This window comes from Methylocella tundrae (assembly GCF_901905185.1).
In the GTDB taxonomy this organism is placed as follows: domain Bacteria; phylum Pseudomonadota; class Alphaproteobacteria; order Rhizobiales; family Beijerinckiaceae; genus Methylocapsa; species Methylocapsa tundrae.
On record NZ_CABFMQ020000057.1, the window covers coordinates 56,246 to 104,704 of the forward strand.

At 63.1% G+C, this 48,459-nt stretch carries 49 protein-coding genes and 7 pseudogenes (1 of these 56 running past the window's edge); 37 read left to right on the plus strand and 19 right to left on the minus strand.

All coding sequences use genetic code 11. The features are described from left to right. Window positions 1-370, minus strand: partial view of a L,D-transpeptidase gene (locus MPC4_RS05650; RefSeq protein ID WP_174511662.1) — the 5' portion only. The gene continues 380 nt to the left of window position 1, outside the view; the window shows 370 of its 750 coding nt (coding positions 1-370); its start codon is at window positions 368-370; its stop codon lies beyond the left edge, outside the window. A 338-nt stretch (window positions 371-708) separates the two neighbouring features. Between MPC4_RS05650 and MPC4_RS05655 the strand changes: the two genes are divergently transcribed. Further along, window positions 709-1,179 (plus strand): PadR family transcriptional regulator, encoded by a 471-nt coding sequence (locus tag MPC4_RS05655; RefSeq protein WP_244628865.1) that lies wholly within the window; start codon window positions 709-711, stop codon window positions 1,177-1,179. Between the two features lie 9 nt (window positions 1,180-1,188). Here the strand turns inward: MPC4_RS05655 and MPC4_RS05660 are convergent, their stop codons facing one another. Both MPC4_RS05660 and typA read right to left on the minus strand, forming a co-directional pair. Next, window positions 1,189-2,169: a phosphoribosylaminoimidazolesuccinocarboxamide synthase gene (locus MPC4_RS05660; RefSeq protein ID WP_174511664.1), complete on the minus strand. Its 981-nt coding sequence runs from the start codon at window positions 2,167-2,169 to the stop codon at window positions 1,189-1,191. 17 nt (window positions 2,170-2,186) lie between these two features. After that, the gene (gene typA, locus MPC4_RS05665) at window positions 2,187-4,007 is read right to left on the minus strand and encodes a translational GTPase TypA (protein WP_134490902.1); all 1,821 of its coding nucleotides are present in this window, start codon (window positions 4,005-4,007) and stop codon (window positions 2,187-2,189) included. A 346-nt stretch (window positions 4,008-4,353) separates the two neighbouring features. On the opposite strand from typA, the gene MPC4_RS05670 reads away from it, so the two are divergent. Next, window positions 4,354-4,581 (plus strand): hypothetical protein, encoded by a 228-nt coding sequence (locus tag MPC4_RS05670; RefSeq protein WP_174511665.1) that lies wholly within the window; start codon window positions 4,354-4,356, stop codon window positions 4,579-4,581. A 19-nt stretch (window positions 4,582-4,600) separates the two neighbouring features. On the opposite strand, the gene MPC4_RS05675 is transcribed toward MPC4_RS05670, so the two are convergent. Continuing rightward, window positions 4,601-5,929, minus strand: a complete 1,329-nt coding sequence (locus tag MPC4_RS05675; protein WP_174511666.1) for a TAXI family TRAP transporter solute-binding subunit — start codon at window positions 5,927-5,929, stop codon at window positions 4,601-4,603. Between the two features lie 120 nt (window positions 5,930-6,049). Continuing rightward, on the minus strand, window positions 6,050-7,513 hold the full coding sequence (gene cysG, locus MPC4_RS05680; protein WP_244628866.1) for a siroheme synthase CysG: 1,464 nt from the start codon (window positions 7,511-7,513) through the stop codon (window positions 6,050-6,052). 165 nt (window positions 7,514-7,678) lie between these two features. Between cysG and MPC4_RS05685 the strand changes: the two genes are divergently transcribed. After that, on the plus strand, window positions 7,679-8,533 hold the full coding sequence (locus MPC4_RS05685) for a transporter substrate-binding domain-containing protein (protein WP_174511667.1): 855 nt from the start codon (window positions 7,679-7,681) through the stop codon (window positions 8,531-8,533). Between the two features lie 14 nt (window positions 8,534-8,547). Here the strand turns inward: MPC4_RS05685 and MPC4_RS05690 are convergent, their stop codons facing one another. Continuing rightward, entirely contained in the window at window positions 8,548-9,135 is a 588-nt protein-coding gene (locus MPC4_RS05690; RefSeq protein WP_174511668.1) for an SCO family protein, read from the minus strand. Between the two features lie 318 nt (window positions 9,136-9,453). On the opposite strand from MPC4_RS05690, the gene MPC4_RS05695 reads away from it, so the two are divergent. The 8 genes from MPC4_RS05695 (at window position 9,454) to thiD (ending at window position 16,274) form a co-directional block, all read left to right on the plus strand. Further along, complete coding sequence (locus tag MPC4_RS05695; protein WP_174511669.1) at window positions 9,454-10,194, plus strand: metal ABC transporter ATP-binding protein; 741 nt, start codon at window positions 9,454-9,456, stop codon at window positions 10,192-10,194. A 29-nt stretch (window positions 10,195-10,223) separates the two neighbouring features. Then, window positions 10,224-11,090 carry a metal ABC transporter permease gene (locus MPC4_RS05700; RefSeq protein ID WP_134490890.1) on the plus strand — a complete coding sequence of 289 codons (867 nt, stop codon included), beginning with the start codon at window positions 10,224-10,226 and terminating at the stop codon, window positions 11,088-11,090. A 29-nt stretch (window positions 11,091-11,119) separates the two neighbouring features. Then, window positions 11,120-12,031 (plus strand): metal ABC transporter substrate-binding protein, encoded by a 912-nt coding sequence (locus MPC4_RS05705; protein WP_174511670.1) that lies wholly within the window; start codon window positions 11,120-11,122, stop codon window positions 12,029-12,031. Window positions 12,032-12,201: 170 nt separating this feature from the next. Beyond that, on the plus strand, window positions 12,202-13,260 hold the full coding sequence (locus MPC4_RS05710) for a CobW family GTP-binding protein (protein ID WP_174511671.1): 1,059 nt from the start codon (window positions 12,202-12,204) through the stop codon (window positions 13,258-13,260). Window positions 13,261-13,271: 11 nt separating this feature from the next. Further along, a complete protein-coding gene (locus tag MPC4_RS05715) occupies window positions 13,272-13,712 on the plus strand; it encodes a hypothetical protein (RefSeq protein WP_174511672.1) in 441 nt (146 codons plus the stop codon). A 55-nt stretch (window positions 13,713-13,767) separates the two neighbouring features. After that, window positions 13,768-14,775, plus strand: a complete 1,008-nt coding sequence (locus MPC4_RS05720) for a WD40 repeat domain-containing protein (RefSeq protein ID WP_174511673.1) — start codon at window positions 13,768-13,770, stop codon at window positions 14,773-14,775. Between the two features lie 105 nt (window positions 14,776-14,880). Continuing rightward, complete coding sequence (locus MPC4_RS05725; protein WP_174511674.1) at window positions 14,881-15,405, plus strand: DUF2937 family protein; 525 nt, start codon at window positions 14,881-14,883, stop codon at window positions 15,403-15,405. A 53-nt stretch (window positions 15,406-15,458) separates the two neighbouring features. Continuing rightward, window positions 15,459-16,274 (plus strand): bifunctional hydroxymethylpyrimidine kinase/phosphomethylpyrimidine kinase, encoded by an 816-nt coding sequence (gene thiD / locus MPC4_RS05730; RefSeq protein ID WP_174511675.1) that lies wholly within the window; start codon window positions 15,459-15,461, stop codon window positions 16,272-16,274. A gap of 15 nt (window positions 16,275-16,289) precedes the next feature. Here the strand turns inward: thiD and MPC4_RS05735 are convergent, their stop codons facing one another. Next, entirely contained in the window at window positions 16,290-16,715 is a 426-nt protein-coding gene (locus MPC4_RS05735; RefSeq protein ID WP_174511676.1) for a DUF1810 domain-containing protein, read from the minus strand. A gap of 186 nt (window positions 16,716-16,901) precedes the next feature. Between MPC4_RS05735 and MPC4_RS05740 the strand changes: the two genes are divergently transcribed. Then, window positions 16,902-18,476, plus strand: coding sequence for a peptide chain release factor 3 (locus MPC4_RS05740; protein WP_174511677.1), 1,575 nt, complete (start codon window positions 16,902-16,904; stop codon window positions 18,474-18,476). 156 nt (window positions 18,477-18,632) lie between these two features. Here the strand turns inward: MPC4_RS05740 and MPC4_RS05745 are convergent, their stop codons facing one another. Both MPC4_RS05745 and MPC4_RS05750 read right to left on the minus strand, forming a co-directional pair. Further along, complete coding sequence (locus MPC4_RS05745; protein WP_174511678.1) at window positions 18,633-18,950, minus strand: hypothetical protein; 318 nt, start codon at window positions 18,948-18,950, stop codon at window positions 18,633-18,635. 323 nt (window positions 18,951-19,273) lie between these two features. Then, window positions 19,274-20,629: a ferredoxin reductase family protein gene (locus MPC4_RS05750; protein ID WP_174511679.1), complete on the minus strand. Its 1,356-nt coding sequence runs from the start codon at window positions 20,627-20,629 to the stop codon at window positions 19,274-19,276. Window positions 20,630-21,106: 477 nt separating this feature from the next. On the opposite strand from MPC4_RS05750, the pseudogene MPC4_RS21710 reads away from it, so the two are divergent. The 7 genes and pseudogenes from MPC4_RS21710 to MPC4_RS05780 form a co-directional block, all read left to right on the plus strand. Then, window positions 21,107-21,298: pseudogene (locus MPC4_RS21710) on the plus strand (hypothetical protein); the annotation flags it as partial. A 146-nt stretch (window positions 21,299-21,444) separates the two neighbouring features. After that, entirely contained in the window at window positions 21,445-22,140 is a 696-nt protein-coding gene (locus MPC4_RS05755) for a DUF4331 family protein (RefSeq protein ID WP_210253600.1), read from the plus strand. 523 nt (window positions 22,141-22,663) lie between these two features. Continuing rightward, window positions 22,664-22,816 carry a hypothetical protein gene (locus tag MPC4_RS05760; RefSeq protein ID WP_174511680.1) on the plus strand — a complete coding sequence of 51 codons (153 nt, stop codon included), beginning with the start codon at window positions 22,664-22,666 and terminating at the stop codon, window positions 22,814-22,816. 183 nt (window positions 22,817-22,999) lie between these two features. Next, a complete protein-coding gene (locus MPC4_RS05765; protein WP_174511681.1) occupies window positions 23,000-24,196 on the plus strand; it encodes a DUF932 domain-containing protein in 1,197 nt (398 codons plus the stop codon). A gap of 170 nt (window positions 24,197-24,366) precedes the next feature. Continuing rightward, window positions 24,367-26,457: pseudogene (locus MPC4_RS05770) on the plus strand (ParB/RepB/Spo0J family partition protein). 58 nt (window positions 26,458-26,515) lie between these two features. Further along, window positions 26,516-27,563, plus strand: a pseudogene (locus MPC4_RS05775) (DUF7146 domain-containing protein). A 326-nt stretch (window positions 27,564-27,889) separates the two neighbouring features. Then, entirely contained in the window at window positions 27,890-28,819 is a 930-nt protein-coding gene (locus MPC4_RS05780) for a DUF2493 domain-containing protein (RefSeq protein WP_174511682.1), read from the plus strand. Between the two features lie 67 nt (window positions 28,820-28,886). Here MPC4_RS05780 and MPC4_RS05785 read toward each other — a convergent pair whose 3' ends face one another. Beyond that, complete coding sequence (locus tag MPC4_RS05785; protein WP_244628867.1) at window positions 28,887-29,354, minus strand: ester cyclase; 468 nt, start codon at window positions 29,352-29,354, stop codon at window positions 28,887-28,889. Beyond that, window positions 29,332-29,928, minus strand: a complete 597-nt coding sequence (locus tag MPC4_RS05790; RefSeq protein WP_174511683.1) for a DUF2239 family protein — start codon at window positions 29,926-29,928, stop codon at window positions 29,332-29,334. Before MPC4_RS05790 ends, MPC4_RS05785 begins: the two co-directional genes overlap by 23 nt. 63 nt (window positions 29,929-29,991) lie before the next feature. On the opposite strand from MPC4_RS05790, the gene MPC4_RS05795 reads away from it, so the two are divergent. Continuing rightward, on the plus strand, window positions 29,992-30,327 hold the full coding sequence (locus MPC4_RS05795) for a GIY-YIG nuclease family protein (RefSeq protein WP_174511684.1): 336 nt from the start codon (window positions 29,992-29,994) through the stop codon (window positions 30,325-30,327). A 171-nt stretch (window positions 30,328-30,498) separates the two neighbouring features. Here the strand turns inward: MPC4_RS05795 and MPC4_RS21125 are convergent, their stop codons facing one another. Beyond that, window positions 30,499-30,654, minus strand: a complete 156-nt coding sequence (locus tag MPC4_RS21125) for a hypothetical protein (RefSeq protein WP_244628868.1) — start codon at window positions 30,652-30,654, stop codon at window positions 30,499-30,501. Between MPC4_RS21125 and MPC4_RS05800 the strand changes: the two genes are divergently transcribed. Together MPC4_RS05800 and MPC4_RS05805 are read left to right on the plus strand one after the other, a co-directional pair. Continuing rightward, complete coding sequence (locus MPC4_RS05800; protein ID WP_244628870.1) at window positions 30,583-30,969, plus strand: hypothetical protein; 387 nt, start codon at window positions 30,583-30,585, stop codon at window positions 30,967-30,969. The two genes, MPC4_RS21125 and MPC4_RS05800, sit on opposite strands and share 72 nt — an antisense overlap. 592 nt (window positions 30,970-31,561) lie before the next feature. Then, window positions 31,562-31,888 carry a DUF736 domain-containing protein gene (locus MPC4_RS05805; RefSeq protein WP_174511685.1) on the plus strand — a complete coding sequence of 109 codons (327 nt, stop codon included), beginning with the start codon at window positions 31,562-31,564 and terminating at the stop codon, window positions 31,886-31,888. Window positions 31,889-32,010: 122 nt separating this feature from the next. Here MPC4_RS05805 and MPC4_RS05810 read toward each other — a convergent pair whose 3' ends face one another. Then, on the minus strand, window positions 32,011-32,784 hold the full coding sequence (locus MPC4_RS05810; RefSeq protein ID WP_174511686.1) for an AraC family transcriptional regulator: 774 nt from the start codon (window positions 32,782-32,784) through the stop codon (window positions 32,011-32,013). A gap of 92 nt (window positions 32,785-32,876) precedes the next feature. On the opposite strand from MPC4_RS05810, the gene MPC4_RS05815 reads away from it, so the two are divergent. Continuing rightward, window positions 32,877-33,797, plus strand: coding sequence for a DMT family transporter (locus MPC4_RS05815; RefSeq protein WP_174511687.1), 921 nt, complete (start codon window positions 32,877-32,879; stop codon window positions 33,795-33,797). A 189-nt stretch (window positions 33,798-33,986) separates the two neighbouring features. Here MPC4_RS05815 and MPC4_RS05820 read toward each other — a convergent pair whose 3' ends face one another. Further along, complete coding sequence (locus MPC4_RS05820; protein WP_174511688.1) at window positions 33,987-34,232, minus strand: helix-turn-helix domain-containing protein; 246 nt, start codon at window positions 34,230-34,232, stop codon at window positions 33,987-33,989. Between the two features lie 228 nt (window positions 34,233-34,460). Between MPC4_RS05820 and MPC4_RS21130 the strand changes: the two are divergent. The 14 genes and pseudogenes from MPC4_RS21130 to MPC4_RS05885 all read left to right on the plus strand — a co-directional run bounded on the left by MPC4_RS21130 (window position 34,461) and on the right by MPC4_RS05885 (window position 44,791). Continuing rightward, a pseudogene (locus tag MPC4_RS21130) lies at window positions 34,461-34,725 on the plus strand (DNA -binding domain-containing protein). A 124-nt stretch (window positions 34,726-34,849) separates the two neighbouring features. Further along, the gene (locus MPC4_RS05825; RefSeq protein ID WP_174511689.1) at window positions 34,850-35,059 is read left to right on the plus strand and encodes a transcriptional regulator domain-containing protein; all 210 of its coding nucleotides are present in this window, start codon (window positions 34,850-34,852) and stop codon (window positions 35,057-35,059) included. A 31-nt stretch (window positions 35,060-35,090) separates the two neighbouring features. Continuing rightward, window positions 35,091-35,636: pseudogene (locus MPC4_RS21135) on the plus strand (DUF2285 domain-containing protein). A 211-nt stretch (window positions 35,637-35,847) separates the two neighbouring features. Then, complete coding sequence (locus tag MPC4_RS05835; RefSeq protein ID WP_174511690.1) at window positions 35,848-36,099, plus strand: helix-turn-helix transcriptional regulator; 252 nt, start codon at window positions 35,848-35,850, stop codon at window positions 36,097-36,099. A gap of 14 nt (window positions 36,100-36,113) precedes the next feature. Then, complete coding sequence (locus MPC4_RS05840; RefSeq protein ID WP_174511691.1) at window positions 36,114-37,229, plus strand: replication initiator protein A; 1,116 nt, start codon at window positions 36,114-36,116, stop codon at window positions 37,227-37,229. Then, entirely contained in the window at window positions 37,226-37,864 is a 639-nt protein-coding gene (gene parA, locus MPC4_RS05845) for a ParA family partition ATPase (protein WP_174511692.1), read from the plus strand. Before MPC4_RS05840 ends, parA begins: the two co-directional genes overlap by 4 nt. After that, window positions 37,861-38,115: a hypothetical protein gene (locus MPC4_RS05850; protein WP_174511693.1), complete on the plus strand. Its 255-nt coding sequence runs from the start codon at window positions 37,861-37,863 to the stop codon at window positions 38,113-38,115. Before parA ends, MPC4_RS05850 begins: the two co-directional genes overlap by 4 nt. Then, on the plus strand, window positions 38,112-38,630 hold the full coding sequence (locus MPC4_RS05855) for a DUF2840 domain-containing protein (RefSeq protein WP_174511694.1): 519 nt from the start codon (window positions 38,112-38,114) through the stop codon (window positions 38,628-38,630). Before MPC4_RS05850 ends, MPC4_RS05855 begins: the two co-directional genes overlap by 4 nt. Next, window positions 38,627-39,171 (plus strand): annotated as a pseudogene (locus MPC4_RS05860) (S26 family signal peptidase). Before MPC4_RS05855 ends, MPC4_RS05860 begins: the two are co-directional and overlap by 4 nt. A gap of 35 nt (window positions 39,172-39,206) precedes the next feature. Further along, window positions 39,207-39,497, plus strand: coding sequence for a DUF736 domain-containing protein (locus MPC4_RS05865; protein ID WP_174511695.1), 291 nt, complete (start codon window positions 39,207-39,209; stop codon window positions 39,495-39,497). Window positions 39,498-39,546: 49 nt separating this feature from the next. Next, entirely contained in the window at window positions 39,547-40,263 is a 717-nt protein-coding gene (locus MPC4_RS05870; protein ID WP_174511696.1) for a lytic transglycosylase domain-containing protein, read from the plus strand. A 354-nt stretch (window positions 40,264-40,617) separates the two neighbouring features. After that, window positions 40,618-42,355 (plus strand): annotated as a pseudogene (locus MPC4_RS05875) (relaxase/mobilization nuclease domain-containing protein). 41 nt (window positions 42,356-42,396) lie between these two features. After that, window positions 42,397-44,379, plus strand: coding sequence for a conjugal transfer protein TraG (locus MPC4_RS05880; RefSeq protein WP_174511697.1), 1,983 nt, complete (start codon window positions 42,397-42,399; stop codon window positions 44,377-44,379). A 7-nt stretch (window positions 44,380-44,386) separates the two neighbouring features. Beyond that, window positions 44,387-44,791, plus strand: a complete 405-nt coding sequence (locus MPC4_RS05885; protein ID WP_174511698.1) for a CopG family transcriptional regulator — start codon at window positions 44,387-44,389, stop codon at window positions 44,789-44,791. A 102-nt stretch (window positions 44,792-44,893) separates the two neighbouring features. On the opposite strand, the gene bla is transcribed toward MPC4_RS05885, so the two are convergent. From bla to MPC4_RS05910, 5 genes are all read right to left on the minus strand, one after another. Beyond that, window positions 44,894-45,763, minus strand: a complete 870-nt coding sequence (bla, locus tag MPC4_RS05890; protein WP_174511699.1) for a class A beta-lactamase — start codon at window positions 45,761-45,763, stop codon at window positions 44,894-44,896. A 105-nt stretch (window positions 45,764-45,868) separates the two neighbouring features. Further along, a complete protein-coding gene (locus MPC4_RS05895) occupies window positions 45,869-46,765 on the minus strand; it encodes an alpha/beta fold hydrolase (protein WP_174511700.1) in 897 nt (298 codons plus the stop codon). 19 nt (window positions 46,766-46,784) lie between these two features. Beyond that, window positions 46,785-47,225, minus strand: a complete 441-nt coding sequence (locus MPC4_RS05900; RefSeq protein ID WP_174511701.1) for a DUF1330 domain-containing protein — start codon at window positions 47,223-47,225, stop codon at window positions 46,785-46,787. Further along, window positions 47,222-47,893 (minus strand): DUF2239 family protein, encoded by a 672-nt coding sequence (locus MPC4_RS05905; protein ID WP_174511702.1) that lies wholly within the window; start codon window positions 47,891-47,893, stop codon window positions 47,222-47,224. The genes MPC4_RS05900 and MPC4_RS05905 overlap by 4 nt, the downstream gene beginning before the upstream one ends. A 329-nt stretch (window positions 47,894-48,222) precedes the next feature. After that, the coding region (locus tag MPC4_RS05910) for a transposase (protein ID WP_174511703.1) at window positions 48,223-48,459 on the minus strand (237 nt) is incomplete at its 5' end.

Here is a 48,459-nt window from a genome sequence, read left to right on the forward strand (position 1 = left end):
CGACGCCGACGCCATAGCGCATCGCCTGGCCGCCGCCCTCGACATGGTAGAGATAGTGATTGGCCGGATCGACGACGATCGTTCCCGGCGCTTCCGTGCCAGAATAAGCGACCCTGGTGCGACGGAACGCCGGACTGAGATCGGCCTCCCTGACCGCGGGAACAACGAATTTTCCGTCGTTGATTTCCGCGTACATGGACCGGAAATCGCCGCCGGCGACCGGCGTCGCGGCGGATGGCCCGGACGATGGGGCCGCCGCGGGTACGGCGGATGCGATCTGACTTTGCTGACCGCCGACGCAGCCGGCGAGGCCGAACGCCGCCGCGGACGAGACGCCAGTAATGAGGGTACGGCGATTCAACTGATGCATGGGGCGAATCACGGGTAAGAATTTAAGGTAAGGGATATCTTAATGCAGAAAAGCGGACTGCGATATTGCAGACAAGTCACGCTTCTATTTTCTTTCATAAAAATTTTCCCGTTAAGCTTGCTTATTTTCGATCGCGACGAAATCCGCGGCGCGCCTCTTGCCAAAACCGTATTTAGATATATCTTAATTTTAGACATATCGAAATACGGTTTGATAATCATTCCGCAGCAGGAGACAATCCAATGAGGCTTCACTCACATTTCCACGCTTTTGCCCATGGCGAAGGTCCCCGCGGCCCGGAGTCCGGGTCTTTCGGGATGTTTCGCAGACATGGAAGAATGGGCGGGCGCCAGCGCATGTTCGAACAGGGCGATCTGCGCTTCGTCGTGCTCAAGCTGGTTTCAGAAAAACCGTCACACGGCTACGAAATCATCAAGGCGATCGAGGATCGTCTCGGGGGCGCCTACGCGCCGAGCCCCGGCGTCATCTATCCGACCCTGACGCTGCTCGAGGAAATGGGCGCGATCCGCGTTCAGGAAACCGACGGCCCACGCAAGCTTTACGCGATCACAGCCGAAGGCGAAGAGCTGTTGCGGCAGAATCAGACCGCGATCGAAGCCATTTTTGGGCGGATGGCTGACATCAACGCGCGGCATGGCGGCGGGCCGGCCCCGCAGATCCTCCGCGCCACGGAAAATCTCAGGACGGCCTTGCGGCTGCGGCTGGCGCGTGGTCCGTTGAGCGCAGAGCAGATCGCTGAAGTTGCGAGCATTCTGGACGCCGCCGCCAAAGCCGTGGAGACGAGCTGAAGATCTCGCTCACCTGGTCCAGTAGACCGCCAGATTGGCGCGAATTCGCTCGAGCGGCGGCTCGAAACTCTCGGGGAGTACAAAATTCCTGCCGGTGATGGTTTCGAAGGTCCGTATATAGGTGGCCGCCGCCTCGAGGATCACCTCACCGGGGATTTCAGGGATCGGATCGTGATAAGGATCGCAGCGCGCGCTGACCCAGTTGCGGATGAAATCCTTATCGAGGCTGTCCGGTTTTTCCCCGTGCTCAAGACGCTCGGGATAAGTTTCGGCCAGCCAAAAACGGCTACTGTCCGGCGTGTGGATTTCGTCCGCAACGACGATATGGCCCTCGCTGTTAAAGCCAAACTCATATTTCGTATCGGCGAGGATAAGGCCGCGCCCCGCCGCGATCTCCCTGCCGCGGGCGAAAAGAGCCAAAGCTTTTTCAGCAACATCGTCCCATTGTCGCGGAGTCAGAAGCTGCCGCTCAATGATCTCCCTCGGGGTGAGCGGCGCGTCATGCGCATCGTGCCCCGCCTTGCTCGTCGGCGTAATGATCGTTTCCGGCAGCCTTTGATTGTCGCGCAGACCGTCGGGGAAATCGATCCCATAGATGTTTCGGGCGCCAGCCTTGTACATGGGTAGAATAGAGGTTCCGGTCGAACCCGCGAGATAATCGCGCACGATGATCTCGACCGGCATCATTTCAAGACGCTGCACCACGACCACATTGGGATCGGGATTGGCGCGCACGTGATTTTCGCAGATGTCGGTCGTCGCCTCGAACCAGAAACGCGCAATATCGGTCAGCACCTGTCCCTTGAAGGGGATCGCAGCCAGTCCCTGATCGAACGCACTGACGCGATCGGTGGCGATGAGGATGCGCTGCCCGTCCGTCAGGTCGTAGTTCTCCCGCACCTTGCCGCGATAGTAATTCGGAAGCTCCGAGATGAAAGCTTCGGTCAGCACATAGTCGCGGTAAGGGGCAAGGCTCGCAGCGTCGATCATAAGGCGCCCGCTCTGGCTCAGGCGGTTTCCTTGGCCCGCGTCGCGCGCTTGCGATCATTCGGGTCGAGGAAAAGCTTGCGCAAACGGATCGACTTCGGCGTCACTTCGACCAGCTCATCATCTTCGATGTAGGCCAGGGCGCGCTCCAGCGTCATTCGGATCGGCGGCGTGAGACGCACCGCTTCATCCTTGCCGGCGGCGCGGATATTGGTCAGCTGCTTGCCCTTCAGGACGTTGATCTCAAGGTCGTTCTCACGCGTATGTTCGCCAACGATCATGCCGCGGTAGACCTTCCAGCCCGGCTCGATCATCATCGGACCGCGATCTTCCAGCTTCCACATGGCGTAGGCGACCGATTCGCCATTGTCGTTGGAGATGAGGACGCCATTGCGCCGGCCGGCGATCTCACCCTTCCAGGGCGCGTATTCATGGAACAGGCGGTTCATGATCGCGGTGCCGCGCGTATCCGTCAGCAATTCGCCCTGATAGCCGATCAGCCCGCGCGTCGGCGCGTGGAACACGAGCCGCAGGCGATTGCCGCCCGACGGGCGCATTTCGATCATTTCGGCCTTGCGCTCGGCCATCTTCTGAACGACGACGCCGGAATGCTCCTCATCGACGTCGATCACGACCTCTTCGATCGGCTCAAGCAAGGTTTTGCCGTCCTCGGCTTTCTGGAAAACGACCTTCGGACGCGAGACGCTGAGCTCGAACCCTTCGCGGCGCATGGTCTCGATGAGGATCGCAAGCTGCAACTCGCCGCGGCCGGAAACGATGTAGGAATCGGAGCCCGGCGAATCTTCAATGCGCAAAGCGACATTGCCTTCGGCCTCCTTGTAGAGGCGGGCGCGGATGACGCGGCTCGTCACCTTGTCGCCCTCGGTTCCGGCGAGCGGCGAATCATTGACGGAAAACGTCATGGACAGGGTCGGCGGATCAATCGGCTGCGCCTGCAAGGGCTCAACCACCTCGGGCGCGCAGAGCGTGTCGGCGACGTTGAATTTCTCAAGGCCCGCGATGGCGACGATGTCGCCGGCCTCAGCCTCGTCGATCGGCGTGCGTTCGATACCGCGGAAAGCGAGAATTTTGGACACGCGGCCCTGTTCGACGACATTGCCCTTGCGGTCGAGGACTTTGACGGCCTGATTCGGCTTGACGCTGCCGGCAAACACCCGTCCCGTCACGAGGCGCCCCAGGTACGGATTGGCCTCGAGCAGAGTGCCGAGCATACGGAAGCCGCCTTCTTCAATGCGCGGCGCCGGCACATGCTTCAGCACCAGATCGAACAGAGGGGCCATGCCCTCTTGCGGACCATCCGGACTATCGGCCATCCAGCCCTGTTTGGCCGAACCATAAAGAATGGGGAAATCAAGCTGCTCGTCAGTCGCGTCGAGAGCGGCGAAAAGGTCGAATACCTCATTCACCACCTCGGTGATCCGGGCGTCGGGCTTGTCGACCTTGTTGACGGCGACGATCGGCTTCAATCCGATCTTCAGAGCTTTGCCAACGACGAATTTGGTCTGCGGCATCGGCCCTTCCGAGGCGTCGACCAGCACGATGGCGCCGTCGACCATCGAGAGAATGCGCTCGACTTCGCCGCCGAAATCGGCGTGGCCGGGCGTATCGACGATATTGATCCGGGTCTCTTTCCAGGCGATCGAGGTCGCCTTCGCCATGATCGTGATGCCGCGCTCTTTTTCGAGATCGTTCGAATCCATGACGCGCTCCGCGACTCTCTGATTGTCCCGGAAAGCGCCCGACTGTTGCAGCAGACGATCGACAAGAGTTGTCTTGCCGTGGTCGACGTGGGCGATGATGGCGATATTGCGCAGCTTCATTTTTGTGCCGTATCTATATTCATGTGCGAGCGATGCGCTCTACCGCCAGATGGCGAACGGAGCACCGCCCATCAAAACAGGCCCTTCTGCTCAGTCGCGGTATCCTGAGCCGGGCCGACTAACGATTTGGGGTAGTTTTTCGCGTTGCAGCAATGCAATATACGAAAGAACCGTATTTGAAAACCAATATAATGACTTCTGCTCGCCAACGCCAGACCGGCAGCGAGGCGGGGCGCAAAAGGGCTCGAGATTACGGCGCAGCTTAAGGACTGGTCAATCTTATGCCCGTTCCGCCACTTCGCCCGTCGAGAAAGTCCGCTTCGCCCCGGCACAATGAAGGCGCTGAATGGACGGATTGACCCTTTTCGGCCTTTTCGCGGTTACCGCCATGCTCGTGACTTACGCGCTGGAACGCCGGAGCCGCTGGTATGTACTCGGCTTCGCCGGCGCCTGTTCCCTTGGTTCGGTCTACGGCTTCCTGCAGGGCGCGTGGCCGTTTGGGCTCGTCGAGGCGATCTGGAGCCTTGTCGCCTTGCGGCGCTTCATGATGAGCTCCCGAGCCGCGATCGGATGAGCACCTAAAACTTTTCCCTCTATTCACCGACGAGCCGGGGCGCGAAAGGCGCGCGGGGCACGGCAAGGTAAGCGCGGCGTTCGGAGATCGCCTGGCGCGCCTGATTCAGCGCAAGGCTCGTCGCGGCGAGGCGGCTCCCGCTCAATGCGTGATTCCAGTCATGCGCCAGGGCCTTGGCCAGAAGGTCATCGGCCTCCCTTTCGAGATCATCCAGCGCATCAGCCCGCGCGGCCGCCCGCGCCGCCGCGATAATTTCCAGCAGGCGCTGCAAAATAAGCTCGAGATCTGTATTTTGCTGGCGATTGAAACGCGCCGCGAAGGTCGCGATCGCGGTGCCGCACAAGCTCGCCAGCATAGCGCCTATATAAATAAAATCGCTATATTTATCGAAAAAGCTCTGCTCTTCGTCGCCAAGATAGGCCAGCGTCCCGGGATGGACCGGAAGAGCCGCTCCCTTATCGGTCGAGGGCGCCTCGATCCGGTTGGCGATGGGGTCCTGCGCGGCGAGCGAGGGCCTTGCATTCAGCATCAGCTCCGTCAGTTCGGACACGACGTCATTGCCGAGGGTGGGCTTTGCGATGAGCCGGGTGCTAACCCCCAGCGTCTCGAAACTGGCAGATGGCTTTGGCTGCGCGCCGCCAAACGCGCCGCGCAAAACCTCGACCGGTTCAAAATTCGGCGCGCGTTGGGCAATGGCCCTGGCGTCTTCGATCGGGAGGAAAACCGGCGGCCCGCGCCCGGCCTGGGCTACCGCGGCGACCGCCTCCGTCAGATTTGCCGAACCGGGAGTGTCGACGGCGAGCACCGCGTCGACCTGACGCTGCTCGATCGCCTCGGGCAATTCGGCGAGCGTCAACGGAATCCGCCTTACCGTCCCGAGCGATACGTCGTACTGCGCAAGGGCGGCGTCGAGCAGCGTGTGATTGCCCATCCGACCGGTCTGTTCGGCGTCGAGCACGCCGAGCTTGTGGCCCTTGAGATCCTCAATATCGTGAAGGTCAGATCCCGCCGGGGCGACGACAACCGCGGCGTTGCGGCGCATGATAAGGACAGTCTGACCGCTGACCGGCATGTCAATGTCGCTGCGCACGATCGCAAGGTCGACCTGGTCCTCCTCGAAAATCCGCGCGCTTTCAGCCAGCGACTCCACAGGGACAAGCTTGAGCCGAAGCGATTCGTGCTTTTGCGCGAATTCATGCGCCGCGGCGGCGAGCACCCGTTGGTCATGGCTCTCGCGCGTGACAGCCACATGCAGGACGGTCGGCCGTTCATAGTAGTAAAGCGCAAGAGCCGCGGCTCCGATCGCAGCGAAAGCTGCGCCGATCGCCACGATGATAAGTCGACGCATGGCATTCCCCTTGACGCCGAAACATTAGGGCATGGACGCTAAAACAATAAATTTGCGCCAGCAACGTTAAACAGCAATCATCGAAACAAGGCCGCATCAAGGATATTTCTCCGCGCCAGCCTAGTCTATCTGCGCCGCCTCTTTTGCCGGCGCTACTTCCCCCTCGGTCGCAGCGAAGACCGCGCCGATAAAAATAAGGCAGGGTCCGGAAAGCGTCTCCGCCGCGACTTTGCCCGGCAGCGAGGCGATCGTTGCGCCGATGCGGCGCTCATCCGCGCAGGTCGCGCGCTCGACAAGAAGGGCCGGCGTCGCGGGATCAAGGCCATGCGCTAAAAGCCGTTCGACCAGAACGCCCAGCGTTCTCGCGCCCATATAGACGACGCTCGAGGCGCGCGGATCGCTGAGCGCGCGCCAGTCGATGTCCTGGGGCAGCTTGCCGTCATGCGCATGGGCGGTGATGAACTGGACCCTGCGCGCCTTGTCGCGCTCCGTCAATGAAACCTGCAGCGCAGCCGCCGCGCCGAGCGCCGCCGTGACGCCGGGCACGACTTCGATCGCAATCCCGGCCGCGCGAAGCGCCGAAATTTCCTCTGTGGCGCGCCCAAAGATCATTGGATCGCCCCCCTTCAGCCGCACCACGCGCTTGCCCTCCTTGGCGAGCCCAATCATCATGGAGATGATATGATCCTGCTGGCACGAGGGCTTATAGCCGCGTTTGCCGACGGCAATTTTTTCCGCCTCTCGGCGCGCCATATCGACGATCGCGGGGGCGACGAGATCGTCATACAAGACGACGTCGGCGGATTGAAGCATTCGCAGCGCCTTGAGGGTCAAGAGCTCAGGATCGCCGGGACCAGCGCCAACCAGAGCGACCGATCCCTTTTCAACGCTTTGCGACTGCCGCCCGGCCTCGGCCAGCAACTCTGCGAACAGATTTTCACCCGGCGCCCCGTTTGCCGCGAAAGCTTTGGCGTTGAACAGCTCCCAAAAGCGCCGGCGCGCCTTCGGCGGCAAGGCCAGCGCCTTCAACGGTTTTCGCCAGCTTTTGGCGGCCGCGGCCCAGAGCTTGATGGCGCCCGGCAGAATGGCTTCAATCCGTCCGCGCAAGGCCTGCGTCAGGATCGGCGAAGCGCCGTCGGTTGAAATCGCGATGACGAGGGGCGAGCGATCGACGATCGCGCCAAATTGAAAATCCGAGAAGGCTGGCTTGTCGATGACGTTCGCTGGCGCGCCCGCGGCGTTCGCGGCGGCGCGGAACCGCTCCGCTTCGGCGGCGCTCCCGACATCGGCGATCGCAAGCGCCGCGCCGTTCAGGTCTTCATTTTGGACATCGCGCAGAAAAAGCCTGACCGACGGACGCCGTTCGGCGAGCTCGGCCAGCCCCGGGCACGGCGCGACGGCGTAGACTTCAACGTCAGCGCCAGCGGCCTGAAGCAGCTCCGCCTTCCACAGGACCGCATTCGAGCCGCCGGCAAGAATCGCGCGCTTGCCCTTGAGATTGAAGAAGACAGGGAGCGAGGCAAGGCCCGTCATGATCGGCCGCCCCGCCTCGCCAGAGGCCCGCGCCGGTAAAGCTCTGGTCATAAAAGCGCTTTCGTCCTATTCTCGCTGGATGGCCCGCCATGACATTCATGGCGCAAAAGGCGTTTCTCCATTGGCGCTTATATCATCACGCTTTGACGAGGTCTGGAAGATGCTGAGGCGTCGCGCCGTTTCGAAGGGACAGCCAGAAAACGTCTGGCGCCGGCCATGAGATTTCGAGTGCTCGATTGGCCTGCCGCCGCGGCCTGCCTCCTCGCTAGCCTCCTCGTCTCATCGAGCCCGGGGCTTGGCGATCCCGCCGTATTCACGCCCGGCTTCTGGGACCCCCATGCGCGGCCCATAAAGCCAGACCTTGCCAGTCTGCACAGCCTGCGCTTCCTGACAGAGGATGATTACCCGCCGTTCCATTTCGCCGCGGCGGACGGAGCCCTTGCTGGTTTTGACATCGATCTCACCCGCGCCATTTGCGAAGATCTGAAACTGAGCTGCACGATTCAAGCCCGCCGGTTCGACACTTTGGTCGATAGTTTGAAATCGGATCAGGGCGACGCCATCATCGCCTCGATCCGCATGGATGAGAAATCCCGTGGCGAGCTTGATTTCACCGCGCCTTATTCAAAGAATCCGGCGCGGTTCGTCACCCTGAAGTCAACCGCGTTAACCGACGCGACGCCGGAAACGCTGCGCGCCAAATACATCGGCGTTCTCGCGAAAACCGCCCATCAGGCCTTTCTGTCCGCCTTCTTCAAGAGCTCCGTGCAACGGCCCTTCGAGACGCAAAAGGCGCTGACCGAGGCCCTGAACAAAGGAGAAGTCGACGCGATCTTTGGCGACGGCATTGCTCTGAGCTTCTGGCTGCAGGGTCAGGACGCTCATAATTGCTGCGCTTTTCTCGGCGGCCCCTTCCTCGACAGCCGCTTTTTCGGCGACGGCGTCGGCATCGCCGTCAAGAAAGACAATCCGCTGCTGCGGCAGGCGCTGGATTACGCTCTCGCCGATTTATCGGCGAAAGGCGTCTACACGGACCTCTATCTCAAATATTTTCCGCTCGGCTTCTATTAATGAAGTGGCGAGGTCTAAAGATAGCGCGTCAATTCGTCGGCGGCCTGCTTCGCCGGCCGGTCAAGATTAAAGGCGCTGACGAAGCGGCCATTCTTGTCCATGAGATAGACCACTCCGGTGTGGTCCATCGTATAATCGCCGTTATCGGCGCCTTCCTTCTTGAAATAGACCTTATAAGCTTTGGCGATGGCTCGGGTCTGCGCTTCGTTCCCGCTCAATCCGATGATGCGCGGATCGAAGCTTTCGAGATAAGTCTTCATCGTGTCCGGCGTGTCGCGCTGCGGATCGATCGTGACGAACAGCGCCTCGATCTTCTTGTCCGGACCCATCTCTTTGAAAACGCTTGATATCTGCGTCAAGGTGGTCGGACAAAAGTCCGGGCAATGCGTGTAGCCGAAGAAAATGAGGGTCGGATGACCTTTGAGGTCCGCGTCGGTTAGGACGCGGCCATCCTGCGCCGTCATGGCGAAGGGGCCGCCGATCGCGGCGACGCCTTGCGCGCCATTGTCGGCGAGGTTGCGGAAAGCTAGACCGCCGAGCACCATCAGCCCGAGGGCCAACGCCACGGCGATGAACAGAAATTGGCGAGACGCTTTGGTCATGACTTTCGTTAGCAAATCGCACCGCCCATTCCAATCGGCGAAATGCGCTCCACGGAAAATTGAGCCTCGCATCGGGCAAAGAGGCGCGAACTGCGGCCTTGCCGGACGCCGCGCGTACGTTATAATGTTACTCCATCGTGGAGACATTATGAGCATCACCCATTCCCACCGCCCGGAGAGGATTTCAGCGGCGCCAGCCTTTTCGCTGCTGCGCCTCTCGGCTGCCGCCCGGCTGAGCGGAGCCTTGGTTCTCAGCGCGGCCTTATGGGGCTTGGTCTATTGGGCGTTGCATTAGGGTCGCCTTCATATGAGTCTTCAATGACCGCCGCCATCCGCTTCAGCGATTTGACCCTTGGCTATGACCGTCACCCGGCGGTTCATCATCTCGACGGAGACGTCGAGAGCGGGTCTTTGCTCGCCATATGCGGGCCTAACGGCGCCGGAAAATCGACATTGCTGAAGGCCATCGCCGGATCGCTCGCGCCGCTCAGCGGTTCGGTCGCGCTGCCGCATGTCAAGACGCGCGATATTGCCTATCTTCCTCAGGCCGCAGAAATCGATAAAAGCTTTCCGATCAACGTATTCGATGTCGTCGCCATGGGCTTATGGTCCCGCTGCGGCCTGTTCGGCGCCGTCGCGCGGCGTGAATTGGCGCGAGTCCACGACGCCATCTCGGCTGTCGGGCTGGATGGTTTCGAGGATCGCGCCATTGGCGCCCTGTCCGGCGGCCAGTTGCAGCGCATGTTGTTCGCAAGGCTGCTGCTGCAGGACGCGGCGGTCATCCTCCTCGACGAGCCCTTCACCGCCATCGATTCAAAGACGACAGCAGATCTTCTCGCCCTCGTCGCCCGCTGGAGCAGCGAAAAACGCACGGTGCTCGCCGTGCTGCATGATTTCGATATCGTGCGGGAGCACTTTCCCCAAACGCTTCTGCTGGCGCGCGAAAAAATCGCCTGGGGAAAGACGGCCGACGTGCTGACCCCGCAAAATCTCTTGAGGGCGCGCTCGATGATCGAGGCTTTCGATCGCGACGCGCAGGCCTGTTCCCGCGCGGCCTAAGTGTTGAACAGGCTTCAAAGAGGCTGCGTTTGTACAATTTTCTGATCTCGCCTTTCGTCGAATTCGAATTTATGCGGCGCGCGCTGGTCGGCGCCATCGCTCTGGCTCTGGCCGGATCGCCGCTCGGCGTTTTTCTCCTCCTGCGGCGAATGGCGCTGACCGGCGACGCAATGGCCCATGCGATCCTGCCCGGCGCCGCGATGGGCTATCTCGCGGCGGGCCTCTCGCTCGGGCCCATGACCGTCGGGGGCTTCATCGCCGGCCTTATCGTCGCCGTCGGGTCCGGCGTCGTCGCGCGCACGACGATCTTACGCGAAGACGCCTCGATGGCGGCTTTCTACCTGATTTCACTGGCGCTTGGCGTCACCGTCATTTCGTTGCGAGGCTCGAACATCGACCTGCTCCACGTGCTCTTTGGCAGCGTCCTCGCGCTTGACGACGCAACGCTCCTGCTTCTCGCCTCGATCGCGACGCTGACGCTGATCGGCCTCGCCTTTCTTTATCGGCCTCTCGTGATGGAAACCGTCGATCCCGGCTTTCTCGCCTCCGTCGGGAACGCCGGCGGACCAACGCAGATCCTTTTTCTTATGCTCGTCGTGCTGAATCTGGTGGGAGGGTTTCACGCGCTCGGCACTTTGCTCGCCGTCGGCATGATGATGCTTCCCGCCGCCGCCGCGCGGCTGATCGCCAAAGACATCGGTTCGATGATCGCGCTCGCGGCCGCGCAAGGCGTCCTCGCCAGCTATGCTGGCCTGATCATTTCATTTTACGCGGGATTGCCTTCAGGGCCGCTGATCATTCTCATCGCGGGGGCGCTCTATCTCCTCGCCCTGGCTTTCGGCCCTGCCGGCGGCGTGCTTCGCCGCCTGCGGTCGCGCCGCCACCTCGAAGCCTGACGTCGTCAGCCCCACAAAAGGATATTTTCATGCGTACAAGGCGCAACGTTATAACCTTAATGGCGGCCAGCGCCATAGCTGGCGTTTCGCCCGCGCTCCGGCAGGCGCAGGCCGCAACTGCGAATAAACTGCCCGTCGTGGCCACCTTTTCGATCCTCGCGGATTTCGCCCGCAATGTCGGCGACGACCGCGTCGAGGTCATCTCCCTCGTCGGCCCGAACGGCGACGCTCATGTCTATCAGCCATCGCCCGAGGACGCGAAGCACCTGAACGCGGCGAAACTGATCCTCGTCAATGGGCTGGGGCTGGAAGGCTGGCTCGATCGTCTGATCAGGGCGTCCGGCGCCAAGGCTCCGATCGTCGTCGCGACAAAAGGGATTGAGCCGCGCCAGATGGAGGAAGAGGGAAAAATCGGCGAGGATCCGCACGCCTGGCAATCGATCCCCAACGCGAAGATCTATGTCGAAAATATCCGTGACGGGCTGATCGCAGTCGATCCGGGCGGCGCCGACGCCTATCGCGCCAACGCTACGGCCTATCTCGCGAGGCTGGACGAACTCGACAAAGAGGTGCGCGCGGCGCTGGCCGCGATCCCGCCGAAGCGCCGGGAAATCATAACGACCCACGACGCTTTCGGCTATTTCGGCGCGGCTTATGATTTCAAATTCATCGCGCCCGAGGGCGTGTCAACGGAGACCGAGGCGAGCGCCAGGGACGTCGCAAGGATCATTCGCCAGATCAAAACGGAAAAGATCCCCGCCGTTTTCCTCGAAAACATCACTGATCCACGCATCGCCAGGCGGATCGCCGAAGAGAGCGGCGCGACAATCGGCGGCGCCCTGTTTTCCGACGCTCTCTCGCCGCCGGACGGCCCCGCCCCAACTTACGTCGAGATGATGCGCAACAACATCAAGCAATTGACCACCGCGCTCTCGAAATAATGCGCCGAGCCTCTTCAGGCCGGCGCCTGATCCGGCTTGACGTCTTTCTGCAAACAAGGACTTAGTCCGGACCGAAATCGTCGAGGGTTGGCGCCGCCGCTCGCGTTTCCCATTTTGGCGGGAGGCGTCGCCCTGAGGCAAAGATGGTCGCCAAGTCGCCGGAGGATCGAATGGCCGAAAAAATTCCCGTCACCGTGCTCACAGGATATCTCGGCGCCGGCAAGACGACGCTTTTGAACCGCATCCTGTCAGAGGACCACGGGCGGAAGTTCGCCGTCATCGTCAATGAATTCGGCGCGATCGGCATCGACAACGACCTCGTCGTCGGCGCCGACGAAGAAGTCTTCGAGATGAACAATGGCTGCATCTGCTGCACGGTCCGCGGCGATCTCATCCGCATCATCGAAGGCCTGTTGAAACGAAAGGGCAAATTCGACGCCATCATCGTCGAGACGACCGGGCTCGCGGACCCCGCGCCCGTCGCGCAAACCTTTTTCGTCGACGCCGACGTTCAAAACGCCGCGCGGCTCGACGCCGTCGTGACGGTCGCCGACGCCAAATGGCTCGCCGAGCGGCTGAAGGACGCGCCCGAGGCTAAAAGCCAGATCGCCTTCGCCGACGTCATCATTCTCAACAAGACCGATCTCGTGAGCGCCGAAGAGCTGCGCGACGTGGAGGCGCGCATCCGCGCCATCAACCCTTACGCCAAATTGCACGAGACTGTGAAATGCGCCGTACCCATCAATGAAGTGCTGGGCCGCAACGCCTTCGATCTCGATCGCATCCTCGAAATCGAACCGCAGTTCCTCGAAGTCGAGGACGCTCACGACCACGATCATCACGACCACGCCCATCATGATCATGACGATCATCATCATCACGGGCGCGAGCATCATGAGCACGCCTCGCACGGCCTCAAGCATTATCATGACGAGGACATGCAGTCGGTCGCCCTGACGATCGAGGGCGATGTCGACGCGGATAAATTCATGCCCTGGATCAACACCTACATTCAGACCGAGGGCGCCTCGATTTTGCGCTCCAAAGGCATTCTCGCCTTCAAGGATGAGCCGAGGCGTTTCGTTTTTCAGGGCGTCCACATGATCCTTGACGGCGATCTGCAACGGGATTGGAAGCCGGGCGAAAAGCGCGTCAGCCGCGTCGTCTTCATTGGCCGCAATCTGAAGGAAGATGAAATCCGCAGCGGCTTTCTGGCCTGCGCCGCCTGAGGGAGGGCCACATGGATGGAAAGAGGGACCATATTCCAGATGAAGAATTTCAGAAATGGCTGGCAAATGAGCGCGCAGAGCTAAACGATGTCTTCGACCCTCTTTTCAAAGGCCTGAACTATCTCTTTGTTGCTCATGGGGCTGGCTTGTTTGGTGCCATCACGCTAGTCAAAGATGGCAAAGGATCTCCTTACAATCATGGGATAACTATTTTCTTTTATTTTTTCCCAATCGGACTTATCACCGCGATAATATCGTATATTTATTTTACATCCGCTCGACTTGGTCTATTTATTCGCGCTTCAGAAAGGTATGAAAAAACCCATCCTAATCTGCTGATGAAAAGCAATCCATCAACAACGGCGTATATCGGTCTTGTGTTTTGCGCAATATCAGCAATATTATTAATATCAGCGCTGATTCTAATCTCAATTAAAGCCAGATCGTTGTAAAGTATCATTTATAGTACCTGCAGTTAGTGTGCACCAAACTCACCTTGAGCGAGACATGGTCGAGCCGATTAATTCCCTGACTTCCAATGTCGCCCCTATCGACGCCGGGGCGCCGGTGACCGCCGCGGCCTTCATCGGCGCGACGCCCGCTTTGGCGCTCGGCGATGGCCATGTGCTTCTGACCGGGACAGGCGGAGAAAAACGCATTGCCGTGCATCCCGACGCCGCCATTCTGGTCGGGGCGAAAGCCGGAAAGGAGCTGGTCACGGGTGGTGACGACGGCAGGGTCGTGCTGATCTCCGAAGACGGCGCGACGCGTCAGATCGCCTATGAGGAAGGCAGGTGGATCGACGCGCTTGCCGCGCGCGGCGACGGCGCGCTCGCCTGGTCAACAGGCAAACAGGTCTTCGCGCGCGATCCCAAAGGAGAAATCAAGACAACGACAGCGCCCTCGAGCGTGCGCGGCCTCGCTTTCCTGCCCAAAGGCTACAGGATTGCGATCTCGCATTATAATGGCGCACGCCTGTGGTTTCCGAACGCCGCCGCCCCGCCCGAGGAGCTGCACTGGAAAGGCTCGCATCTCGAAATCACGGTTTCCCCCGACGGCCGCTTCATTGTGACGGCGATGCAAGAAAATTCTCTGCATGCCTGGCGGCTCGCCGATAAAAAAGACCTGCGGCTCAGCGGCTATCCGACCAAGCCGCGCTCTATGTCCTGGTCGTCCGACGGCCATTGGCTGGCGACCTCTGGGGCCGACGCCAGCATCATTTGGCCGTTCAACTCCAAGGAGGGGCCGATCAATAAGGCGCCGCGCGAATGCGGCGTCCGGCAAGCCAAGGTCAGTTGCGTCGCGTTTCATCCAAAGAGCCCCGTTCTGGCGCAGGGCTATGAGGACGGCATGATCCTGCTCTGCCGCCTCGCCGACGGCGCCGAGCTTCTTGTGCGCGCCAGCGGAGCCGGCGAGAACGCCGCCGTCACCGCTCTCTGTTGGGACGACGCCGGCCACAGGCTGCTGTTCGGCGGCGCCGACGGCGCGTCCGGTCTCTTGACCATGCCAGCCTGACCCCGCAGGGCCCGCGCCGCGAAGATTGAGGCCGAGGCTTGCCGGAACTCTGCCGCGCCGCGCTCATTGACGTTGCAGGCTTGCGCGCCCCGAGGGATGATTCCAATGCTGAGGTCGAGACTAGCGCTGTTTTTTGGCGCCGTCGTCGGGCTGACCGCGTCGCAGATTCCTGAATATGCCCAGCAGTACCGGCAAAGACTTGGCGGCGCGATCGACGAATTGCAGAAAATCGTCTCCCAATTCGACGCGGATAGCGCCCAGCTTGGCCTGAGCGAGGAGCAGGGCATCGCGCGTCTTTCCGGCGACGGCGATGAATTTATTCGCGAACGCGGCCTTCAGATGGAGCAGATCGTTGCGCGTCTGCAAACGCTATCGCGCGCCAACGCAGACATGGCGCGATCCGGTTCGCTTGGAAGATTGGCCGCGCTGGCGGCCGATTTCGACCCCTTGATCGCGCGTCAGGCCTATGCGAGCTATGAGCCCGCCGTTCCTGTGACGAGCGAAGGATTTGTTCTAGCAGGACTGGGCTTCCTGACCGGCTTCGGCCTTTTTCGGGCCTTGACGGCGCCCCTGCGGCGCTTCAGCCGCAGGAGGCCGATGTCTACATCACACGTCAAAACAAAGACTTAAAGAGCAGGATGCGATTTTGCCTGAACGCGTTCTGCGCTAGCCGGAAAGAGAATATGATTCCAAACATTCTCTCCATCGCCGGCTCCGATCCTAGCGGAGGCGCCGGCATACAGGCCGATCTCAAGACCTTCGCCGCGCTCGGATGCTACGGCATGGCGGCGATCACGGCGCTCACCGCCCAGAACACCAGGGGCGTGCGCGGCCTTCACCTCCCACCGCCGGAGTTCGTCGGCGCACAGATCGACGCGATTTTCGAGGATATCGAAGTCGCGGCGGTCAAGATCGGTATGCTGGGATCTGCCGCGATCGTCGAGACAGTCGCCGCGCGCCTCGCCGCGCACGGGCCCCGCGCGGTCGTGCTCGATCCCGTGCTCGCTGCAACGAGCGGCGACCCGCTGGCTGCGTCAGGCGTCGAACAGGCGATGATCGAGCGACTGTTTCCGCTCGCAGCCCTCGTCACGCCAAACCTCGATGAAGCCGCCCGCCTCTCGGGCCTTCCGAGGGCAAGGGACGCCGCTGAGATGCGCGCGGCGGCCGAGCGGCTGCATCGCCTCGGCGCCAGGGCCGTGCTGATCACGGGCGGCGACAGCGGAGGGCATTCCTCCGACGATCTTTATTTCGACGGCGCATCGGAGCGGATCTTTTCGGCTCCCCGCGTCGCGACGCGGAACACGCATGGCACGGGCTGCACATTATCGTCGGCGATCGCGGCCTATCTTGGCCTTGGCTTTGCGCTGCCGGAGGCGATCGGCGCCGCGAAAGCCTATCTGACCCGCGCGCTCGAAGCCGCCGATGAGCTGAGCGTCGGCGGCAGACACGGCCCGCTCAACCATTTTTTCGAGCTCTGGCGGCCGACGTCCAAAGCTTGAAGATCGCCTTGAGCCTCAAAGCCGTTGCAGCGTCGCCTGGTCCAATTCCCCTGCAAAATATTTCTGCAGCGCGTCCCTGAATATCTGACTGTCGTCCGCCGTCCGGGCGAACAAAGTCATCGAGGAATGAAATTTCATGTCGTCAGGCGATCCGAAAATCTGATTGATTGAACGCCCAATCGCCCGATTGACCAGATGCGTGCAGCGCCGCAGCCTTGGCCCCAGAACCGGATGACGGACATAGGCCTCGGCCTCCGCGCGGCCTGAAATCGCATAGCGTTGCGCCATGGGACTATGCCCGAGACCCGCGATCTGCGGGAAGATGAACCACATCCAGTGGGTTTTCTTGCGGCCTTCCTCCAGTTCGGAGCAAACGTCCTCGAATACGGAATTTTGAGCCTCGACGAAGCGTTGCAGATCGTATTTATCGCTTGTTTCCATGGCGGTCGCGCCTCTTTCTGGAAACCGAAGGTTTCCGTTTGCAATCCGGGAGCGTCAGGAACCAGGCTGCGCCACGGAAAGCTAAGCCCCTTTTCGCGCGCCGCAAGCGATCCGCGCGACGCGGCATTGGCTGGCGCGTCATTCGATGATTGACATAAGCGTCGCCCCTTGCGACGTAGCAGCGCCATGAGCGCTTCTGATCCGGTCGCCCGGCGGCGAACCTTCGCCATCATCTCCCACCCCGACGCGGGCAAAACCACGCTGACCGAAAAGCTGCTGCTGTTCGGCGGCGCGATCCAGCTCGCCGGCGAAGTGCGCGCCAAAGCCAACCGGCGCCAGACCCGCTCCGACTGGATGGGCATCGAGCGCGAACGCGGGATCTCGGTCGTCACATCGGTGATGACCTTCGAATATGGCGACTGCGTCTATAATCTGCTCGACACGCCAGGCCATGAGGACTTTTCCGAGGACACCTATCGCACCCTCACCGCCGTCGATTCGGCGATCATGGTGATCGACGCCGCCAAGGGCATCGAGGCGCGCACGCGAAAGCTGTTCGAGGTCTGCCGCCTGCGCGACATTCCGATCCTGACTTTCATCAACAAGATGGATCGCGAAACGCGCGATCCCTTCGATCTTTTGGATGAGATCGAAAAAACGCTCGCCCTCGACGTCGCGCCGATCACTTGGCCGCTTGGCAGCGGGCGCAGTTTTGCCGGCACCTATGATCTCGAGCATAATGTCGTGCGCCGACTCGACCGCGACGCCGAAGCCGTGCCCGTCGCCGGACCCGATGATCCCTTCATCAAGGGACTTTTGGGCGAGGCCGAGTTCGAGGCGGCGAAAGAACAGATCGAACTCGCCCGCGCGGGCCTCAAAGCCTTCGATCAAAAGGCCTTTCTGGAGGGCCATCTGACGCCGGTTTTCTTCGGCAGCGCGCTGCGCAATTTCGGCGTGCGCGACTTGATCGACGCGCTGGCGAAATTCGCCCCGCCCCCGCATGGGCTGGAGGCGGCCTCGCGCAATGTCGATGCGCGAGAAGACAAGATGACGGGCTTCGTGTTCAAGATTCAGGCGAATATGGACCCGAACCACCGCGACCGCATCGCCTTTATGCGCGTCTGCTCGGGCAAATTGCGGCGCGGCATGAAGGCGAAGCTCGTGCGCACGGGGAAAAACATCGCGCTCAATGCGCCGCAATTCTTCTTCGCGCAGGATCGGCAATTGGCGGAAGAAGCTTACGCGGGCGATGTCGTCGGCATTCCGAACCACGGCACGCTGCGCATCGGCGACACGCTGACCGAGGGCGAGGATCTTGTCTTTCGCGGCGTGCCGAGCTTTGCCCCGGAAATCCTCCGCCGCGTCAAGATCAGCGACGCCATGAAGGCGAAAAAACTGCGCGAGGCGCTGGGCCAAATGGCCGAGGAAGGCGTCGTGCAGCTCTTCTTGCCGAACGACGGGTCGGGCGCCATCGTCGGCGTCGTCGGCGCCTTGCAGCTCGACGTGCTCGCCGAACGGCTCGAAGCCGAATATGGGTTAGGGGTCAGTTTCGAGCAGAGCCGTTTTGAATCCTGCCGCTGGATCACGGCCGCTCCGGCCGAACTCGACCAATTTATTCGCGCGCACCCCTCCTCCATGGCGGTCGATCTCGACGGCGCCCCGGTCTTCATGGGGGCGTCAGCCTGGGACCTGAAATATGAGCAGGACAAATGGCCGGATGTGACCTTTTCCGACATCAAGGATTATCAGAAGGCCGCGTGACGTCGCCGATCCCACAGCTTTTCCCTCGCGCGTTCATGGTTTGTTTGCGACAATACAGAACACCGGATCACTCCTGTCCCGGCGGAGGATCCGAAAAAGGAAAAGGATGATCCTCTCTACGAAGAACGATGAGCCAGCGCTTGCGAATGTGCTGGACTAAGTGAGCATATTGACGCCTCCGCGCTCAGCCGGGTTTTTTGCTCTCGACGCATTGGCGCCCTCGCTCGTGACGAGCCCATGCCGCAGAGCAAGGCTTACGCCGATGTCTGTCTCGACGCTGTCAGCGTCGCAAGTGGTCTCCGCATAGCTGTACACGATATGCTGCTTATCGACGTCGAATACATACGCCGCAGTCGCCGCATATCGAGACCGGAAGGTATTGCGGTCTTTTATATGCAATATCGCCGGATGAAGGTCCGTGTAAGTAGCGCTGCCGACTATCCTGTCATCTCTTAGAAATTCCACCCTGAACATTTTGCCCTCCGCCCGGCCGCTGTTCGCTTTGCTGAGTTTTTTGCGGCCGGCCAGAACAACGATTAACGATCGGTAATGTTCCCGCGGGTTTCGGCCTTCGCGTCTGATGCTGTGAGAGAATTTTAGGGCGCCCCTGGAGCGCTTTCCGATCGAATGGAGTACGCCCCGCCCCCGGTTCTTCGCCATTCTCTGGGATTGAGGGCGGATCCCGCGCGCCGCGGCATTGCAGGCCAGTTATGGCCCCATCATGAAAGCGCTGCGTGACAGCCGGACAATGGCATTCCCCTTGGCGACGTCATTGGGCCTCGGCTGGGAGCCGCCCCTCACCGCATCGCGAACAATTCTTGATGGAAACGCTGCGTCACCGGGAACCCATGCGCGGCAAAGTCCCGCCGCAGCGCCTCGCCGAAGCTTGATGGACCACAGAACCAGATGCTGGCCTTGGGCCAGTCGGGCACCAACGCGCGGATGCGCTCGCCGCTTAAGCGACCGTGACGGGCGTCAAGCAGAACATGCAGGCGAACGTGCGAGGCCCGCGCATCGGCGCTCAACTTGCTCATGGCTTCCTCGTCATAGTCGGCGGTCGTATGAAACAGCTCAATTTCCTGCGATCGAGACCCACTCAAGCTAGCGTCCGGCCCTAGCGCAATATGTTTCATGCGCGCGATAAAGGGGGTAATCCCGATGCCGCCGCCGATCCAAATCTGGCGCGAGCAGCCGTCGTCGAAGGTGAAACAGCCGTATGGCCCCTCAATTTTCATCACCTGCCCCACGCGCAGCATCGCGCGGAGGCGGCGGGTATGGTCGCCAAGTTCCTTGGTGATGAAGGTGATCCGCGGGTTGTCTTCATTCCAGCTCGAGGCGATGGTGTAGGGGTGCGCGCCTTCGGAGGCGTCCGAGGTGGCAAAGGCAAACTGGCCGGGCTTGTGACCAGGCCAGCCACGCGGCACATCGATCTGCGTCTCGAGAGCCCGCACGCCGGCATAATACTGAATTGAGGCGATCCTGCCTTCAACCTGCCGATGAGCGCCTACTCGCCGCAGCAGGACAATGACAGCCGCTAACGCGCCGTAGGCCAGCAGGAGCGCCATGATCAAGCCGACAGGCGAGGTCCAGTAGCTGAACTTCATCAGCGCCACGGCGTGAAACGCCAACGCCACATACGCCACCGCCAGCAACCGGTGCGTCTTGTAAAACAGCCGGTAGGGAAAGTATTGAACAAGCGCCAGCACGATCAGCAGCGCCGCAGCGTAGAATGCCCATTCGCCCAAGTCCCCCGCGGGACCGCGCAGAGTCGTGAAAAATTCCGGAGCATGGCTCCCCGGATTAACTCTCGGTCCATGCGCAGGCCGCACAAGCCAGCCAAATCCAACAGCCCATTTGGGACCCTTCACCCACAGCCAGTGGATCACGGCCATGACAAGGCCAGCGATGCCGAACCACTTATGCAGGCGATACATTTTATCGAGCCCACCCAGCCAAGACTCCGGCCAACGCGGTCGCAGCGCCAAAATCATGGCGACGCACATGCAGGCTATAGCGATGACGCCGCTATACTGCACCATGCTCGCACGAAGCGCGAAGAAATTGGCCGGCCAGAACACCAGGGGTTCCGCGACAAGCCATAAGACGGTCAGCAGGATCAGCGCGCCCCAAAAAGTTCGCTTTATGTTCAGCATAGCGGCCTTCGTCTAGATTCGAACGGATGGCTGGGGATTTCGCCATCTCATCAGAACATACGCATGCGTTCTGAGTTACGCATTGAGGGGCGTCAAGGACGAGCAGGGCGCTTGGCGCCGCTTTTGGAGACGCGGCCATTGATCCCTCGTTCTGTGGCCAGCATAGTCTGCGCTTTCGCCAGGTCGCCGAGGCGTCCCTGTTCACGCAATGTCGTACTCGCCTCGGTTAGCCAACCGACGCCGACGGGCAATGACAACGAGCGGGATCCGTGTTTCCATTAAACCATAAAGCCCGACTTGAAATCTAATCGGTGATTCCGCACTTTCGCATCAAACGTTTCTGAAGAGATCGCGCGAATTCAAAAATTCAGCACTGTGATTCGAAATCCTCTAGGCGAAGATGGGTAGAGGCTTGAGCTGAATCAATACCAGCCGAACCAGTCTACGGTGATGCTCGGCACGATGAAGGAGAAGATCATGTCCCACCACCTCGATTCGCCGCTTGCGCGCCAGGACATCCGGCTTGACATTACCGATCTCTACGTGTTCCGGGGCGAGATCGGCACCGTCTTCGTGATCAATGTCTGCCACTCGATCGCCGGCCCCGTACCGGTCCCAGGTTATCACCCCGAGGGCATGTACGAGTTCAAGATCGATAGCGACGGCGATGCGGTCGAGGATGTGACCTATCGCATTACATTTGACGCGCGCGACGAGCGCGGCAATCAAGCATATGTCCTTCGCTGCCTCAGGGGGCAGACGCCACCGATCCCGATGCGGCTGGCACGGTCGTCGTGCGCGGAACGACGAAGGAGATGGTCACGACCTCAGAGGGGTTACGCATCTGGGCCGGCCAGGCCGGCGATCCCTTCTGGATCGAACCCGAGGTACTTCACGCCGTTGGACATGCGCTCCAGGACGGGACCCCGGTCAATCTTGCCGGATGGGATCCGAACCAGGCCAGGAATCTTTTCGCCGGCCATACGGTCTACTCCATTGTGCTGGAGGTGCCAGACGCCGCCCTGCTCGCCGACGCGCCCGGCCGCCGCCGCATCGGCGTCTGGGCCGTGGCCACGCTCGCCACCGACGCGGGCGGATGGCGTCCGATCAATCGGGTGGGCCTTCCAATGATCCACCCGCTCTTCACCCAATACAACGAGGTGCTGGGCAACCGGCTCAATGCCGGTTGCCCAGCCGACGACTTCGCGACCTTTGGCGAAATTGTCACCAAAGCGATCGCCGCCATGGTGGCCGCCACCGGCACCGCCGAGAATCCGAACGCCTATGCCGAAATGGTCGTCCACCGTCTTTTCCCGAACATTCTTCCGTATGTCATCGGAACGTCAGCAGTATTCGGCTTCGCTGATTGGAATGGGCGGTCGCTCACGGACAACGCGCCGGATGTCATGTTTTCGATCGCGGCGAATACGCCTATCCGGCTCGGCATCGGCAAAGAATCGGTCACATCCAAACCATCGTCGACCTTCCCATACGTTCCAAAGGTCGGTTGAGTGGCTTCCCCCACGCGATCATTGGTCTCGGACCGTCTGTCATCGGATCAGTCATTTGACCGAAGCGAGCCCGCCGCCTTCTGAGCTACAAACAAATCAACGCGGGTCTGCGCCAATACCTCGAACGGGCAACACCCTAGACGGCTTTGACGCGGCGGCTTGCCACCGCCGCGTCGCTGACCGACGCATTGCTTGCCAACGCGTGTTCCTATCATAGATAGGTGTTCTTCATTGAACTGAAGCCCTCCGAGACAAGTATTTCAATGCACGATCCCGAGCTGGTTGTTTGGCCGGCGCGAGACGCACAGCGAGGGCGATGTCTCTGTCGAGGAACAGCGCCGGAGCTCTGGTGAGGAATTGCCGAACGGGAACAGCTCGCGGGTGTTTGAGCCATCGCTGGATTTGATTGCCGAAGTGGCAAGCCGGCAACGATTGCGCTTGCGACTCGGCCAGCTGGTCGAGACCGCCTTCCCGTGGAAGGAAACGGAAAAGGCAGGAATCTAAAAAAGGACGCGCGGTGCGCATGTGCGCGACCGCCTTGGAAATTTTCACGCGCGCGGCCGCCGGTGAGGAAAATGGCGAAGTGGGCTTGGTCGCCGAATATCTTGCCTTCTTCCTCGACGGGCCGTTCAACGCTCCGCGCAAGCACGTCGGCGCTGCGACGCCTTACGCATAGCCCCCGTCTATAGACGTGTCGATGTGGGGAAAGCCTTCCCCTGTGGCCGAGCCTTGCGTCTCGGCCGACCCCTTCTACGGGGAGACCCCGTAACGCCCCCAAGAGTGAGAGCGCGGACCGGCTTCGCCGTGACGGGTTGAGGGTTGGAGGAGAGGCCTCCGGCGCCCGTCATGGAGACTAGCCATGACCCATGTGGAAATTCTGGACACCGGTCGCGACCGCGCTGGCGGCTACAAGGTGGATGTGAGCCGCGGCGAGCGGATCGGCCGCGTATCGTCGGAATGGTTCTCGAGGCCGGCGGACGAGCGTTACTTGTCCCTGTCGGACCTCTACGCCGCCGTCCGTGGCCGGACCGAGCGTAGCCGCACCCGAACCGTCGAGCGCGCGGCGATCCGGGTGGAGGCGAGCCGCGACGATGCAGAGCGCTTGGCGCTGATGCTTCCCGGCACGGATGCGCCAATCGTGCCGACCCATTGGAGCTTCGGTCAGCTCGCCGGCCTGGTCGGAGCGCCGGCGGCCTATCTACGGCAGCTTCCGGCTCCGCTCGCCGGCATCAACCTGCAATACGGCTTGACGTCCCATCGCACCGAGCAGGTGAAGACGCTCGAGATCGAAGATGGTCGCGTCGAGCTGCGCGCCGTCACCGGGCCCGACTACGGCCGCATCTTCGACCACGAGCTGGTCGCGGCCGTGCAGCGGATCGCGGGCAACGGCACGGGCGACACACGCTGGAAGGTCCCGGGCGTGCTCGACTGGTCAACCGGCATCTACAACCCGCGCATTGACATCACGCTGGACACAACAACGCTCTATGCCTCCGATCGCGACGTCTTCCTCTTCCTGGTCGACGATCTCAATCCGATCGAGGCGGGGCGGTTGCCCGACGGCTCGCCCGACCTCTATTTCCGTGGCTTCTATTGCTGGAATTCCGAGGTGAGTGCGAAGACGCTCGGCATGGCGAGCTTCTATCTCCGCGCCGTCTGCCAGAATCGTAATCTTTGGGGCGTCGAGGATTTTGAGGAGATCACCATCCGCCACTCGAAATACGCCGCCTCACGCTTCGCGCATGAGGCTGCGCCGGCGCTCACCCGCTTCGCCAATTCCTCGCCGATGCCCTTCGTCAATGGCATCAAGGCGGCCCGAGAGAAGATCGTGGCCCGCACCGACGATGACCGCAGCGAGTTTCTACGCAAGCGCGGCTTCTCGAAGACCGAGACGGCGAAGATCATCGAGACTGTCTTGATCGAGGAAGGGCGCAAACCTGAGAGCGTGTTCGACTTCGTTCAGGGCATCACCGCCGTTGCGCGCGACAAGACCCACCAGGACGCTCGGCTCGACTTGGAGGCGCGGGCCAAGAAGTTGTTCGATCGGGCAGCCTGACGCCCGGAGAGCCGGAGATGCGGAAAAGCGTGTCTCCGGCTTCGTGCCTTTCCGTCTTTCCTGATCGTCGGTTTCGCGGCGCGGCCCTCAGAGGAAGAGGGCGGCGCTGCGCTTCGTGACGGATAAGGGCTGAGAGAGGCTTTCGGCCGTCCGTCACGGAGTATCATCCCATGGCGACTGCCGTTCAGAAGATTACCCTCTCGCCCTCGCGCGACATCCCCTTTAACAAGCTCTTGCTCTCCCAGTCGAACGTCCGGCGCGTGAAGGCCGATGTCTCGGTTGAGGAGTTGGCCGACGACATCGCCCGCCGCGGCCTACTTCAGGGCCTGAGTGTGCGCGCGGTCGTTGATCAGGCCGGCGTCGAGACCGGCATGTTCGAAATCCCGGCAGGCGGCCGGCGCTACCGGGCGCTGGAGCTGCTCGTGAAGCAGAAGCGTCTCGCCAAGACCGCGCCGGTGCCGTGCATCGTCCGCGAAAGCGGCATCGCCGAGGAGGACTCGCTCGCCGAGAACGTCCAGCGCGCGCCGTTGCACCCTCTCGACCAGTTCCGGGCGTTCCTCGCGTTGCGCGAGAAGGGACAGTCCGAAGAGGAAATCGCCGCCGCGTTCTTCGTCTCGGTCAACGTGGTGAAGCAGCGCTTGAAGCTGGCGTCGGTCTCGCCGGCGCTACTCGACGTCTACGCCGAGGACGGCATGACACTCGACCAGCTCATGGCCTTCACCGTCTCAGGTGACCATGAGCGCCAGGAGCAGGCCTTCGAGCGGCTGAAGGCCTCCTACGACAAGCAGCCCTACGCCATCCGTCGCATGTTGACCGAGGGCGCCGTCCGCGCATCCGACAAGCGGGTGCAGTTCGTCGGCGTGGACGCCTATGTGGCGGCGGGCGGCACGGTGTTGCGCGACCTGTTCCAGGGCGATGACGGCGGCTGGCTGCAGGATGTCGTGCTCGTCGACCAGATGGTGGCCGACAAGCTGAAGGCGGAGTCGGAGGCAATCGCCGGCGAGCGCTGGAGGTGGATCGAGGTCGCGCCCGACTTCGCCTATGGCCATGCCTTTGGCCTCCGCTAGCTTCGCGGCGAGCCCACGCCGCTCTCGGCAAAGGAGGAAACGACCCGCGACGCCTTCCAGGCGGAGTTCGATCGCCTCTCCGAGGAGCACGCGGACGCCGACGAACTGGCCGACGATGTCGACGAGCGCCTGTCGGAGCTGGAAACGGCGTTGGAGGGGTTCGAGACCCGGCCTGTCGTGTTCGACCCTGCCGAGATCGCCCGTGCCGGCGCCTTCGTCAGCATCGGCGCCGACGGACATTTTCGTGTCGAACGCGGCTACGTCCGCCCTGAGGACGAACTGCCGATCGAGCCGGAGCTCGTTTCGGCTGAGGACGGAGAGGCGGACCGCGCGATGGCGGCAAGCTTCGAGGGTGACGAAGCCATCGTGGCGGCCGCGCCCGAGGCCGAACCAGAGGAGGACGAGGGCCTGTCGCCCATCTCCGATCGGCTGATGACCGAGCTGACCTCGCATCGCACGCTCGGCCTCCGTCACGCGCTCGGCGAGCGGCCGGATGTCGCTTTCCTCGCCGCCCTGCACGTCCTCACGCTGAAGACGTTCTACCACTACGGCTCGGATAGCTGCCTCGAACTCGATTTGAAGAGCGCCAGCTTCGGTACGCAGGCGCCGGGGCTGAACGACAGCGCATCGGCCGAAGCGATCCGCGTGCGTCACGAAAGCTGGGCGAAGGCGCTTCCCAAAGAGTCGACCGACCTCTGGGACGCGCTGCAGGAGTGGGACGGCGACAGCCAGGCGGGCCTGTTCGCCCACATCGTCAGCCTCTCGGTCAACGCGGTGTACGAGCCCTGGAACCGGCGCCCGCGGGCGTTCGCCCATGCCGATCGCCTCGCGCAGGCGGTTGACCTCGACATTGCGGCCGCCGGGTGGAAGGCGACCGTGGATAACTTCCTCGGCCGAGTGACGAAGGCCCGCATCCTGCAGGCGGTGGCCCAGGCGAAAGGCCAGCGTGCCGCCGATCGGATTGAGCATCTGAAGAAGGGCGACATGGCCGCTGAGGCGGAAACGCTGCTGGCCGACACCGGCTGGCTGCCCGAGCCGCTGCGCACGCCGGGGCACGCCGCCGACGGCGATCAGGCGCCGGAATCTGCGGTCGAGGAAACTCCAGAGCAGTTCAGCGAAAAACTGCCGGAGGACGAAGATGAGCAGGTCGCCCAGAATGACGATACCGACGAACCGATGATCGCGGCCGAGTAGCTGCCGACTGCAACGAGGCCCGCCGGAGACGGCGGGCCTTTTCTTTTCGAGGACCATCATGAGCAATACCGCACATGATCTGGCGCAGCGCCTTGCCCGCCAGGCCGAGGCCGTGTGCCGCAACTATCTCTCGGCAGGCCGTCGCGAGGGCGGCTATTGGCTCGTGGGCGACGTCCGCAACACGCCGGGCCGCTCGATGTTCGTGCGTCTAAAGGAGTCGCCGAAAGGGCCTGCCGGCAAATGGACCGACGCCGCGACCGGCGAACATGGCGATCTGCTCGATGTGATCCGAGAGAGCTGTGGCTTGATCGACTTCAAGGACGTCGCCGATGAGGCGCGTTCGTTCCCGAGCCTGCCGCATCCGGAGCCGGATCGTCCCCGATTGCGAACGCCCAGCGCTCCAACCGGATCGCCAGAGGCGGCACGGCGACTATTCGCCACGTCGCAGCCGATCGACCGCACTCTCGTAGAAACGTATCTCCGCAATCGCGGCATTACGACTTTGCACGGAACCGGAAGCCTGCGTTTCCACCCGCGCTGTTACTATCGGCCGGACGAGCACAGCCCGACCGAGACCTGGCCAGCGATAATAGCCGCCGTCACCGATCTCGCGGGTCATCTGACCGGCGTGCATCGCACCTGGCTCGATCCAGGCGGCTTCACCGAGGCGATGCTCGGCAAGGCGCCGATCGACACGCCGAGACGGGCGATGGGCGACCTTCTCGGTCATGCCGTTCGGTTTGGCGTGGCGGGCGAGGTCATGGCGGCCGGGCGAAGGCGTCGAGACGATGCTGTCGCTCAGATGCGTCTTGCCGACCCTGCCGATGGTCGCAGCCCTCTCGGCGGCGCATCTCTCCGCCATCCTGTTCCCGGACACGCTGCGGCGACTCTACATCGCCCGCGACGATGATCCGGCCGGCGACGGCGCAATGGCGACGTTGATCGACCGAGCGCAGGAGGATGGGATCGAAGCGATCGTGATCTCGCCACGACTTGGCGACTTCAACGAAGATCTCCGCCTGCTTGGGACCGACGCGCTTCGGGCCGCGAGCCGGGTGCAGATCGCGGCGCAGGACGTCGCCCGCTTCATGGAGCTGGCGGCATAGCCGGAATGGAATGGGGCGGCGTGGCATCGTCGCCACCACGAGCCCGGCGGTCATTCTTCCCTCAGCGTCGGAGAGGACCACGCCCACGGCCTTCTGAGAGGGCGATCGGGCAGCAAGCGGCCCGGACCGACAATGGCTACGGCCAACGATTTTCCGGCGCGGCCCAGAGGGCCGCTTTCCATCGCGAAGCAAAATCGCCGGCCTTCGCCATCCTCCGCCGAGGCTTCGGCCCTCCGCTGCGCTGCGGGTGCAGGTCCGGCCCGCCCGCCGCCTCCGTCGCCATGAAGGCCGCGATGGGCGCGGCCGATCCGACGAGGAAAGCCGCGATGACCACCGACCATGACGACGACTTCGAGCCGCACCACAGCTCATCCCCGACCGATCAGGTCCTCCACGAACTCCAGCTCTATGGCTACCGCCCCTTCAACGACGAGCCCGATCCCAGGCCGCTTCCAGAAGCGAACATCCTCGCGGGCAGCATCTCCGACATCTTAGACGCCCTCGTCGTGGCGCTTGCTGACACTCGCCTCGAACCCGACCTCGAGGACCTGCTCTGGTCGACGGTGAACGTCTTCCATCGGGCCATCGAACGGATCGAGCGCGAACTCGACGACAATGAGCTGGCGCAGCAGTGCTCGCAACGGGAACAGGACGGCAGCGAGGTCAAATCCGTCGAGCTGGAACGACTGACGGCGGAAGGCCAGACGCTCATCGAACGCCGCAACGCCTTCGAGCTGATGCGCGACCAGGCCGCCGACCAGTTCGAACACCACACCCATTCAGCCTGGCGGCCGCGCAACGGGTCGAAGGTCAACCATCGCAACCTGACCTCGGCGCTGATCGACAGCCGCGATTTCCTGGCGGCGAAGAAGCGCGCCGACAACCAGGTGCTCTTGCCCGCGGGGCCGAAGGTGGCATTGACCGGCGGCCTCGACTTCAACGATCACCGGCTGATCTGGGCCAAGCTCGATCAGGTCCACGCCAAGCACCCGGACATGGTGCTGCTGCACGGCGGCTCGCCGAAGGGCGCCGAGTTGATCGCCGCCAAATGGGCCGACAATCGCAAGGTGCCGCAGATCGCGTTCAAGCCCGACTGGACGAAGCACCCCAAAGCGGCGCCGTTCAAGCGCAACGACACATTGCTGGAGACTCTGCCGATCGGCGTCCTGCACTTCCCGGGCACCGGCATCCAGGACAACCTCGCCGACAAGGCGAAGAAGCTCGGCATCCCGGTCTGGAAGTTCGGCGGCGCGTGAGCGCCGCCTCCGCGCGGGTCGGACGATTTGGAACGCTTCAGTTCGCCTCACGCGAAGCGCAGCTGTTTCAACCACGATCGTCCTTGTTTGCCTGAAGCTGCCGCAGGACTCCGATCCGGTCAGTAATCTGCCAGTGACCCGACAATCGGACCCGTGGCGTGACAAAATACAGCGTTGATCCGCTCATCCGAATGGTTTTTCCCGTCGCCGGAAAGCCGGGGATGTCCCCAGCGTGCGTGGCGCTCCACAACCATGTCATAGCTACGGCGTCGCCGTCCGCGCATAGGCGCTCGATTGCGAACTTCTGATCTGGGAACGGAGCCCTCGATATACGAACGCGCTCTTGAAATCCGGCGAGGTCAAGCACGCGGCCGTCCCAGAGATCTCCGGGGTCATGATGGATCGTGTAGCGCGGTGCAAGGAAACGCCCAGCCGCATCCGCGTCGCCGTCGTTCCAAACTTCGCTGATGAACGACCCCAACAGGTCTTTGACCCTCGCAGCTCTCATGCCTTCACCCTTTCCAGGCGGCGCCATCGAAAAATCGCAACACCTCATTGCAGATATCCGATGGCCATTGCGACATGACTGTTGCGAGCCTGTTTCGATCGCCAGCGAATAGCGCCCGAGCGCCGTCTTCAAACGCCGGAAGATCGCCCGCCATGACCGACATGAAGCGATAGGCGGCTTCTACGCGCTCCCGGGACTTTGTGGCCCCGCCGTCCGCCTTACGGGCAGCCTCGACAAGCTTGCGCAGTGTGATTGACGCGCCTCCGGGCTGACGAGCAAGCCAATCCCAGTGACGCGGCAGGAGCGTGACCTCGCGGGCGACCACTCCGAGCTTTGGTCGGCCCCGCCCCAGGGTGGATGGCACTTGGGGCGTGTAGCGAGTCACGATTTCCTGCTCGGTTCCCCGCAAATCGAGATCAGCCACTTTGCCGATTTCGAGGTCAAACACGATCACCGACGCGGCTGGATTCCGAAGTTGCGCCTGCTTGGCAGCCAACGCGACCTGGGCCAAGCCGCCACTGGCGATACGCGCGACGCCCTCAAACGCCACGAAGTGCGGCGGGCTGTTGTCTTCCTCTGAAACCTCAGACCGATTTCGCATAGGACATATTTACCCGGATGAAAATATCTGTCAATATCACCCGGGTAAAAATTGGAGGCAATTTTGGATCGGCAAGAGCGGAAGGCGGCCGTCGCGGCCTACAAGGAGCGGAAGCCTGCTTGGGGCGTCTATGCAATCATCTGTGCGGCGACGGGCGAGGCATGGGTCGGATCAAGTCTGCGCGTGGACACCCAGAAGAACAGGATTTGGTTTGAGCTCGGCCTGGGAAAGAGTCCCCATGCCGCACTTCAGGCCGCATGGAATCAGCATGGCGGGTCTGTGTTCCGGTTCGAGGAGCTTGAACGGCTTCGGGAAGATTTCCCCGAACTCGAACGCGACGACGAGCTCAAGAAGCGTCAGGCCCTCTGGCAATCGCGGCTTCAGGCATCGGCTGTATAATGCGCAGGCAATCCGCCGTCGTTGTTCACGAAGTCGATCCCTTTCGATGACTGCGGGATCTATCTTTGCCGCGCTCGCGCGCCAGAACTCCCGCGCGATTTCCGCTCCCGGCGAAGGCGCCTTTCGGTTACACTTTCGCTCGCGCCGTGGTGGTGGTGGAGGGCGTGACCGTCAGACCTTTATCTCACGGAGTTCGCCGCCATGATCATCTTTGGACCTCTGCTCGTCATCCTCGGCATCGGCTTCTTCTGCTGACTGCTGTTCACCCTTGCTGTCTTCGCGCTGCCATTCTTCGTCGGTCTGACGATCGGCATCTGGGCGTTCCATACCGGGGCCGGGGTGCTCGGTGGAACCGCCGTGGGTCTCGTGGCGGGCGGCGTAACCTTTGGCATTGGCCAGCTCGCACTCGCCTTCGTGCCATGGGCGTGGCTTCGACTCCTGATCATCCTGCTCTATGTCGCGCCCGCGACCGTCGCCGGTTACAGCGCGACGCGCGGAATCGTGCAGATGGCGATGCCTTCGCCAACCTGGCAGACCATCTTCGCCGTCATCGGCGCAATCGCCGTCAGCGTCACGGCATTCGTCCGCTTCACCGGAATGGCCGCGCCAGGGTCACTCGGACAGGGCTTGGCGCAGGGCTGACACCATCGCGTCGACAGGGCGGGGCTGGATCAGGCATTCCGTATGCCCGCCGTCCTCGTCGTCGAACACGGCGTGAGGGCGCTCTCACGTCGATGCTCACCCGATTATCGCAGAGCCCCGGGTGTCGCGGCCTTCGTTGGAGCGCATGGCCGAGGTGGCGAGGTTTCACCGATACGGCCAACAAAGCGCGTGAAGGGAGCGTGCAGCAGGAACATGGTCTCCGAAGCAGGAGATCCGTTGGTGGCCAGGACAGGTCTCGGATCGCGGTCGAACTTGCCGGCCGGTCTCCACGACGACTCGAAAGTCGCCACGTTCCCCTTGATGTCAGCTCCGTCAGACCGAGCGCACCGAACGGCCTCTTCGATGGACTGATCTGGCCGAAGGCCGGCTAGAGCCTCGACCGCCTATGGCGCAACAGCGGCGTCAAAACTTTCTTCCCCTGCCGGCTGCGCCGTCATTCCTCGCGAGACAAGAAAGCCCCTCCTTTGCTGTCGAGCCCCTTCGGGGTGCGCCGTCGGTCGCCTCCGGCCCTTCGATCACCATCGAGGCCGCAATGGTGCGGGCTCGGAAACGGAGATCAAGGAGAACTACCATGGCCACCATCGGCACCTTCAAGAAGACCGGCGCGAACGAATTCACCGGCGAAATCGTCACCCTCTCGATCCAGGCCAAGAACGTCCGGATCGTCCCCGAAGTCACCCGCTCCGGCGAGAACAGCTGCAGCCACCGCGTCTATGTCGGCCGGGTCGAGATCGGCGCCGCCTGGGCCAAGCGCTCCAACGAGGGCCGCGACTATCTGGGCCTCAAGCTCGACGATCCGAGCTTCACCGCCCCGATCTTCGCCAACCTGTTCGACGACGAGGAAGGCGAGGGCTGCAGCCTGATCTGGTCCCGCCCCAACGGGCGGCGCGGCGACTGAAGCTCCCGCAAGGCCCCGACCGGCTGGTCCGGGCGGGGCATCGCCTTATGCTCCAAGAGCGACCGCCAACAGGGCCCCGATCCCTCCCATCGTCTCCCTAGCATGTACGAAAGCCGGATTGGTTAGCGATAGAATTCAGACGGCGGCTTGCCAAAATGCCTGCGGAACATCGCGGTGAACGCACTCTGGCTAGCGTAGCCACAATCGAAGGCAACATCGATAATACGCTCGCCGCTTGCCAGCCGCCGGAGAGCGAATAGAAGCCGCGCCTGCTCGCGCCATTGCGCGAAGGTCATGCCCGTCTCCTTAACAAATAGCCGATGTACGGTCTTGGCCGTCACATTCAGGCGCTCGGCCCACTGCCCAGCGGTCGAGATATCGGAGGGATGCTGGTTGATCGCTGTGCAGATCGCTTTGATCCGAGCATCGCGCGGCACGGGAAGGTGCAGCGGCAACACATCCGATATGCGCACCTCGTCCGCAAGCAAGCGCATGAGGCGATCGTCCCTGCTGTCTTCCAGATAATCGAGTGGAATCCGAACCGCTGCGACGACAAGTTCGCGTAACAGTGGGGAGACCTCAATGACGCAACTTTTCGTCGGTAGGTGCCGGATCATGGTTGCGTCGATGAAGACGGTTCTGATCTTGACCGCGCCCGACATCCTCACGTCGTGCTCCAGTCCAGCCGTCAGCCACAGCGCACGGCTCGGCGGCACGACCCATGACCCTTCCACCGATCGTACGATCATCACACCCTCGATCGCATAGAGGAACTGACCGCGCGGATGCACGTGCCATCCTGTCGAAGCACCGTCCGGATAGTTGATCTCCATCGCGGCCATGGAGCGAGGCGTGTCGTGAAAATCGAGATGTTTCCGGGTTGGATCAGGCTGCATGTCCCATCCTCGACAGCTAAGTTCACTGTAGAGTGATACGGACAGGCGTGAAAGCGGTAACTGTGCCCTAAAGGAACGCACGGTGATCGATCATGAAAAGCAAACCCGCCTATTTTTATCCCTTCTTCGCGATCGTCCTATGGTCCGGAAACGTCATCGTTTCCAGAATGTCTGCGCATACGATCGGGCCGGAGGCGATCACCTTCTATCGTCTGCTGCTCGCCATTCTGCTAATGAGCACGTTCGTTGCCGTGCCCGCATGGCGAAATCGCTCCGTGATTTGGCCCCATATCGGACAGTTCGCCATTCTCGGCTTTCTGGCGATGTGCCTGTTCCAAAGCCTGTCCTATCTGGCGGCGGAAACCTCCACGGCAACGAACATGGCCGTCTTCACGGCGCTGACGCCGCTCCTCACGGTGGCATTGAGCGCCGCCCTGCTGAAGGACACTCCGACAGTCGGGATGGTCGGTGGCGGCATCCTGTCGCTTGGCGGTCTTATCTATCTAGTCAGCGCAGGCGATCCGGAGGCGCTTGTCCGCAACGGCGTTCACCTTGGCGATCCGCTGATGTTCCTAGCCGCGCTGGTCTATGCGCTTTACGGCGTGCTGCTAAAACGGTGGAGCCTCCCCGTCGCCGGTTGGCAATCGACCTATATGCAGGCGATCTGCGCTGTCGTGATCATGTTCCCGGCGTTTCTCGCAACGCCCGCACCCATGCGGTCACTGAACGCCGAGACGCTGCCGCTCATCGCCTACGCGGGCGGATTGGCTTCCGTCGTCCTGCCGTTTCTGTGGGTTCGCGGCGTCCATATCCTCGGGCCGAACCGTTGCGCGATCTTCATGAATCTGCTGCCAGTCTTCACGGCGCTGGGAGCCATCGCTTTGCTCAGAGAGCCAGTGCGCGCCTACCATATCATCGGCGGCGGTATTGCGCTGGCTGGTGTGGCCTGCGCCGAACTCTTCCGCCGGCCGTTACGTGGCGGGCCTCCCGCCATACCCGACATCGTCGAGTGAGCGGAACGGAAAGCGCAATGAACGAACATGCGAATCGCGACGTTCTGCTGCGGATCGCCGAGGCGCTTAAGCGCCTTACGCCGCCAACTCATCCTTCGGGTCTTGAACAGACCCTCGAAAGCTATTTCTAGTTCTCCACCAAGGCGAGGCTGAAGCCTGTCGCACGCATTTCCAGGATCGACGTCGAGCCTATGGCTCGGCCGACGCCTTTTTCCGAGCCTTCACAGGCACGGCGCGTACCAGTTCGGTCGCCTCCACCTCAAGCGCCTCCGCGATCCGGCCGAGCACCGTGACGCTGGCCGAAACATCGGCGCGTTCGATTCCTCCGACGTACCGGGCGCTCAGCCCGGCCCTTTCGGCCAATTCCTCCTGCGTCATCCTTTTCGCATGACGCAACCGACGCAGATTGACCGCCATGACCTCCTTGAGATCCATGGCGATGATGGAGCCGATATAGGAACCATCGTTCCAGGAATGATCGTTCCGATTCGTACATGCCCATGCTATTCATCGAAGCCGCGGAGGCCCCGGTTTGCCATTTTCCCGAGCAACGTGATGCGCCCCAAGCATCGTGGAGTAAGTGTCGCGCCGCGCAAATCTTGCAAAAATTCGCGGTAAATGAATGCCTAACACATTGCATTGATCTCATGGGGGTAGATCGCAATGACTGAGGCGCCATTTCAGGACCGGCCGCCGCACACCGACCGCGTGAATGCCTACGACGAGCAACATCTCGCGGTCTATCTTCGGTTGCTGATGGCCGAGGAAGAGGGCGCTGACTGGCGCGAAGTCGTCCAAGGAGATCTTCGGCCTCAATCCGGCCCAGGAGCCCGCCCGTGCCAAAACGGTTCATGAAAGCCATCTGGCGCGGGCCCGCTGGATGACGGAGGCAGGCTATCGGCACCTGCTTGAACCCCGGATGCAGTGAACCGACGCCCTACACTCCCACGGCTCGCAGCCACACGCGATGCAACCTTAAGAACTACTTTTGCCGACGAGTTTTCCGGATCGTGGCGACCCGCCTCGAGAGAGGACAAACGAGAGGAAACGCCATGCCCACGGAGTATTGGCGCTCGCCGGAGACGATTGATCGCCTGAACCGCCTCGAACGTCCCGGCTTTGCCGCCGAATTTCTGCGCCGCAACACCCACTACCGCCGCGATTTCGTCCGCACCCAGCGCCAGATCGCGCGCGCTTCCGTCGACGCAGAGACTGCCCGCGTCAGTCTCGCTCGGCGATGGGGGTTGCGCTTTCGCCCATGACCCCGCGTCTCCAGTCGGACTCGAACCCGTCATGTGGGTGCCGGAAGTTTCGCCGGCCACGCTGATCCTGGAACCGGCGCCAACCGGGTTCGAGGCCGCTTCATCTTTCGATCCCGGCGCTTTCGGTCCGGCGCTCGTCGAGCGCGCGGACGCCGATGGACGTGAACTGATGATCGTCGACGGCTCGGACGAACTCCATATCCGCCTGCAAGACGACCAAGCCACGCGACGGCCGGCCGTGCTTCTGCCGCTCGACAGCATGTTCGAGCTTCGGCTCGACGTCGCGCTACGCTTCGCCCGTCGACTCAGCGGCCAGCGCATCAACTTTCTCCCGACCGCCCTGCGGCTCACGTCATTCCAGAAACGGCGACTGATTCAACTCCTCCACGCCTTCGACGTTCACGATGGCGGCGGCGGCCCGCGCGACATCGCGGCGGAAGTACTCAGCTCCGACCACGCCTAGCTTCCCTCTGTCGAGTGGAAGGATTCCCACGCGCGCCGCAAAGCCAATCGCCTGATCCACGATTCGATCGCCCTCGTCGAAAGGGGCTATCTGAAGCTCCTGCGCGGTCTCTGACGCGCGCCTCCATCCATCCCGCGCATCGCTATCACCACACCGGCCATGGCCACTTGCCTCGTCGGCGACGTTTCAGTTCGTCCCGTCGTAAACGGGGGGACACACGCCAACGAAAATATTCGTCCACCCCCAACGCCTGAACTCTCCGCCACCGTCACCCCGACATGCCGCGACTTGGCCGCGGCGCTTCGAGGCAAGACGGAGGCACATCATGCCCGATAGGGCCGCGCAACTCGCCACGCGTTACGTCCGCACACATGAAGCGGCGCGCATCCTCGGCATCTCGCCACGGACGCTGGAGAAATACCGCTGCCACGGTAGCGGCCCGACCTTCCGCAAGCTGGGCGGCCGCGTCGTCTACGCCATCGACGACCTCGAAGCCTGGGCCGACCAGGCGGCGTGCCGTTCGATGTCCGATCCCCGATACGTCGAGGCCCGCGCCGCCGGCCACGCGCATCGCTGAAGCGGCGTTCCGCGATGTCGCCCCGCCGCCTCATCACCGCCAGCGAACGGAGCAAGCTCGATCCGTTCATCGTCGCCACCGGCGACGCAAGTCCGCGCGACCAGCGCGACCTGATGGAGCGACCGTTCTTTTCGCTCGCTAAGACCAGGCGCACTGCGCCGATCCTCTACCAGGCCAGCGACGTGCGCGTGGAAGTCTACGCCGTGCCCGAGCATGGCATGGCGACCATCTGGGACGCCGACGTGCTGATCTGGGCGGCGAGCCAGATCGTCGAGGCCGAGAACCTCGGCTTCAAGACCTCGCGTTTCCTTCGCTTCACGCCGTACCAACTCCTGACCGCGATCGGTCGGCAGACAGGCGCACGCGATTACAAGCTCCTGAAGGGAGCGCTCGCCCGTCTGCAATCGACCGTCATTCGCACCACCATTCGCAACGGCGAGCATTGGCGCCGTCACCAGTTCTCCTGGATCAATGAGTGGGAGGAATGCACGACCCGCGACGGCCGCGTCGAGGGCATGGAGTTCGTACTCCCTGACTGGTTCTACCGCGGCGTCATCGACCGCTCGCTCGTCCTGGCGATCGACCCAGCCTACTTCCGGCTGACCGGTGGCATCGAGCGCTGGCTCTATCGCGTCGCGCGCAAACACGCTGGTCGCCAGCCCAAAGGCTGGCTGTTCGAGATCGCGCATCTCCACGTGAAGTCCGGCAGCCTGGTGCGCGTCTCCGATTTCGCGCTCCAGATCCGGCGCATCGCCGCGCGCGAGCCTCTGCCCGGCTATCGCCTCCGCATCGAGTGGCAGGGTCGCCGCGAGCTGCTGCGCATCCTGCCGGCCCATTTATCCACAGTCCCCGTGGATGGCGCTGTGGAAACGCTCGGGACTTCGCGCGCAAACGATATCGGGACTCCGCACGCAGCCCTATCGGGACTTCGCACGCACGAACCGCAGTTAATGCTTTGGCCGGAAACGGCGATTCCGGGCCTTAACTTAGAATCTAACTCAGAATCTAACTCTTGTTGTTGGCCCGAGCGATCTACGGACAAGCGCGCCACCCCCGCTGCGCAGGCTTCCGAACCACCGGCGCGACAGCCGTCGCTGCCCTTCGGCCGCAAGCCGGGAGGGAAGCAATGATCGTCGCTCTGCTCAACCAGAAGGGCGGCGTCGGTAAGACAACGCTTGCGCTGCATCTCGCCGGCGAGTTGGCGCTGCACGGCAAGCGCGTCACGCTGATCGATGCCGACCCGCAGGGCTCGGCGCTCGATTGGTCGCAGCAGCGGGCGCGGGAGAACGTCTCTCGGCTTTTCGGCGTCGTCGGCCTCGCGCGCGACACGCTCCATCGCGAAGCGCCGGAGATTGCACGCACCGCGGATCATGTCGTCATTGACGGACCGCCGCGCGTCGCGGGGCTGATGCGCTCGGCGCTCCTGGCCGCGGACCTCGTGCTGATCCCCGTACAGCCGTCGCCGTTCGACGGCTGGGCCTCGGCCGAGATGCTGGGCCTGCTCCGCGAGGCCCGCATCTACCGCCCGCAGCTCGCGGCGCGCTTCGTGCTGAACCGCTGCGGCGCGCGCACGGTCATCGCCCGCGAGACGGCCGAAACGCTCGCCGATCACGACCCGACGGTGCTCTCCAGCACCGTCGGTCAACGTGTTGTCTTCGCCGACGCCGCGCAATCGGGCCGCCTCGTGTTCGAGCTGGCCGAGCAGAGCGCCGCGGCGCGCGAGATCGCGGCGCTCGCCGCTGAAGTCGCGAGGATTGCGCCATGAGCGCGCGTAACGCCCAACGCGGCTTCGCCGCCCGGCCCGGCGACGCCGAGAGCTGGATCAAGGCGCCCGACGCCTCAAGCCATCGCGATGAAGAGCCATCCGCATTCACCGCGCGCCTGACGATCGACGTCACGCCGGCTCTGCGCGGCCGCATCAAGGTCACCGCGTTCCAGCGCGGGATCACCGTCGCCGACATGCTGCGCGACCTCTTCGCGCGCGAATTCCCCGCCGATCCCGGAGAGAGCTCATGAACGACAACGAGCCGTCGCCGCCGCGCATCGTGCCGCCATCGCATCGGCGCACCGTCGCACTCACCCATGTCGAACTGACCTGGATCGAGAAGAAGATCGAGCGCTGGCTGCGCTTCGGCCGCCGCGCCGAGGAGAAGATCCTCGATCGCCGCCGCGGCATCTCCAGCTTCAGGCCGGGCAGCATCTTCGCCTTCGTGCGCTGGGCGTCCAACGACTTCGGCACGATCGTCTCGCGGATGGACATCGTGCGCGCGGTCGATCCTGGCGCAAGTTTCCAGACGCTGCCCCTCGTGCGCCCGGGCGGCGAAATCCTGCTGCGCGTCGATAGCTGGCCGAAGGTCGAGCGCGTGCTGCAGGCGATCGACGCCGTCGAGGCGCTCGACATCGACCCCGCCGATGCCGCGCCGGAATACTGGCGCCACCTCCACAACCGTCTCGCCGCCGGCCACGAACCGCGCCCCTACACGCGCGATCAGCACGCCGCCTGGCTCAAGCGCAGGAGCGTCACGCTATGACCCGCTTCGGCTACGTCCTGACGACGTACTTCGCCATGCTCGCCTTCATCGCCTTGGCCTTCGTCCATCCGGCGCCGCGCCTGATCTGGGACGCCACGGCGAGCACGCCAACCGGGCTCTACGCGCTCCGCCCGGCCGGACAGCTCCATGCGTTCGAGCTGGTCGCCGTGCGCGCGCCCGAACCGATCGCCAGCTATCTCGCCGATGGCGGCTTCCTGCCCAAGGGCGTGCCGCTGCTGAAGCATGTGATGGCGCTGCCTGGGCAGACCGTATGCCGCGCAGGGGACGCCATCACGGTCGATCACATCGCTGCCGGCGCGGCGCGTGAGCGCGATCACCTCGGCCGCCCGCTGCCGCGCTGGAGTGGCTGCCACACGCTCGCCCCAGCGAAGTCTTCCTCATGAACCCGACCGTCCCGGACAGCCTGGACGGACGCTATTTCGGCCCGCTTCCCACCACCGCAATTGTCGCCCGCGCGGTCCCGCTGTGGACGGACGAGGCCGGCGACGGCCGCTTCGTGTGGCGCGCCGCCACCGATTGACCCGCTTTTCAACCCGCCAACAACGGAGGATTCCTATGGCGCAGATTGGTCAGTTCACCCGCGACAAGTCCGGCTTCACCGGGCGCATCCAGACGCTCTTCTTCACCCAAGACCTCTCCCTCGTTCCGGCCGAATCCTCCGATGCCGAGAATGCGCCCGACTATCGCATCCATCTCGGCGACGGCGACGGTCCGGAGATCGGCGCGGGCTGGAAGCGCACCGGCGAGAAGGCCGGTGAGTACGTCTCACTCGTCGTCGACGATCCCGCACTCGCGCAGCCGATCCGCGCCAACCTCTTCCAGTCGGGCGACGATAAGTCCGCCTAGGTGCTGAACTGGAACCGTCCGCCGAAGCGCGGCGATCGGGGCTGATCGCATGCGGCGCGCGCTTCTTCTGCTCGCCAGCGTGACGGCGCTCGGCCTGCCCGCCGTCGCCGTCTATGCCCAGGCAACGCCGATCGCGGTGAGATCGGCGAGCGAGTCCTATGCCGATCTGATCGCCGAAGCGGCCCAGCGCTTCGCCATCCCTGAGGCGTGGATACGGGCGATCATGCGGATCGTGAGCCGTGGGGATCGCCGTGCCGTCTCGCCCAAGGGCGCGATGGGGTTGATGCAGCTCATGCCCGAGACATGGGCTGCGCTGCGCGCTCGCTACGGCCTCGGGCGCGACGCGTTCGATCCACACGACAACATCCTGGCGGGCGCGGCTTTCCTGCGCGAGATGCACGACCGCTACGAATCGCCAGGATTCCTGGCGGCGTATAATGCCGGACCTGGGCGATACGAAGATTATCGCGACCGGCATCGTCCGCTGCCGCCTGAAACCGTCGCGTACATGGCGGCACTCGTCCCTTTTGTCGGGGACGGCGCGACCGATGGGCCTGTCCTAGTGGCGGCCTCCGATCCGTCGTCCTGGACACACGCGCCGCTTTTCATCACGCGGTCGGCAAGCACTGAACCCGCCGGTCGCGCGACATCCAAGCAGCAGCCGAACGACACGTCGGCCGTCGTTGCCGTGCGCGATCTCTCCGCCATTGCACCGCAATCAGGCGGGCTGTTCGTGCCCGTGTCTGCATCAGGGCCGCAGCGATGATCGTGCCGTTCGCCAGTCTTCCGTTCGCGGCAGATTCACCGTCAGCGTGCGTTTTCCTTGGCGGCGTGACGATCTCCAGCGTCTCAATCGGCTGCATCGACACTCTCGGGTGCGTTTTCGCAGGCAGGGGTGGCACAGCGCGCGTCCGGGGAGAAGGAAGTGCGATCAGGGGAGGAGTGCAGGAACCGACCGACAGAGGGCCAGATAAAAGGCCGCAAGGTGCGGCTCGGTTGGTCGGTTGTTATTGTTTGCTTTTTTCGCTGATCCCGCAACGTGCGGCGTCCACGCGCAATGTGCGCAGAGCCTTCAACACGTTGCCCGAACCACCTTTTCCGCACATTGCCGGGGCCGGCCATGGCTGAGGAGAATGACTTCCAGCCCCGGCCAGGCCGCATCCGCTCGTCTCGCAGCCAGCGCGCCAAGCCATTCATCGCCCAGGCGCTCGCCGCCGCCCAGCGCGCCGGCGGCGGCATCTCGCGGCAGGGCCTGCTCAGGAGCGGGAGCCGCTCGACCTTCGGCCGCGGCCGCGTCGCGAGTGTGCGAGCGAACCGCCTGCTGACCGGCCGCTCCCGACTGGTGACGGTCAAGACCCGCGTGGTCCGTCACACGGCGCGGTCCTCACCGCTCGGCGCCCATCTCGGCTACCTCCGGCGCGAGGGCGTCACCCGGGACGGGGAGAAGGCTCGGCTGTTCGGCCCCGAGACCGATGACGCCGATCCCAAGGGTTTCGCCGAGCGGTGCGAGAAGGACCGCCACCATTTCCGCTTTATCCTCTGGCCAGAGGACGCACCGGAGATGGCCGACCTTCAGGGCTTCACCCGCGAGCTAGTCGGTCAGATGGAGAAGGATCTCGGGACTAAGCTCGACTGGGTCGCCGTCGATCACTGGAATACGCAGCACCCCCACGTCCACATCATCGTGCGCGGCGTCGCCGAGGACGGCCAGGACCTCGTCATCTCCCGCGACTACATCAAAGAGGGAATGCGCGCCCGCGCCCAGGACTTGGCCACGCAGGAGTTGGGGCCACGCAGTGACCTCGAAATCCGGCACGCGCTTGAACGCCAGGTAGAAGCGGAGCGCTGGACCCAGCTCGATCGGCAATTGGCTCGCGACGCCGATCGGCACGGCGTGATCGACCTGGCCACCGACGTCGCGCAGCAGCCCGATGAATTCCGCAGCCTGAAGGTCGGACGGCTGCGGCACCTGGAGAGTCTCGGGCTCGCCCATCAACTCGGGCCGGGCCAGTGGACGATGGACGAGGCCGCCGAATCCACGCTGCGCGAACTGGGCGAGCGCGGCGACATCATCAAGCGCATGCACCAGGGTCTACGCGAGCGCGGTATCGAACGCGCAGCCGCGAGCTATGTCCTGGCGGGCGAGAGTCTCGATGTGCCCGTCATCGGCCGGTTGGTCGACCGCGGTCTCGATGACGAGTTGAAGGGCACCGCCTATGCCGTGATCGATGGCGTGGACGGGCGCACCCACCACATCAAATTCCTCGACCTCGACGCCACCGGCGACAGCACGCCAGACTCCATCGTCGAGCTTCGCAAGTTCGACGATGCACAGGCGGCGCCGCGTCGCGCTCGCCGTGCGCTCTGACCTCGCGATCGAAGACCAAGTGACGGCCAGCGGGGCGACCTGGCTCGACCGTCAAGCAGTCGCCCGCGATCCCGTGGCTCTCGGCCAGGCCGGCTTCGGCGCCGAGGTGCGCGACGCGATGGACCGGCGGGCCGGACAGCTCATCGAGCAGGGCCTAGCCGAGCGCTAGGCGCGAGGCGTCGTGTTCTCGCAAGGCCTGATCGGCACGCTTCGGCGCCGCGAGGTCGAGGCCCTCGGCGAGCGGCTCGCGGCGGAGACCGGGCAGCCGTTCAATCAAGCGACGTCGGGTGAGTATGTCGCCGGCGCCTATCGCCAACGCTTCGCGCTCGCCTCTGGCCGCTTCGCCATGATCGACGACGGCCTCGGCTTCCAGCTCGTGCCCTGGACGCCCTCCCTCGAAAAGCAACTCGGCCGTCACGTCTCCGGCGTCGCCCGCGATGACGGCGGCGTCGACTGGGGCTTCGGCCGTAACAGAGGAATTGGCATATGAGTGATCCTTCAAGCCAAAGATCCCAAGACAGGCTCGCCGGCATGTCCGCGACCAAGATTCTCTGGGGTCAGATCATCACCGTCTTCGCGATCATCCTGCTCGCGCAGTGGACCACGACGGAGTGGACGGCCTGGCGGCTCGGTTTTCAGCCCGAACTCGGGCGACCCTGGTTCGAGGTTCTTCATTTCCCATTCTACCTGCCGCCCTCCTTCTTCTGGTGGTGGTTCGCCTACGATGCCTATGCGCCGTCGATCTTCATCGAGGGCGCCTACATCGCGGCATCCGGTGGTCTCATTGCCGCGGCCGTGGCCATCGGCATGTCGGTCTGGCGCGCCCGCGAGGCCAAGAACATCGAGACCTATGGCTCCGCGCGCTGGGCACAGCCGAAGGAGATCGAGCTGGCCGGTTTGCTCGGCCCCGACGGCGTGGTGCTGGGGCGTCATCAGCGCAGCTATCTCCGCCACGATGGTCCCGAGCATGTCCTGCGCTTCGCGCCGACCCGCAGCGGCAAGGGCGTCGACCTCGTCATTCCATCGCTGCTAACCTGGCCGGGTTCGGCAATTGTCCACGACATTAAGGGTGAGAACTGGCAGCTCACCGCCGGCTTTCGCGCCCAGCACGGCCGCGTTCTCCTGTTCGATCCGACCAATGCGCAGTCGTCCGCCTACAACCCGCTGCTCGAGGTCCGGCGCGGCGAGTGGGAGGTCCGCGACGTCCAGAACATCGCCGACATCCTGGTCGATCCTGAAGGCAGCCTCGAAAAGCGGAACCATTGGGAGAAGACCAGTCACGCGCTGCTGGTCGGCGCGATCCTCCATGTCCTCTACGCCGAGGAGGACAAAACCCTCGCTGGCGTCGCCTCGTTCCTCTCCGATCCGAAGCGGCCGATCGAGTCGACGCTGTCGGCGATGATGCGGACGCCGCATCTTGGCGACGCGGGCGTCCATCCCGTCGTCGCCTCCGCCGCGCGCGAGCTGCTGAATAAATCCGCCAACGAGCGGTCCGGCGTGCTGAGCACGGCGATGTCGTTCCTCGGCCTCTACCGCGATCCGGTGGTTGCCGAGGTGACGCGGCGCTGCGACTGGCGGATCGGCGACATCGTCGCCGGCGATCTGCCGACGACGCTCTACCTTGTCGTGCCGCCGTCGGACATCAATCGCACCAAGCCGCTGATCCGCCTGATCCTCAATCAGGTCGGGCGGCGGCTCACCGAGGACCTGCAGGCCAAGGCTGGACGCCGTCGGCTTCTCCTGATGCTGGACGAGTTCCCGGCGCTCGGCCGCCTCGACTTCTTCGAGTCCGCGCTGGCCTTCATGGCGGGCTACGGCATCAAGAGCTTTCTCATCGCCCAGTCGCTGAACCAGATCGAGAAGGCCTACGGCCCCAACAACTCGATCCTGGATAACTGCCGTGTCCGGGTCAGCTTCGCGACCAACGATGAGCGGACCGCCAAGCGGGTCAGCGACGCGCTCGGCACCGCCACCGAGATGAAGGCGATGAAGAACTACGCCGGCAGCCGGCTGTCGCCCTGGCTTGGGCATCTCATGGCCTCGCGTTCAGAGACAGCGCGCCCGCTGCTAACGCCCGGCGAGGTGATGCAGCTCCCACCGACTGACGAGATCGTCATGGTGTCAGGCGTCCATCCGATCCGCGCGAAGAAGGCCCGCTATTACGAAGACGAGCGCCTTCAGGAGCGCATCGTGACGCCGCCGGTACTGGCGCGTCCGAAGGAAGCCCGTCTCGACGATTGGAGCGCCCGCCCATTGCCGCCGCGTCCGCCGACTCCGGTCGCGGGCGATGTCGAGGACGCCGACGATGAAGACCCGAAGAATGCCGACCACCGCAAGCAGCCCGAGCTCAGCCAGGACACCGTCGAGAAGAAGGAGCCGATCGAGAACGAGTTCACGCTCGACCAAGTGGACGACATGGAGGAGGACGCGCCTCGCATCGGCCGGATGAACGATCTGATGCAGGGCCTCGCCCAGCAGGCTTCGCTCGATCCCGGCGACGACCTCGGGATGTGAGGTGCGCATGGCTACCCCGAAGAAGAAGGCCCAGATTTCCGTCTATCTCGACCAGGATGTGATGCAGGCGTTGGCGGCCTATGCCGGACGCCGCGAGCAGTCCATGTCGCTGATCGCCGAGGCGGCTATCGCGTCGTTTCTGTCGCCAGATGCCGACGAACGGCGCGAAGCGGCCATCGCCAAGCGGCTCGACCAGCAGGACCGACGCCTGGCGCGTCTCGAACGCGACGTCAGCATCGGCGTCGAGACGCTCGCCCTGTTCATCCGCTTCTGGCTCAATACCACGCCGCCGCTGCCCGAGCCGGCCGCCAAGGCGGCGCGGGCACAGGCTGGCGCGCGGTACGACAATTTCGTCGCGACCCTGGGGCGGCGGCTCAACGAAGGACCGAAGCTACGGCAGGAGATCCCGTAGGACGTTGAGCAATCACAGCCCCGGAAATGAATAAAAGACGGATGTCGATCCAGAAATGGAGTCGCACGGGGCCAGGGAGGACCTAACCTTGTTGCGTGGGTTCTACACGCCGGCAGCAACGATTCGGGCCACGTCGGCGAGAATGGCTTCCTGACTTGCCACTGAGCCGGGCGCTTCGCCGAGATAGGCTGTGACCACGATCGGAGCGCGGCCGGGCGGCCAGACAACGCCGATATCGTTCGTCGCGATCTTCTCCCAGGTGCCGGGCTTGTTGGCGATACGCCACCCCGCAGGCAGCCCGACCCGGAGCCGATGGGTCGCGGCGTCCTTTGCTCCGATCATCCATCCCGTCAGAAGGGCGCGCGATGTGTCCGACAGGGCATTGCCGACCAGCAACCTGCGCAACGTCCCCGCCATGGCGGCCGGTGAAGTGGTGTCGTGGATCTCGCCCGGCTTAACGATGTTCAGCGCCGGCTCCACGTGGCCAAGCCTAGTCACCTGATCGTCCAGCGATCGCAGGTAGGTCGTCAGGGGCTCTGGCCCGCCGAAGCTGGCGAACAGCAGATTTGCGGCGGTGCTGTCGCTGACCGTGATCGCAGCTTCGCATAGCTCTGCGATCGTCATGCCTCCAGGGCCGACATGGGGCTTGGTGGCCTTGAAGGGCGACACCAGGTCGTGTTCGGTGAAGGCGATGCGCCGGTTGAGCCGTTCCTCATTCCGGTCGACGCGCGACAGAACGAAAGCCACGGCAAGCGCTTTGCACGTACTGCACATGGCGAAGCGTTCGTTAATCCGGTTGCCGATCAGTCGACCGGTCGCCGTATCGAGTAAGGCCACGCCCAGCCGTCCGCCGCTCCGTGATTCCAGTTCCTGCAATCGCGCCTGAATGTCGCCGCGGGCCCAAACACTGGATATAGGCAACGCCACTAGCGGCGCAGCCAATGCAAGACGTCGCGTGATTGGGACTGCCACGATGGTCTAGTTTCCCTCTTCGGCACGGCGGATCATTCCATGATTTCGCCGTAGGCGATGTGGCGGGCCAATCTCTTGGTCGATCGGCAGGCGGAGGAAAGTGTTTCAACCTCTGGCCCGTCGAGCCGTTCGGTCAATTTCCCCGGCGATCGTCTGATAAAGCGCAGGCGGCACGTCATGACCCATGCCGTCGATCAGCATGAGGCCTGCATTCGGGATCGAGGTGGCGGTGTCCTTGCCGCAGGCCGGAGAAATGAGCGGATCGTCCGTCCCATGCACAACGAGCGCAGGAACCGTAATGGTGGTCAGCCGTGAACGGCGGTCGCCGGCGACGGCCATCGCCGCGAGCTGTCGCGCGCCGCCGGCGGGGTCATATGCGCGTCGGATTTCTTCCAGAACAAGGAGACGGTGAGCCTCGCCGTCGAGTGGGTATCGGGATCCGGCGATGCGTTGCGCGAAAGCGAGAGCGTGCGCCAGAAATCCCTGCTCGTCGGAAATGGGATCGGGTGCGGAGTGCGTCATCATCGCCATGACGTCCGGCGCGGCTTGCGGAAGCTGCGGATTGCCCGTGCTCGACATGATCGAGGTCAGGGATAGCGACCTCTCGGGATGTTCGCTTGCCATGATCTGCGCGATCATTCCACCCATCGATCGGCCGACGACGTGCGCCCGATCGATGCCGAGAGCATCGAGCAGGCCGATCGCGTCCGCAGCCATATCATAGAGGGTGTAGGGAACGTCGGGCGGTTGTCCGGTCATGAGCGTCGCTGCCAGCGCCCCGAAATCCGGCGGAGCGCATTGGCTGAAATGCGTCGAACACCCGGCGTCGCGGTTGTCGAAGCGGATCACGCGATAGCCGCGCACCGCCAGGTCTTCGCAGAATGGATCCGTCCATCGAATCATCTGTGTGCCGAGCCCGGCGATCAGCAGGATCACTTCGTTGGTCTCGTCGCCGAAGCTGTCATAGGCCAGCTCAATGCCGCTGGCTTGCACGGTATTCATGGTCGTGGCGTGTCCTGGTTCAAGCCGGAGGCAAGAGTTCACTCAAGGGCAGAAGGCGCGAGTCCTCGACCGCCGCCGTGCGGTGTCCGATGCCGGCGAGGTAAGCGTCGTGACTGGCGAAGGCGAGGAAGGATGCGACGCTGCTTTGGCGAACCAGCATCGCTCTGTCCCACGTCTCGTCCTCCGGACCGATCAAGAAGGGGCCGCCGGCGCCAAGCAACAAGAGTTCGCCACCCCTATCGTGCAGAAACGGAAGCGTATGCCGGATATACCGATCGAACGCTTCCGCGCCGCTGACTGGGGAAGCTGGCGCGAGTTCCGGATGAGCTGAGTAGTCGGCGATCTCGCGGAACCTCAACAGGTTCAGCATGACGATGCTGCCTTCGAGACCGCGCTCGATGAAAAGCCTGCCAGTGCTTTGCGTCGGCTCGAGGTAGTTTACCTTTGCGGGCGCGCTCACCGTCCCTCCTTCTGATTATCCGTCTTCTCGCTGGACTGCCGCTCCGGCCCGAACGCCAGATGCAGGGCGTGCGCCCGGACATCTTGCGGCCATGTGGCCATCCATCGCTCCAGACCGGAACGATCATCGGCAAAGAGCGCGCGGCTCGCCTCCTCATAACCCGGCAGGTCACCGGCTATCGCTTGCATGAACTGGTACGCGGCCTCTTGGGCCACACGGCGCTGCCGTCGCGTTCCGCCGTTCCGCCGGGCCTCGTCCACCAGCCTTCTCAGGACAGCGGATGCACCGCCAGGCTGATCGGCCAGCCATTCCCAGTGCCTCGGCAACAGCGTTACCTCACGCGAGATGACCCCTAATTTCGGCCGTCCTCGACCTCTCGGTTCAGAACCCCCATCGCTCGCGGGTTCCGGCATCTCGCCCGGTTGGGGCCGATAGCGCCCGACGAACGCCCTAGGCGGGCCGGATAGCCTCCCGATGATGTCAGCGCTGCTGCCGCGGAGGTCCAGATCGATGACGCGGCCTGTCGTGTCATCGAAGACAAGGACCATAATCGAGGGGGCTCTTTCCGTTGCCGCTTTGACGGCAAGGGCCACTTCGATCAGTGGACCGGATGACAGGCGCTGCTGACCGCAAAAGGCCGTGCAGGGTTTCGAGAGGGAATTCGACACGGGCGGACACCAAGACCTGAGGCATGGGTCTTATTACCCAGGAAAAAAGATCGAGTCAATAACACCCGGGTATTATAAGGGGGCCGGCATTTTCTCTTCGATGGCGTCGTAGCCGGTAGAAGGGCGTGACGATGCGGAAGCGAGGCACTCGCAGGCCCGGACCGAGTCGCCACCCACCTAAATGATCGGAGACTGCGCTTCGACGTTGGCACCGACGACGGCTCTCCGCACCCAGCAAGTATTTTTTCTCTGCTCTACAACAGGCCGCTACGCCATCTGGATACTTGTTGAACCGCCCCATTTCTTGCCTCTTCTAGAGCGTGATGTTTTTAGATGGAAGCATAGCCTGCGTTGGAGAGGTAGTTCTGACATTCGTCTGGTGAGAAGAGGTCGAGGAGCGCTCCGGCTCGTCGCCAAGTGTTTTCGAAGGTTCGCTCAGCCGCCTTTCGCATCATGTGTTTGAGCTTCGCGAAAACCTGCTCGATCGGATTGAGGTCGGGGCTGTAGGGCGGAGCTGGCGAGGGGCCACCCCAAGCGGAGCTTGGTGGGGTCGCCTGCGGAGGGGG

Excerpts from the sequence above, each read along its gene's own strand:
- MPC4_RS05655 (WP_244628865.1), top strand. The coding sequence starts at position 709 with ATGGGCGGGCGCCAGCGCATGTTCGAACAGGGCGATCTGCGCTTCGTC.
- MPC4_RS05660 (WP_174511664.1), bottom strand. The coding sequence starts at position 2,169 with ATGATCGACGCTGCGAGCCTTGCCCCTTACCGCGACTATGTGCTGACC.
- typA (WP_134490902.1), bottom strand. The coding sequence starts at position 4,007 with ATGAAGCTGCGCAATATCGCCATCATCGCCCACGTCGACCACGGCAAG.
- MPC4_RS05670 (WP_174511665.1), top strand. The coding sequence starts at position 4,354 with ATGGACGGATTGACCCTTTTCGGCCTTTTCGCGGTTACCGCCATGCTC.
- MPC4_RS05675 (WP_174511666.1), bottom strand. The coding sequence starts at position 5,929 with ATGCGTCGACTTATCATCGTGGCGATCGGCGCAGCTTTCGCTGCGATC.
- cysG (WP_244628866.1), bottom strand. The coding sequence starts at position 7,513 with ATGACCAGAGCTTTACCGGCGCGGGCCTCTGGCGAGGCGGGGCGGCCG.
- MPC4_RS05685 (WP_174511667.1), top strand. The coding sequence starts at position 7,679 with ATGAGATTTCGAGTGCTCGATTGGCCTGCCGCCGCGGCCTGCCTCCTC.
- MPC4_RS05690 (WP_174511668.1), bottom strand. The coding sequence starts at position 9,135 with ATGACCAAAGCGTCTCGCCAATTTCTGTTCATCGCCGTGGCGTTGGCC.
- MPC4_RS05695 (WP_174511669.1), top strand. The coding sequence starts at position 9,454 with ATGACCGCCGCCATCCGCTTCAGCGATTTGACCCTTGGCTATGACCGT.
- MPC4_RS05705 (WP_174511670.1), top strand. The coding sequence starts at position 11,120 with ATGCGTACAAGGCGCAACGTTATAACCTTAATGGCGGCCAGCGCCATA.
- MPC4_RS05710 (WP_174511671.1), top strand. The coding sequence starts at position 12,202 with ATGGCCGAAAAAATTCCCGTCACCGTGCTCACAGGATATCTCGGCGCC.
- MPC4_RS05715 (WP_174511672.1), top strand. The coding sequence starts at position 13,272 with ATGGATGGAAAGAGGGACCATATTCCAGATGAAGAATTTCAGAAATGG.
- MPC4_RS05720 (WP_174511673.1), top strand. The coding sequence starts at position 13,768 with ATGGTCGAGCCGATTAATTCCCTGACTTCCAATGTCGCCCCTATCGAC.
- MPC4_RS05725 (WP_174511674.1), top strand. The coding sequence starts at position 14,881 with ATGCTGAGGTCGAGACTAGCGCTGTTTTTTGGCGCCGTCGTCGGGCTG.
- thiD (WP_174511675.1), top strand. The coding sequence starts at position 15,459 with ATGATTCCAAACATTCTCTCCATCGCCGGCTCCGATCCTAGCGGAGGC.
- MPC4_RS05735 (WP_174511676.1), bottom strand. The coding sequence starts at position 16,715 with ATGGAAACAAGCGATAAATACGATCTGCAACGCTTCGTCGAGGCTCAA.
- MPC4_RS05740 (WP_174511677.1), top strand. The coding sequence starts at position 16,902 with ATGAGCGCTTCTGATCCGGTCGCCCGGCGGCGAACCTTCGCCATCATC.
- MPC4_RS05745 (WP_174511678.1), bottom strand. The coding sequence starts at position 18,950 with ATGTTCAGGGTGGAATTTCTAAGAGATGACAGGATAGTCGGCAGCGCT.
- MPC4_RS05750 (WP_174511679.1), bottom strand. The coding sequence starts at position 20,629 with ATGCTGAACATAAAGCGAACTTTTTGGGGCGCGCTGATCCTGCTGACC.
- MPC4_RS05755 (WP_210253600.1), top strand. The coding sequence starts at position 21,445 with ATGGTCACGACCTCAGAGGGGTTACGCATCTGGGCCGGCCAGGCCGGC.
- MPC4_RS05760 (WP_174511680.1), top strand. The coding sequence starts at position 22,664 with ATGTGCGCGACCGCCTTGGAAATTTTCACGCGCGCGGCCGCCGGTGAG.
- MPC4_RS05765 (WP_174511681.1), top strand. The coding sequence starts at position 23,000 with ATGACCCATGTGGAAATTCTGGACACCGGTCGCGACCGCGCTGGCGGC.
- MPC4_RS05780 (WP_174511682.1), top strand. The coding sequence starts at position 27,890 with ATGACCACCGACCATGACGACGACTTCGAGCCGCACCACAGCTCATCC.
- MPC4_RS05785 (WP_244628867.1), bottom strand. The coding sequence starts at position 29,354 with ATGGCGCCGCCTGGAAAGGGTGAAGGCATGAGAGCTGCGAGGGTCAAA.
- MPC4_RS05790 (WP_174511683.1), bottom strand. The coding sequence starts at position 29,928 with ATGCGAAATCGGTCTGAGGTTTCAGAGGAAGACAACAGCCCGCCGCAC.
- MPC4_RS21125 (WP_244628868.1), bottom strand. The coding sequence starts at position 30,654 with ATGGAACGCCCAGATGCCGATCGTCAGACCGACGAAGAATGGCAGCGC.
- MPC4_RS05805 (WP_174511685.1), top strand. The coding sequence starts at position 31,562 with ATGGCCACCATCGGCACCTTCAAGAAGACCGGCGCGAACGAATTCACC.
- MPC4_RS05810 (WP_174511686.1), bottom strand. The coding sequence starts at position 32,784 with ATGCAGCCTGATCCAACCCGGAAACATCTCGATTTTCACGACACGCCT.
- MPC4_RS05815 (WP_174511687.1), top strand. The coding sequence starts at position 32,877 with ATGAAAAGCAAACCCGCCTATTTTTATCCCTTCTTCGCGATCGTCCTA.
- MPC4_RS05820 (WP_174511688.1), bottom strand. The coding sequence starts at position 34,232 with ATGGATCTCAAGGAGGTCATGGCGGTCAATCTGCGTCGGTTGCGTCAT.
- MPC4_RS05825 (WP_174511689.1), top strand. The coding sequence starts at position 34,850 with ATGCCCACGGAGTATTGGCGCTCGCCGGAGACGATTGATCGCCTGAAC.
- MPC4_RS05835 (WP_174511690.1), top strand. The coding sequence starts at position 35,848 with ATGCCCGATAGGGCCGCGCAACTCGCCACGCGTTACGTCCGCACACAT.
- MPC4_RS05840 (WP_174511691.1), top strand. The coding sequence starts at position 36,114 with ATGTCGCCCCGCCGCCTCATCACCGCCAGCGAACGGAGCAAGCTCGAT.
- parA (WP_174511692.1), top strand. The coding sequence starts at position 37,226 with ATGATCGTCGCTCTGCTCAACCAGAAGGGCGGCGTCGGTAAGACAACG.
- MPC4_RS05850 (WP_174511693.1), top strand. The coding sequence starts at position 37,861 with ATGAGCGCGCGTAACGCCCAACGCGGCTTCGCCGCCCGGCCCGGCGAC.
- MPC4_RS05855 (WP_174511694.1), top strand. The coding sequence starts at position 38,112 with ATGAACGACAACGAGCCGTCGCCGCCGCGCATCGTGCCGCCATCGCAT.
- MPC4_RS05865 (WP_174511695.1), top strand. The coding sequence starts at position 39,207 with ATGGCGCAGATTGGTCAGTTCACCCGCGACAAGTCCGGCTTCACCGGG.
- MPC4_RS05870 (WP_174511696.1), top strand. The coding sequence starts at position 39,547 with ATGCGGCGCGCGCTTCTTCTGCTCGCCAGCGTGACGGCGCTCGGCCTG.
- MPC4_RS05880 (WP_174511697.1), top strand. The coding sequence starts at position 42,397 with ATGTCCGCGACCAAGATTCTCTGGGGTCAGATCATCACCGTCTTCGCG.
- MPC4_RS05885 (WP_174511698.1), top strand. The coding sequence starts at position 44,387 with ATGGCTACCCCGAAGAAGAAGGCCCAGATTTCCGTCTATCTCGACCAG.
- MPC4_RS05895 (WP_174511700.1), bottom strand. The coding sequence starts at position 46,765 with ATGAATACCGTGCAAGCCAGCGGCATTGAGCTGGCCTATGACAGCTTC.